The organism is Streptomyces graminofaciens, assembly GCF_030294945.1.
GTDB lineage: Bacteria > Actinomycetota > Actinomycetes > Streptomycetales > Streptomycetaceae > Streptomyces > Streptomyces graminofaciens.
In genome coordinates this window covers 2,231,188-2,288,858 of sequence record NZ_AP018448.1, presented here as the reverse complement: position 1 = coordinate 2,288,858, position 57,671 = coordinate 2,231,188, and the positions used below count along the sequence as shown (strand labels likewise).

The 57,671-nt window shown below is 69.1% G+C and carries 58 protein-coding genes (1 of these 58 running past the window's edge); 37 read left to right on the top strand and 21 right to left on the bottom strand.

Going from position 1 to position 57,671, the window contains the following annotated elements:
* The first annotated feature begins 27 nt into the window (after positions 1-27).
* A complete protein-coding gene (locus SGFS_RS09965) occupies positions 28-387 on the top strand; it encodes an SH3 domain-containing protein (protein WP_286249441.1) in 360 nt (119 codons plus the stop codon).
* Between the two features lie 91 nt (positions 388-478).
* On the opposite strand, the gene SGFS_RS09960 is transcribed toward SGFS_RS09965, so the two are convergent.
* Together SGFS_RS09960 and SGFS_RS09955 are read right to left on the bottom strand one after the other, a co-directional pair.
* Positions 479-757, bottom strand: a complete 279-nt coding sequence (locus SGFS_RS09960) for a hypothetical protein (RefSeq protein ID WP_286249440.1) — start codon at positions 755-757, stop codon at positions 479-481.
* A 133-nt stretch (positions 758-890) separates the two neighbouring features.
* Positions 891-2,090 (bottom strand): IS110 family RNA-guided transposase, encoded by a 1,200-nt coding sequence (locus SGFS_RS09955; protein ID WP_020133560.1) that lies wholly within the window; start codon positions 2,088-2,090, stop codon positions 891-893.
* 373 nt (positions 2,091-2,463) lie between these two features.
* Here SGFS_RS09955 and SGFS_RS09950 point away from each other — a divergent pair, with 373 nt between their 5' ends.
* The 15 genes from SGFS_RS09950 (at position 2,464) to SGFS_RS09880 (ending at position 15,787) form a co-directional block, all read left to right on the top strand.
* A complete protein-coding gene (locus tag SGFS_RS09950; RefSeq protein WP_286249439.1) occupies positions 2,464-2,907 on the top strand; it encodes a hypothetical protein in 444 nt (147 codons plus the stop codon).
* 9 nt (positions 2,908-2,916) lie between these two features.
* Positions 2,917-3,345: a hypothetical protein gene (locus SGFS_RS09945; protein ID WP_286249438.1), complete on the top strand. Its 429-nt coding sequence runs from the start codon at positions 2,917-2,919 to the stop codon at positions 3,343-3,345.
* A gap of 29 nt (positions 3,346-3,374) precedes the next feature.
* A complete protein-coding gene (locus SGFS_RS09940) occupies positions 3,375-4,262 on the top strand; it encodes a winged helix-turn-helix transcriptional regulator (protein WP_286249437.1) in 888 nt (295 codons plus the stop codon).
* Positions 4,259-4,780 (top strand): hypothetical protein, encoded by a 522-nt coding sequence (locus SGFS_RS09935; RefSeq protein ID WP_286249436.1) that lies wholly within the window; start codon positions 4,259-4,261, stop codon positions 4,778-4,780. The genes SGFS_RS09940 and SGFS_RS09935 overlap by 4 nt, the downstream gene beginning before the upstream one ends.
* A complete protein-coding gene (locus SGFS_RS09930) occupies positions 4,777-6,018 on the top strand; it encodes an MFS transporter (protein ID WP_434026690.1) in 1,242 nt (413 codons plus the stop codon). Before SGFS_RS09935 ends, SGFS_RS09930 begins: the two co-directional genes overlap by 4 nt.
* 60 nt (positions 6,019-6,078) lie before the next feature.
* Positions 6,079-6,408: a hypothetical protein gene (locus SGFS_RS09925; protein WP_434026688.1), complete on the top strand. Its 330-nt coding sequence runs from the start codon at positions 6,079-6,081 to the stop codon at positions 6,406-6,408.
* A gap of 102 nt (positions 6,409-6,510) precedes the next feature.
* Positions 6,511-7,737, top strand: coding sequence for an ATP-grasp domain-containing protein (locus tag SGFS_RS09920; protein WP_286259869.1), 1,227 nt, complete (start codon positions 6,511-6,513; stop codon positions 7,735-7,737).
* Between the two features lie 74 nt (positions 7,738-7,811).
* Entirely contained in the window at positions 7,812-8,900 is a 1,089-nt protein-coding gene (locus SGFS_RS09915) for an MFS transporter (RefSeq protein WP_286259868.1), read from the top strand.
* Entirely contained in the window at positions 8,897-9,580 is a 684-nt protein-coding gene (locus tag SGFS_RS09910; protein WP_286249435.1) for an HAD family hydrolase, read from the top strand. Before SGFS_RS09915 ends, SGFS_RS09910 begins: the two co-directional genes overlap by 4 nt.
* Positions 9,581-9,629: 49 nt before the next feature.
* Entirely contained in the window at positions 9,630-10,490 is an 861-nt protein-coding gene (locus tag SGFS_RS09905) for an SPDY domain-containing protein (protein WP_286249434.1), read from the top strand.
* A gap of 46 nt (positions 10,491-10,536) precedes the next feature.
* Entirely contained in the window at positions 10,537-11,028 is a 492-nt protein-coding gene (locus SGFS_RS09900; RefSeq protein WP_286249433.1) for a hypothetical protein, read from the top strand.
* 24 nt (positions 11,029-11,052) lie between these two features.
* A complete protein-coding gene (locus SGFS_RS09895) occupies positions 11,053-11,760 on the top strand; it encodes a hypothetical protein (protein WP_286249432.1) in 708 nt (235 codons plus the stop codon).
* On the top strand, positions 11,679-12,626 hold the full coding sequence (locus SGFS_RS09890; protein WP_286249431.1) for a SpaA isopeptide-forming pilin-related protein: 948 nt from the start codon (positions 11,679-11,681) through the stop codon (positions 12,624-12,626). Before SGFS_RS09895 ends, SGFS_RS09890 begins: the two co-directional genes overlap by 82 nt.
* 512 nt (positions 12,627-13,138) lie before the next feature.
* On the top strand, positions 13,139-15,322 hold the full coding sequence (locus SGFS_RS09885) for a CHAT domain-containing protein (protein WP_286249430.1): 2,184 nt from the start codon (positions 13,139-13,141) through the stop codon (positions 15,320-15,322).
* Between the two features lie 78 nt (positions 15,323-15,400).
* Entirely contained in the window at positions 15,401-15,787 is a 387-nt protein-coding gene (locus SGFS_RS09880) for a hypothetical protein (protein ID WP_286249429.1), read from the top strand.
* A gap of 278 nt (positions 15,788-16,065) precedes the next feature.
* On the opposite strand, the gene SGFS_RS09875 is transcribed toward SGFS_RS09880, so the two are convergent.
* Positions 16,066-17,346: an IS701 family transposase gene (locus tag SGFS_RS09875; RefSeq protein ID WP_286249428.1), complete on the bottom strand. Its 1,281-nt coding sequence runs from the start codon at positions 17,344-17,346 to the stop codon at positions 16,066-16,068.
* 254 nt (positions 17,347-17,600) lie between these two features.
* Here SGFS_RS09875 and SGFS_RS09870 point away from each other — a divergent pair, with 254 nt between their 5' ends.
* From SGFS_RS09870 to SGFS_RS09845, 6 genes are all read left to right on the top strand, one after another.
* On the top strand, positions 17,601-18,581 hold the full coding sequence (locus tag SGFS_RS09870; protein WP_286249427.1) for a hypothetical protein: 981 nt from the start codon (positions 17,601-17,603) through the stop codon (positions 18,579-18,581).
* Between the two features lie 368 nt (positions 18,582-18,949).
* Positions 18,950-19,309, top strand: coding sequence for an SPDY domain-containing protein (locus tag SGFS_RS09865; protein ID WP_286259867.1), 360 nt, complete (start codon positions 18,950-18,952; stop codon positions 19,307-19,309).
* Between the two features lie 95 nt (positions 19,310-19,404).
* A complete protein-coding gene (locus tag SGFS_RS09860; protein WP_434026683.1) occupies positions 19,405-19,713 on the top strand; it encodes a hypothetical protein in 309 nt (102 codons plus the stop codon).
* A gap of 78 nt (positions 19,714-19,791) precedes the next feature.
* Positions 19,792-20,478: an SPDY domain-containing protein gene (locus tag SGFS_RS09855; protein ID WP_286249426.1), complete on the top strand. Its 687-nt coding sequence runs from the start codon at positions 19,792-19,794 to the stop codon at positions 20,476-20,478.
* Positions 20,479-20,493: 15 nt separating this feature from the next.
* Positions 20,494-21,006 (top strand): hypothetical protein, encoded by a 513-nt coding sequence (locus SGFS_RS09850; RefSeq protein ID WP_286249425.1) that lies wholly within the window; start codon positions 20,494-20,496, stop codon positions 21,004-21,006.
* A gap of 48 nt (positions 21,007-21,054) precedes the next feature.
* Entirely contained in the window at positions 21,055-21,948 is an 894-nt protein-coding gene (locus SGFS_RS09845) for a hypothetical protein (protein WP_286249424.1), read from the top strand.
* A 142-nt stretch (positions 21,949-22,090) separates the two neighbouring features.
* Here SGFS_RS09845 and SGFS_RS09840 read toward each other — a convergent pair whose 3' ends face one another.
* The 11 genes from SGFS_RS09840 to SGFS_RS09790 form a co-directional block, all read right to left on the bottom strand.
* A complete protein-coding gene (locus SGFS_RS09840; RefSeq protein ID WP_286249423.1) occupies positions 22,091-22,546 on the bottom strand; it encodes an NUDIX domain-containing protein in 456 nt (151 codons plus the stop codon).
* Positions 22,547-22,719: 173 nt separating this feature from the next.
* A complete protein-coding gene (locus SGFS_RS09835; protein ID WP_286249422.1) occupies positions 22,720-23,415 on the bottom strand; it encodes a hypothetical protein in 696 nt (231 codons plus the stop codon).
* A gap of 103 nt (positions 23,416-23,518) precedes the next feature.
* Positions 23,519-23,965: a hypothetical protein gene (locus tag SGFS_RS09830; protein ID WP_286249421.1), complete on the bottom strand. Its 447-nt coding sequence runs from the start codon at positions 23,963-23,965 to the stop codon at positions 23,519-23,521.
* Between the two features lie 81 nt (positions 23,966-24,046).
* Entirely contained in the window at positions 24,047-25,774 is a 1,728-nt protein-coding gene (locus SGFS_RS09825) for a relaxase/mobilization nuclease domain-containing protein (protein ID WP_286249420.1), read from the bottom strand.
* On the bottom strand, positions 25,771-26,433 hold the full coding sequence (locus tag SGFS_RS09820) for a plasmid mobilization protein (protein WP_286249419.1): 663 nt from the start codon (positions 26,431-26,433) through the stop codon (positions 25,771-25,773). Before SGFS_RS09820 ends, SGFS_RS09825 begins: the two co-directional genes overlap by 4 nt.
* A gap of 334 nt (positions 26,434-26,767) precedes the next feature.
* The gene (locus tag SGFS_RS09815; RefSeq protein ID WP_286249418.1) at positions 26,768-26,941 is read right to left on the bottom strand and encodes a hypothetical protein; all 174 of its coding nucleotides are present in this window, start codon (positions 26,939-26,941) and stop codon (positions 26,768-26,770) included.
* A gap of 14 nt (positions 26,942-26,955) precedes the next feature.
* On the bottom strand, positions 26,956-28,614 hold the full coding sequence (locus SGFS_RS09810) for a hypothetical protein (protein ID WP_286249417.1): 1,659 nt from the start codon (positions 28,612-28,614) through the stop codon (positions 26,956-26,958).
* A complete protein-coding gene (locus SGFS_RS09805; protein ID WP_286249416.1) occupies positions 28,611-29,246 on the bottom strand; it encodes a WhiB family transcriptional regulator in 636 nt (211 codons plus the stop codon). The genes SGFS_RS09810 and SGFS_RS09805 overlap by 4 nt, the downstream gene beginning before the upstream one ends.
* 140 nt (positions 29,247-29,386) lie before the next feature.
* A protein-coding gene (locus tag SGFS_RS09800; protein ID WP_434025902.1) for an IS5 family transposase occupies positions 29,387-30,183 on the bottom strand; the annotation gives its coding sequence in 2 pieces (ribosomal slippage) (positions 29,387-29,845 and positions 29,848-30,183; 795 coding nt in all).
* A gap of 45 nt (positions 30,184-30,228) precedes the next feature.
* A complete protein-coding gene (locus tag SGFS_RS09795; RefSeq protein ID WP_286249415.1) occupies positions 30,229-30,984 on the bottom strand; it encodes an ATP-binding protein in 756 nt (251 codons plus the stop codon).
* Positions 30,981-32,033 carry a hypothetical protein gene (locus SGFS_RS09790; RefSeq protein WP_286249414.1) on the bottom strand — a complete coding sequence of 351 codons (1,053 nt, stop codon included), beginning with the start codon at positions 32,031-32,033 and terminating at the stop codon, positions 30,981-30,983. The genes SGFS_RS09795 and SGFS_RS09790 overlap by 4 nt, the downstream gene beginning before the upstream one ends.
* Before the next feature lie 797 nt (positions 32,034-32,830).
* Between SGFS_RS09790 and SGFS_RS09785 the strand changes: the two genes are divergently transcribed.
* From SGFS_RS09785 to SGFS_RS09770, 4 genes are all read left to right on the top strand, one after another.
* Entirely contained in the window at positions 32,831-33,268 is a 438-nt protein-coding gene (locus SGFS_RS09785) for an XRE family transcriptional regulator (protein WP_286249413.1), read from the top strand.
* Positions 33,269-33,420: 152 nt separating this feature from the next.
* A complete protein-coding gene (locus SGFS_RS09780; RefSeq protein WP_286249412.1) occupies positions 33,421-33,831 on the top strand; it encodes an ImmA/IrrE family metallo-endopeptidase in 411 nt (136 codons plus the stop codon).
* Positions 33,828-35,027, top strand: a complete 1,200-nt coding sequence (locus SGFS_RS09775; RefSeq protein WP_286249411.1) for an MAB_1171c family putative transporter — start codon at positions 33,828-33,830, stop codon at positions 35,025-35,027. The genes SGFS_RS09780 and SGFS_RS09775 overlap by 4 nt, the downstream gene beginning before the upstream one ends.
* On the top strand, positions 35,024-36,433 hold the full coding sequence (locus SGFS_RS09770) for an amidase family protein (protein ID WP_286249410.1): 1,410 nt from the start codon (positions 35,024-35,026) through the stop codon (positions 36,431-36,433). The genes SGFS_RS09775 and SGFS_RS09770 overlap by 4 nt, the downstream gene beginning before the upstream one ends.
* 107 nt (positions 36,434-36,540) lie before the next feature.
* On the opposite strand, the gene SGFS_RS09765 is transcribed toward SGFS_RS09770, so the two are convergent.
* Together SGFS_RS09765 and SGFS_RS09760 are read right to left on the bottom strand one after the other, a co-directional pair.
* The gene (locus tag SGFS_RS09765; RefSeq protein WP_286249409.1) at positions 36,541-37,422 is read right to left on the bottom strand and encodes an aminoglycoside phosphotransferase family protein; all 882 of its coding nucleotides are present in this window, start codon (positions 37,420-37,422) and stop codon (positions 36,541-36,543) included.
* A complete protein-coding gene (locus SGFS_RS09760) occupies positions 37,419-38,819 on the bottom strand; it encodes a helix-turn-helix domain-containing protein (protein ID WP_286249408.1) in 1,401 nt (466 codons plus the stop codon). Before SGFS_RS09760 ends, SGFS_RS09765 begins: the two co-directional genes overlap by 4 nt.
* Positions 38,820-38,980: 161 nt before the next feature.
* Here SGFS_RS09760 and SGFS_RS09755 point away from each other — a divergent pair, with 161 nt between their 5' ends.
* The 10 genes from SGFS_RS09755 to SGFS_RS09710 all read left to right on the top strand — a co-directional run bounded on the left by SGFS_RS09755 (position 38,981) and on the right by SGFS_RS09710 (position 50,331).
* Positions 38,981-39,481: an ATP-binding protein gene (locus SGFS_RS09755; RefSeq protein WP_286249407.1), complete on the top strand. Its 501-nt coding sequence runs from the start codon at positions 38,981-38,983 to the stop codon at positions 39,479-39,481.
* Between the two features lie 5 nt (positions 39,482-39,486).
* Positions 39,487-40,026: a DUF6415 family natural product biosynthesis protein gene (locus SGFS_RS09750; protein WP_286249406.1), complete on the top strand. Its 540-nt coding sequence runs from the start codon at positions 39,487-39,489 to the stop codon at positions 40,024-40,026.
* 646 nt (positions 40,027-40,672) lie between these two features.
* Positions 40,673-41,899 (top strand): methyltransferase, FxLD system, encoded by a 1,227-nt coding sequence (gene fxlM, locus SGFS_RS09745; protein WP_286249405.1) that lies wholly within the window; start codon positions 40,673-40,675, stop codon positions 41,897-41,899.
* A 64-nt stretch (positions 41,900-41,963) separates the two neighbouring features.
* Entirely contained in the window at positions 41,964-42,152 is a 189-nt protein-coding gene (locus SGFS_RS09740) for an FxLD family lanthipeptide (protein WP_286249404.1), read from the top strand.
* Between the two features lie 71 nt (positions 42,153-42,223).
* A complete protein-coding gene (locus tag SGFS_RS09735) occupies positions 42,224-45,247 on the top strand; it encodes a lantibiotic dehydratase (protein ID WP_286249403.1) in 3,024 nt (1,007 codons plus the stop codon).
* Entirely contained in the window at positions 45,244-46,389 is a 1,146-nt protein-coding gene (locus tag SGFS_RS09730) for a lanthionine synthetase C family protein (RefSeq protein WP_286249402.1), read from the top strand. Before SGFS_RS09735 ends, SGFS_RS09730 begins: the two co-directional genes overlap by 4 nt.
* A 12-nt stretch (positions 46,390-46,401) precedes the next feature.
* Positions 46,402-47,358: a thiopeptide-type bacteriocin biosynthesis protein gene (locus SGFS_RS09725; protein ID WP_286249401.1), complete on the top strand. Its 957-nt coding sequence runs from the start codon at positions 46,402-46,404 to the stop codon at positions 47,356-47,358.
* 1,129 nt (positions 47,359-48,487) lie between these two features.
* Positions 48,488-48,742, top strand: coding sequence for a hypothetical protein (locus tag SGFS_RS09720; protein WP_286249400.1), 255 nt, complete (start codon positions 48,488-48,490; stop codon positions 48,740-48,742).
* A gap of 6 nt (positions 48,743-48,748) precedes the next feature.
* Entirely contained in the window at positions 48,749-48,946 is a 198-nt protein-coding gene (locus SGFS_RS09715) for a helix-turn-helix transcriptional regulator (protein ID WP_078852369.1), read from the top strand.
* Complete coding sequence (locus SGFS_RS09710; protein ID WP_286259865.1) at positions 48,943-50,331, top strand: tyrosine-type recombinase/integrase; 1,389 nt, start codon at positions 48,943-48,945, stop codon at positions 50,329-50,331. Before SGFS_RS09715 ends, SGFS_RS09710 begins: the two co-directional genes overlap by 4 nt.
* Before the next feature lie 161 nt (positions 50,332-50,492).
* On the opposite strand, the gene exaC is transcribed toward SGFS_RS09710, so the two are convergent.
* The 5 genes from exaC to xylB all read right to left on the bottom strand — a co-directional run bounded on the left by exaC (position 50,493) and on the right by xylB (position 57,179).
* The gene (gene exaC / locus SGFS_RS09705; RefSeq protein WP_286249399.1) at positions 50,493-52,016 is read right to left on the bottom strand and encodes an acetaldehyde dehydrogenase ExaC; all 1,524 of its coding nucleotides are present in this window, start codon (positions 52,014-52,016) and stop codon (positions 50,493-50,495) included.
* Between the two features lie 172 nt (positions 52,017-52,188).
* Positions 52,189-53,466, bottom strand: coding sequence for a GAF domain-containing protein (locus SGFS_RS09700; protein WP_286249398.1), 1,278 nt, complete (start codon positions 53,464-53,466; stop codon positions 52,189-52,191).
* 119 nt (positions 53,467-53,585) lie between these two features.
* A complete protein-coding gene (locus SGFS_RS09695; RefSeq protein ID WP_286249397.1) occupies positions 53,586-54,185 on the bottom strand; it encodes an N-acetylmuramoyl-L-alanine amidase in 600 nt (199 codons plus the stop codon).
* 263 nt (positions 54,186-54,448) lie between these two features.
* Positions 54,449-55,651 (bottom strand): ROK family transcriptional regulator, encoded by a 1,203-nt coding sequence (locus SGFS_RS09690; RefSeq protein ID WP_286249396.1) that lies wholly within the window; start codon positions 55,649-55,651, stop codon positions 54,449-54,451.
* Positions 55,652-55,733: 82 nt separating this feature from the next.
* Positions 55,734-57,179, bottom strand: coding sequence for a xylulokinase (gene xylB, locus SGFS_RS09685; protein ID WP_286249395.1), 1,446 nt, complete (start codon positions 57,177-57,179; stop codon positions 55,734-55,736).
* Positions 57,180-57,344: 165 nt separating this feature from the next.
* On the opposite strand from xylB, the gene xylA reads away from it, so the two are divergent.
* Positions 57,345-57,671 carry the 5' end (the start) of a xylose isomerase gene (gene xylA, locus SGFS_RS09680; RefSeq protein WP_286249394.1) on the top strand. 840 nt of this gene lie beyond the right edge of the window, so 327 of the gene's 1,167 nt are visible here — the first part of the coding sequence; the start codon lies at positions 57,345-57,347; its stop codon lies off the right edge, out of view.

The window sequence follows — 57,671 nt, the reverse complement described above, 5'->3', positions numbered from 1 at the left end:
TCTTCCTGACATGGAGCTCAATTTCCCATGCGCTCAACCCGAATTGCGATAGCCGCTGCACTGCTCGGCGCGCTCGCCCTGCCCCTCGCGTCGGCTTCTGCGGCCACCGCAGCGCCGACGTCCGTCGCCACTGCGATGCCCGCCTCATCCTGCACCAGCAAGCCATACCTCCCGTGGGCGGTCCACGGCACCAACGCCGTGACCATCCGCAAGAAGGCGACGACCAAGTCCACCGCCGTCGGCATCCTCTACAAGTCGCACAAGTTCACGGTGCACAAGACCACCAAGGGTGCGAAGTGGGTGTACATCACCGACAAGACCACCGGCGTCAAGGGCTGGGTTTCCGGGACCTACGTCTATCGCGACGTCCGCATGTGCCTGGACTAACCAGTCTGCCCCTCTCTCCCGAACGGCCCTGAATCGCACTCGTCTGTAAGGCGGTTGGGCCGTGGAAATGCCACGCCCTGTCTCCTCGAATTCAACGGAAAGGAATTGCGCTGTGCCTGACGCCGACGACGTGCTGGGCGTCCTGACCGAGCAGATCCAGTCCCGCTTCCAGATGCCGATTGCCGAGCTGCGACGCGCGGTAGTCGCCGCCCCGCAGGCCCACCCGGAAGCCACCACGATCGTGCGCTGGCACGGGCTGCTTACCGAGGCCCAGCAGGTGCTGAACAGGGCCGAAGACGCCCTTGCCCAAGCCCTCGCCCACCACGTCGACACGGTGCCCGACGGCGAATTCGTCGAGCTGCCCGAACACGTCATGCGGCTCGCGGACTCGGTGAACAGCGCGCACACCGTGCGGGAGGGACGCGCCATGACGGTGCGCCACCTCCTCGACCCTCAGGCGATCGGGAACCGCAGCCCGGGGGGGGGTGCCTCTATGTCTTTGGTCAAGCGAGGCGTGGGGTTCTGGGTTCGTAGAAGGTGCCGTCGCGGAGCATCGCGAAGAGCACGTTGATCCGTTGCCGGGCCAGGCGGAGAAGTGCCTGGGTATGGGTTTTTCCTCGGGCCCGGCATTTGTCGTAGTAGGTGCGGGAGGCGGTGTCGTGCAGGGCGGCGAACGCGGACAGGAACATCGCGCGTTTCAGGACGCGGTTGCCGCCTCGGGGTGCGTGTTCGCCGTGGATCGAGGTCCCGGACGACTTCGTGGTCGGGGCGAGTCCGGCGTAGGAGGCGAGGTGGGCGGCGGTGGGGAAGCCGGTGCCGTCGCCGACGGTGACCAGCAGGGTGGCGGCGGTCCTGACGCCGACGCCGGGCAGCGACGTCAGGACCTTGGAAAGAGGGTGGGCCTCCAGCAGGGCGCTGATCTGGGCTTCTGTGGCCCGGCGTTGTTCGTGGACGGCGCCGAGCGAGCGGGCCAGCGACGGGATGACGATGTCGAGGGTGCCGGTGCCGGGAACGACGACGGTCTGTTCGTCGAGCGCGTCGAAGACGTCGTCGATCAGCCGTGTGGCCATGCGCGGGGCCTTGGGCCGGATCACCTCGACGAGTCTGCGGCGTCCGGCTTTGCGCAGGGCGGCCGGGGATCCGTAGCGTTCGAGGAGCCAGGTGACGGCCTGGTGGTCGAGCCGGGGGCCGAGGACGCGTTCCAGGGACGGGTGGAACTGGGTGAGCAGGCCGCGGATGCGGTTGCTGGTGCGGGTGGCCTCGGCCGCCAGGTCCTGGTCGAAGCCGACGAGGACCGTGAGCTCGGCGGTGATCTCGTCGGTGAGTTCCAGCGAGCGCAGGGTGTGCGGCATGGTGCGGGCCGCGTCGGCGATCACGGCCGCGTCGCGGGCGTCGGTCTTGGCCTCGCCGGGGTAGAGGTCGGCGATCCGCCGCATCGACAGGCCGGGCAGGTAGGCGACCTTGCAGCCGGTGTCGCGGGCCACCGTCAGCGGGAGGGCTCCGATCGAGGCAGGCTGGTCCACGATCACCAGGACGGCGCCGAACTTGGTCTTCAGTTTCTCGAAGACGTCCCGCAGTTTCGGCTCGGTGTTCGGCAGCTGCTTGTCGAAGACCTTCTTGCCGGCCGGGGTGAGTCCGTGGCCGTGGTGGTGGCTCTTGCCGACGTCCAGGCCCAGGAAGACGCCTATCTCGTCGTACTCCATCAAGCCGTCCTCCCGAACGGGGTTGTGCGGTGCCGGCCTCGGCGTTGGCGTCGTGCGCGCATCCACGTTATGCAGACCTGCCGCCCGCGAGCGGCCGGGCGTTGCGCCAGGCCAGGCGGTGGTCGGACCTCTCATCAGCGTCTCCAACGGCGCCTCTCGGACCCGGTGACACCACCCCCCAGGTCATCCGTTCGACAGGGGGGAACAGTCATGCCGGGCCCGGAGGCCAGCGGTCCCCTTGCAGGACCGCGGAAAACATAACGGGGGGGGCGTGGCGCGGGTCGGCGCCCACCGCCCGCCGGGGCCCGGCCCTGCCCACCACCGCACCGTCTGTGCCGGACACCGCGCAGGTCCCCGTACGCGGGGCGGCGCGGTGAGCGTGACCGACAAGACCTCCAGCCAGGACAGCCTGCTGGAGCAGACGTTCGGCGCCCCCGTGCGTGAGCTGTACACGCAGGCGTCCGGCCGCGATGCGTCCGCGGCGCTGCGGCGGGCGCTGGAGCTGCGCTCCTTCCTCGTGGTGGCCGAGGAGCAGGTGGCCTGGGTACGGGACCGCGTCCACGAGGCCACCGCCGCCGATCGTGACATGAGCGAACTGTCCGCCGACGACCTGCGCTTCGACGCGCAGTGGCTGGAGGCGGCCCTGGCCGGGCGCAACGGCTACGTCGCCGCCCTCGGCCAGCTGCTGCGCACCATGCCTCCACCCGGGCCGGTGCCACGCCGACCCGTGCGGCTCACGCAGCCGACGACCACCACCGCCCTTCCGCCTGCCCCGGCCGACATCCGAGCCGGGGCAGTGCGAGGGCCCCGACCGTGAAAGCCCCGATTGCCCGCACCTGACGCCACGGCCCAGACGATCGCCGAGCGCATCGAGGACCTGTACGCCCAGCCGCTGGCCGACCTCGGCACCTTGGCTGGCCTCAACCCCGACGGCAGCATGCTCGCCGCCCTGATCGCCGGCCTCACCGACCTGCAGTTCGCCGAGCGCAACATCGACTTCCAACGCCAGCGGCTGCTTCAACTGGCCGATCCGGAACGAGAGATCGGCACCTTCGAGGCAGGTCACATCCTCGACTGCGCGCGCCGGATCTCCGACGCCGTCGCCACCCGCGACGCCCACGCCAAGACCCTGAGCGGCGTCCTGGCCAGCCTGCACCGCGTCCCCGCCCCGGACGCGAAGACCGAGCCCGCGCCGGCCGCCCCCACTGCCGCACCGGTTCCCGCTCCCGCGCGTGCCGTCGCCCGTACCCGCTGACCCATCGCCCCGCCTGAGGAGATTCCCCCTTGGCCGCCACCGGTCTGTCCCGCACCACCCTGAACGACCTGTCCCGCGTCACCGAGAGCCTTCAGATGCTCGCCCCTAACTGGAGCGTGTGGGTGCTGATGACCCTCGCCGCCCAGCCGCTGCGCTACAGCGAGGTCAAGGCAAAGCTCGCCCTGCTCGCGGACGGCCAGCTCCACCCGAAGCTGGGCAAGCTCGTCGACGCCGGTCTCGTCGAACGCACCGAGCACACCCCCCGGCACGTCACCTACGGACTGACCCGTCGCGGCGCCGACCTGATGCCCGTCCTGCCCGTGCTCGCCGCCTGGGGGGACACGCATCTGGAGAAGCCTCTCGTACGGAACAAGGCCACCGGCGAGCTTCAGCCGCAGCCGGTCGCGGTGGCACAGAACATCGAGGACACGATCGCTCTGATCAGCCCGCGACATTCCACGCCGCTGGTGTGGGCGCTGAAAGCCCGCGGGCCGGCGAGCGCCAAGGCACTGGCCGCCGAGGTCATGCCCCACTACAGCCTCAGCCGCGTCTACCCGCCGCTGCGCCGGGTGATCGACGACGGGCTGGCCGAGACCACACTGGCCGGCGACTACCAGCTCTCCGCCAGCGGGAAGGCCCTCGCCCCGGTCTACCAGGCCCTCTCCGCGTGGGCGGCCGGATACCCCCTCGCCGAAGCTACCCACTCCCTGTGGGGCCAGGCCCTGACACCGTCTTCCTCAGCCCGCTCGGGACCATGGCTGACCACCCAGTCCCGACTGCCCGCGCCACCGGCCGCGCCCGCCCCGGGCCAGATGGCCAAGGCCCCGACCACACCGTGGCAGCCCGGCGACCTCTTCTCCCACCCGATACCCGCCCGCCCCCTGGCGATCTCTCCGGCAGGAGGCCCGCGCCGATGACCAGCACCACGATCCTCAACCACCCGCACACCGGCCAGGTCATCAACACCCTGTCCCTGCCATCCCTGATCCGGCTGGTCAGCGAGATCGACGACAACGGCCCCATCAGCCACCGACGCGGCAGCCTCCAGGGCGCCTTCGGCGACCTCACCCGCCACCAGCTGCGCTACGCCATCGACGTCGCCCGCGCACTGGGCCTGGTGCACTTCACCGACTACGCACCGGCCCGCTACCGGCTCACCGAAGCAGGCGAGGAACTCGCCTCGGTGTACGACACCGTCGCCCGCTGGTCCCGCACTCACCAATACCCCAACACGGCGAGGGACTTCGTCACCCGCGTCCAGCACACCCTGAAACTGCTCGGGGACAACGGCGCCGTCCTCCCCACCGAGGCGGCCTTCGCGCTTGGTCAGCTGCGGACGACTCTGGCCGACTGGCTCCAGACGCATCCGCAGGTCCTTAACGCCGTGGCATCCCGCTCCTCCCACGCGGCGGATGAGACGGAGCACGCTGCGTGAGAGCCCGTACCGGAAACCGGCCCTCCCACCGACCGGTTTCCCCCCTGCTGCGCAGTGTCTATCTCCCGCGCAGCATGGACGCCGCCGCGTTCGCCATGACGACGTACGGCATCCCCCTGCTGGTCCTCGCCACCACCGGATCCGCGGCCCTCACGGGCCTGGCCTTCGCCCTGGAATGGGCGCCGCGGCTGATGGCCTTCGCCGTGGCTGGTGCCCTGGTCGACCGCCACGGCACCACCCGCGTCTTCCGCCTCGCGGCCACCGCCCGGGCCACCCTCGTGCTGGCCGCCGCGCTGCTCCTTGGGGCCCAGACGGGCGGGCTGGGGAAGACAATCACGGTGATGGCGCTCGCCGCCGGCACCGGTGTGCTCACCGAGTTCAGCTACGTCGCGGCCGAAACCGCAGGCGGGCTGGCAAGCCGTACCGCCGGTGCGCGTGCTCACCGTGTGCAGTCGGTGCTCCTCGGCATCGATCAGACGGCGACTCTGGCCGGACCCGCGCTCGCCGGACTGCTCCTCGCGCACACCGGCGCCACCGGCATGCTCGCCGCGACCGCCGCCTTCTCCCTGCTCGCCGCCGCCCTCGCCCCCAAGCAGCACACCGACCAGCACGCCACTACTCCGGCGGCCGTACGGCAGGGATGGAAGACGGGCTGGCAGACCCTACGCGCGCTGCCGGCACTCGGCTGGCTCGTCGCGGGGCTGACGCTGTCCAACCTCGCCGTCGGCCTCCTGCAGGCCGCCGCCCCGGTGATCGTCGTCCAGCAGTTCGGCCACTCCAGCGCCGATGTCGGCCTGCTCTGGTCGGCAGCCGCCGCAGCCTCCCTGATCGCGATCTCCCTGTGCCGCCACGCCATCGACCGCTGCGGTCTGTGGCCCGCCGGGGCCGTCTGCGCGACGATCACGGCCTCGGCCTGCCTCACCCTCGCCCTCACGCACACCTACCCCGCCTATCTGGCGCTGATCGCGCTCTTCATGGCCGGCGAAAGCGGCATGACCGTCGTGCTGCGCACCCTGCGCTCCCACCTGATCCCCGCCGACGTCTTCGGCAACACCCTCGCGGTGACGATCCTGCTGCTCCTTACGCCCTTCCCGGTCGCCGGCCTGCTCGTTGCCGCCATCCCGCCCAGCCAGCTCGGCCATGCGATCACCGCCTGCGCCGTCCTGGAGGCAGTCGGCCTCGCCACCGCCTTCACCCGGCTGCGCACCCTCCCGGACCTGCGCCCGTCAGCCGCCTGACCTCCACCTCGCACCCGCCTCGCCCACCCGCCCGCCTTCCTGGAGGGCTGCCCGATTCCCATGCCCCACGCCGTCAAGCAGGACATCCTGCCGCTTCCCGAACCTGTTGGCCTTCGCATCGACAGGCGAACAATCACGGAGCAGTTCCACGACTTCGACACCGAACACCCCTATGTCTACCGCGCGTTGGAGCGGCTCACCGCAAACCGGATAGCGGCGCGAGCTACCCGCATCGGACTGAATGCCCTCTTCGAAGCGCTGCGTTGGCGACTCCCGCAGGGCTTGCGCGGGCTGAACAACAACTTCACGGCCTTGTACGCACGCAAGCTGATCGCCGATCACCCCGACTGGGCTGGCGCTTTCGGACTCCGCTGCCGACGTACCCCCTGACCCGACGGCGAACCAGACCAAACCAACCCCCTCACCGCAACGCCAATTTGGAGCTCTCTGTTGCCGTTTCGCCCCGTCGTCCTGATCGTCGCCGCCGCTGACATGGAGGCCGAGGCATACCGCGCGTACTGCCTTGAGAACGTCGCCGCCCACTACGACGTCGTCCTGATCACCGATGCCGAACCGACGTGGGAACGCCCCTACCTTCTGGACTGGGAGGTCGCCGACCCAACGGACCAGGCGGCCCTGACCGCCGCCGCCCTGGCCCTGACCGAGCGGTACCCGGTGGCCGGGGTGATGACGTGGACCGAGTGGTACCTCGTGCCCGTGGCCCGCCTCGCCCGCCGCCTCGGCCTGCCCACCCCCGGCCCGGAGGTGATGCAGGGCTGCCGCAACAAGGCCACCTCCCGTGCCCTGTTCGCCCGGCACGCGGTGCCCTCGGCAACCTCGAACGGTGTCCGCACCGTTGCGGAGGCGGCCCGCGCCGCACAGCACATCGGCTATCCAATCGTCCTCAAGCCCGCTGCGCGTGCCGGGAGCGCCGGCGTGATCCGCGTCGACACCCCCGAAGAACTGCCGGACGCCTACGCCTTCGCCGCCCAGGCCGCCCGCCTCGGGGCCGAGGGAACCGAGGTGCTGGTGGAGGAATACCTCGACGGTCCGGAGGTGAGCGTCGAATGTGTCACCTACCACGGCACCACCACCGTGGTCGCCGTCACCCGCAAGACGGTAGGACTCCCGCCGTACTTCGAGGAGATCGCGCACGCCGTCGACGCCGCCGACCCGCTGCTGGCCACTGTTGCCCCAACTGCCCAGGCCGCCGTGCAGGCCCTCGGCGTCACCGACGGCGTCAGCCACGTCGAACTCCGCCTCGTCGACGGCCGCCCCCGGTTGATCGAGGTCAACGCCCGCCTCGGCGGGGACATGATCGGTCACCTCGTGCACCTCGCCACCGGCGTCGACCTTGCCCGGGTGGCGGCGGACATCGCCTGCGGACGTGCCCCGGACCTCACCCGGACGCACAGCCGGGCAGCGGCGATCCGCATGATCTACCCTGCCCACTCGGGCACCCTCACCGCACGCCACCTCACCGACGGCTTCGCTGAGCAGGCGCCGTGGCTGGAGCGGGCCCACTTCCACCGCGACGTCGGCGACCAGCTGATGCTGCCGCCGGACGGCGACCTGTTCACCGCCCGCATCGGGTTCCTGATCACCACCGGCCCGACCGCCGACGTGGCCCGGGACCGTTCCCAGGAGGCATACCGCCACCTCACTGTCCAGGTCGCCCCGCACCCGACCGCCGTCCCCGCACAGGACTCGGCCACGTGAGCACGACGACTGCTCACGCCCCGGTCCACGGCCGCCGTCTGCTGACGGGGTGCTTCGCCGCGCTCGGGGTCGTGATGGCTGTCTGGGGCGCGCGGATGCCGGCCGTCCAGCAGGCGGCCGACCTGAGCACCGCAGGTCTCGCCCTGGTCCTGCTCGCCGCCGCCGTCGGCATGGTCATCGGCCTTCACGTCGGCGGGCGTCTTGCCGCTCCTGCCCGGGAGCCGCTCCTGCTGACCAGCGGCGCAGTCGGCCTCGCCGCCGCCCTGGCGGTGATCGGCGTCTGTCGCACGCCGCTCACCCTCGCTCTGGGGGCGTTCGTGTTCGGTATCGCGCACGGTGTGCTGGACGTGGCTCTGAACGCCGCGGCGGTCCGCTGCCAGGACCGTCTCGGACGTTTCATCATGTCGTCCTTGCACGCCGCCTACAGCCTGGGCGCGCTCGGCGGGGCCGGACTCGCCGCTCTCAGCGCCCACACCTCCCACACCTGGCTGTTCGCCGTCACCGGCCTCGCCGTCGCCTCGGCTGCTGTGGCCATGGCTCCAGTGGCCCGCACCCTCGGCATGCTCGAGCCCACTACACCCGCCACATCCCGGCGTTCGCCGGACCCGAAGGACTCGCCGGGCTTGCCCCGGGCGCGCTTGTGGCTGCTGGGGGCACTGGCGGCAGCGTGTCTCCTGGGGGAGGGGGCCGCAGCCGACTGGGCGGCCGTGCACCTGCACAGCCTGGATGCCTCGACGGCGGTCAGCGCCTCCGCGTTCGCCCTCTACAGCGCGTCTATGGTCGCCGGAAGGCTCGCCGGGGACCGCCTCATCGCCCACTTCGGCGCCCCGATGGTCGTACGCATCGGGGCCGTCTTTGCCGCGGCCGGGCTCACAGCTGGCCTGGCCCTGGCCACCGTCCCGGCGGCCCTGGCCGGCTGGGCGGCACTGGGCCTGGGCCTGTCCGTCACCATCCCCAGCCTGATCACCGCCGCCGGACGCGGCGGCCCCGGCGCCGTCGCCACCGTCTCGGTCACCGGCTACGCCGGACTGCTCGTCGGCCCCGCCCTCATCGGCGCCCTCGCCACCCTCACCGCCCTGCCCCACGCGCTGCTGCTGCCCGCCCTCCTCGCAGCCGCCGTCGCCGCCCTGTCCCGCAAAGCCTTGGAGAACCCCGCCCCTTGACTACTACCTCCCTCACGCCGACCGGCGTGGACGCCTTGATCATCGACTACAACGGCGTCATCGGTAAGCAGCCCACCAGCCTCATGTGGACCCGCCTCGCCGACATCGCCGAGTGGCCCAACAGGCAACTCGACTCATTTCAGGACGCCTGCTGGGCCCCCCGGAACGCTTACGACGCCGGAGAGCTCAGCGATCTCGCCTACTGGTCCAAGGTCCTGGGCCACCACCCCGGCCCGCGGTGGCTGCGGACCCTGCGCGCCGCCGACACCGCCATGTGGATCCGCACCGACGAACGCGTCCTCGACATCCTGCGCCGCGCCCGCGCCACTGCCCTGCCCATGGTGCTGCTCTCCAACGCCCCGCATTTCCTGAGTGACGTTCTCGATGCCACCGACTGGCGGCGCGAACTGATGACCGACGCCCTGTACTCCGCCCGTCTGGGCCTGTGCAAGCCCGACCGGGCTGTCTACGAACACGCCCTCGCAGCCACCGGTATCGCCGATCCCGCACGCGTGCTGTTCATCGACGACCGCGCGGACAACTGCCAGGCCGCCGCCGAACTGGGTCTGCGCGCCCTGCACTACACCGGCCAACCCGCCGACCTGGAGGAGCAGTTGCTTCCCGCCGACCCGACCGCCGTGTTCTGTCCGTCGGCGGCTCGGCGGGGCGCCAGCCGCTGATCCCGCCCATCCACTGCTTGATACCACCACCTCGACCCCCAGGACCTTCGTGCCCGACACCGAAGAGATCGACGGCGACGTCTACGTCTCCCCCCGCTACCTCGCCGGCAGCACCTACACCGGAGACCCCGCGCTGAAGCCCCTCCTCGCGCTCGGCTTCGACCTCCGTCACGACGACCTCGGCAATGTCTTCGTCAGTGCACCCGACCACCGCGTCCGACTCGGGTACCTGCCAGAAGGAGACGACGACGGGCTGTGGCGGATCAACGCCTACCGCGACCGCTTCGGCCCGCCCGCATGGGGCGTCAGTTTCAACGACGCGGCCCCCACGGAGTTCGTCACCGCCTTCACCACCGCCCTCGCCCACGCGTATACCGCCGGCCCCGATATCTACCTTGCCCCGCCCGACCTCAAGGACCCCGAACTCGGCGCCTTCGATGCCGTCGTCCCGCTGATCAAGAACGGCTGGCAGTTCCAGCACCCGCGCTGGGGCGTGATGGAACTCCAGCCCCCCGACGGGCTGGCCACCCTCGAATACACCACCGGCCGCCTCGACCCGGAGAAGGAACTCACCACCCTGGAGGCTCGCTGGCACCTGTGGGGAGGTCCGAAGAGTGGCCATGCCCGCTGGTACGCCACCGCCACCACCCAGACTCCGACCGCCCTGGTCAAGGCCATCACTCAGAGCGTCTCCGACCCGGCACCGCTGCCGCGCTGGAAGGACTCGATGCTCTCCCGGCTGCGCGAGTCCGCCCAGCTCACCCCCGTCACACCACCCGCACCCCCAGTTCCCACGCCCCTCGACGTCCAGCGCGCCGCCGCCCGCAGGCCGCCGGCCCTTGGCACCCGGAGCGTCCCGCGCTGGAGCACCACCACCGTTGCCGCAGCTCCTGCCGGCCCTCGCCGCTGAACCAGGCCCCCTCCTCCCGGCCCACACGTCAGAAGGCGTTTGATCCTTGTCCCTGCACGCTCAGCAGTTCTTCACCGAGCACCTCACCCTCCCGTTCACCGAGGGCGCGGTCGTCGGCAACACGTACTACGCCACCCCGCTGCCGAACTCCCCGCTCCGGCTGCGGATCGACTTCTCGCCCACCATCCGCGAGAACGAGTACGGCGGCCTCCGCCTTGCCGTGGTCCATCCAGAGAAGGGGGATCTCGACGCCGTGGTCCTGACTTTCGACGAGCACGGCACCTTCACCCGACGCGACGCCGCACGTGACGTTCGGCCCGGCTTCAGCGGCTACGCCCGCATCCTCGACCTGCGTCACCACAACCGACAGCCGCCCTGGCACGGCGCGGAAGTCGCCGGCCTGCGCTCCGCGATCGAGCAGTACACGAACATCTGGTTCCCCGGAGCATGGGCGACGTCGCCCCGTGCCCGGCCGACAGCCCGCACAGCGCGCAAGGTCCCAACCGCCCCGCACAGCCCAGCAGCCCGAACCCGCTGACATTCCCACCGAACCCGGAGACACATGCCCCCGTCCCGCTGGCTGGCCCTTCGGCGCCGACCGCAGCCCGAGGCCCCCCACACGGACGAGCACGAGGCCCACTCTCCTTCGGGGCCGCAGGGCTTCTGGCTCACAGACCCGGCCTTCCGCGCCCAACTCCACTGGGCCACGCTCACCATGCTCGACCTGGTTGAGGGCGTCCTGGACGACGACTTCACCTTGACCGAGGCGATCGACGGCGCCCGCTACCACGCTGCCGACCTGCTCAATATCCCTGCCGAGTACGGCATCCTCGTCGAAGCCGAGGCCGCCACCCAGATCGTCAAAGCCGCCGACCTGCCCGTGGGCTCACCCTTCGGCATCTCCCTCGCCCAGGGACTGGCCCGCATCGAGTCGCTGCCAATCGACGACCAGCAGAACCTCGTCCGGGCTGCCGCCCGCCGCTACGCGATCAATGCCCCTTCGCACAGCCCGGCACGAACCCCTCCGGGCCCGGCTGCCCCCCAGTCCAGCCTCCGCGCCGTACCCGCTGACCGGCTTCGCCACTTCAACCGGCGGGGAGTCCTGCCCGCGTCCCACACAGGAGAGTTCCCTTCTTGCACACCCGCTCTGCCCGCCTCCTTCCCGCCGCAGCCGTCACCATCGCCGCCGTGGTCGGCACCGTGTCCCTGGCTCCGGCCGCCGCAGCACAGACGCCCGAGCCGACGCCGTCCACCTCCTCTGTCCCCCTGAGCACCGCCGAGACCGGCGGAGTCACCATCCTGAAGAAGGATCCCGGAGGAGACGTCCTCGCCGGCGCATCTTTCACCCTGCTCGACTCCGAAGGCCGGCAGGCGGCCAGCGGGAAGACCAACACCGACGGCCAACTGGCCTTCGAGGACCTGGCGCCGGGGGTCTACCGGCTCAAGGAGGTGTCCAGCGGCAGCCTGCTGCACGACCTTGTCGACGACCAAGACGTCATCGTCACCCCCGGCGCGGACACTCCGCTCACGATCATCGACCCCTACAAGCCCGCCACGGTCACACTGAAGGCCAGAGACAACAAGAGCGGCAAGCTGCTGCCCGGATCAACCGTCAACATCGGCACCGGAGACACCACCGTTCTCACGCTCACCACCGGCGTAGGCGGCACCGCCTCCGCGAAGCTGCCCGTCAACAGCCGCACCGGCACCCATTTCTGGGTCAAGGAGACCAAGGCACCCTCCGGATACGACCTCTACAAGCCCTCGATGAGCTTCACCGCGAAGCCCGGCAGTCCGGTCACCGTGACCGTCACCAACGCCAAGACCACCAGCACGGCGCCCCGCTCCTCCGAGAAGCCGTCCGGCAAGCCGACCACCGACGAGTCCACGTCGGACAAGCCGACCCCGGACCAGGGCGACAGCACTTCCGCGCCGTCCGACGCCGCGGTCGTCGCCGAGACCCCGTCGAGCACGGCGTCCCCCGCCCCCGAGGGCACGCTCGCCCATACCGGTGCTGACGCCACCCCATGGCTGCTCGGCGGCGCTGGCATCCTCCTCGCTGCCGGCGCGGGCGCCGTCTTCGCGGCGCGCCGCCGCCGAGTCGACGACGACAGCGACGGCCCCGCACGGAGCTGATATAGCCCCGTCGGCAGCCGCCACAGCCCCCGAATTCCCTCGCGGATTTCGGGGGCTTTCGCTTAGGGCTTCACATGGCCGTTCTGAGCACGGCATCTCGGCAGGTCAGGGTTTCAAGCACTCGACCGCAGCATCGGCGCCTCGCCGGACGTGCAGCAGACCCGCAGAGCCAGAAGGTGGAGTGCCAAGCAGCGGCTACCGATGCTTCGCCGGGGCGGTTGCGGCGAGCTCGACCTACGGGGGTTCCTCTTGGCGGAAACGGATGATCCGAGCCCACGACATCGACGCGAGGGCCATGCTGTGCGTCGCGAGTCAGAACTGACAGCCCTGCGCGACCCGCTCGTACATCCACTGCACTTGCCGGGCGCTGGCCTCCGGGTGCAGGCCAGCCTCCGGCTCACTCAGGACGGTGCGAGGCGCAAGGGTCGTTGCTGGAGTCCACGTCAAGGCAGGGTCGTGCACAGTAGGTTGGGCGGGTCACCGATCGCGTGCAGCAGCGAGGTTCTCTGGCCATGTCGTCACCCTTGGAAATGCCCCCGCTGTACGCGGTCCTGTTCACTCCGGGGGCCATGGAGGGCCGCGCTCAGGACAAGGCGCCCTATGTTCCTGTCGTGTGGGAGCGGCCAGATGCTGCGGAGTCGACTGCTCCGCACGGCCTGGCCAAAACAGTGGCCACTGCGCTGCCTGGGCTCTGGTACTGCCTGCACCTACCCGCCTCGCTCTGGGATCTCGTCGATGTCGATGCGTGGAAGTTGAAGGCACTCCAGAGCCTGCGCCTTGACCACAACATCTTGTTGTTGCCGATCGACATGTTCGACGAGGATCTGCTCGGCCAGCACCTGCAACATCATCATCCCGTTGTCACCGTTTGCCCGGACGAGTTGCTGGACGAGGCCCGGCAGCGGGCGTCGGTGCTGGGATTCGTGCTGCCTACGACCCCCTACTCGCAGCTTTCCGACGGCACCCTCGCCGCTCACTGGCATTCCATTCACGACCACTTCATCCCAGACCTGCCGGCACCGACCGGTGACGTTTCCCTCACTCGCCGCTTGGACCTGGCCCCGCTAACCTTGCCTCACCGCAGGCTGGCCCGGCAGATGGGATGGCCTACGGCGGAGTTGACCGTCCAGGACACGAGCGTGAGTGCGGCGTTCGCGCAGGCGCTCCACGGTAAGACGCGCTTGGCCGCCATCGCCCGCCTGGAACAGGAGGGGGCTTCCTACAGCGACGCTGGCCGCCGCTACCCCCAGACAGTCAGGGAAGAAGCAGCCCGACTACGGGTACCGGTTGCGCTGGGCTTGCCCGGTCCCGCTCCGGCCTATGCCCGCAACGCCTACGACGGCGAACTCTGGCGCCGGACGGGACCCCAGCCCGCCGTCAACCCGGACGACACATGGTCTGTCACACTCCACGAACGCCCTGATCACATGGTCGAACGAGCCGCCATCGAGTTCGCGGTGACACACCAGGCAGTCGCGAGCGGTGGGCTGGGCCTCATGCTGCCCACCGTGCCCCCGGACGCCTTCGTCATCCTTGCCGAACTCGAACGGCATTTCCTCACTCCGCACAGCAGCGCTGCCGTGAGACGCCTGCTCGCCCGGCTCAACGACGCTGCCCAGGCGCTGTGGAGCAAGGAACTGACGGCCGCGATCCAGCGCGCCTCGCACCTGACGGTGTTCTCCGGCTTTCCTCTTGGGCTGTTGACCATGCCCGGGGACAGCGCCCCGCTGTGCGCACGTCTGCCTGTGGCCTACCGGCCGTTGGAACCTCTGACCAGGATGGTGCAGCAACAGGTCTCCGCCGCGCCGGCCATCAGCCTGAACCACACCATCAAAGTTCTGGTCGCCGAGTGCATTCCCCTCAGCGATCCGGTGGGACGGATTTCGCGAGAAGGATGGAATGTGGCCCGCGATACCACCGCACCCAAAGCGGCCACACTCACCATCATCCAGGCCGAGACCCTGACCCTCGAAGCCCTTCAGCAGTCCGTGGCCGAACATCGCCCCGACATCCTCGTCATCAGCGCGCACGGAACGATGGTCGGCAACATGGCCGCGCTCGTCATCGGCGACGAATCACACCTGGACCTCGGCCTCGACCGCGTGCCACCTGTGGTGATGCTCAGCGCCTGCCACGTCGCACCCCGCGGCTCCGGGGCCGTGGCCATCACCGATCTCTTGCTGCGAGAAGGCGCCCTTGCGGTACTGGGAACGCAAGTTCCGGTCGAGGTCACACGCAACGCCCTGCTGATGTGCCGGTTCCTGGTGTACCTCGCCGAAGAGATCACGAAGCCCGGGCAGTTCACGACCATCCTTGATCTATGGCATCACGTGCAGACGTCGAACGCGGTCAACGACATCCTCGACGGAAGCCCCAACCTCAAGGCGTGGGCCACCAGAACCACCATCAACGGCCAACCTGTGATCGTCGAGTTCATGAGTAGCCGGGCTAGTGGCCAGATCCGTCGACCGCACGTCTACGAGGACACCGAACGTGTCCTGGGCGAGATCGCCGACGAGCAGGGCCTCGGCGACCGCGTACGCAACTGGTTCCGCAGGCCTGGCTACGTCCCTGAGTCGCTGTTCTACGTCTTCGCAGGCCGTCCCGACTGCATTTATCTCTCCTCCCTGAGAGGGCAGGTCGAACAAACGCGCCCCGGGCGGTATCTGGTGGGCCTTCCGCTAGATCCTTTCTGACAAATGGGCTTGCGGAGCCAAAGGACCTTGTTCTCGTCTCCGCAGGCACCCCTTGGACCACACCACCAGGAGGAACCAGTGTCATACCCGCAACGGCTCACCCCCGAGGAGAAACTCGCCGACGCCAAGAAGCAACTGAGCCTCCCGCGTATCGTTGTGATCTGCGGCTCCACCCGTTTCATGACCGAGATGACCGAGGCCGATCTGCGTGAGACTAAAGCCGGAAAGATTGTCGTCAAACCGGGTTGCGACATGCAGTCGCCGCACGAACTTTGGTCCGATTCTGTCGCCGAGGCGCTGAAGGTTCGACTCGACGATCTGCATCGGGCGAAGATCCGGCTCGCTGATGAGGTGCTCGTAGTCGGCGACTACATCGGGGACAGCACCCGAGCCGAAATCGCCTACGCCCGGTCGCTGGGCAAGCCTGTACGGTTCACGCACCCCGAAGTCGACCCAGACGCCTGACCGCCCACCCCCACACCCTCCGCAGGCACCCCTTGGAATTGATCATCTAGGTGAGCTGGCAAAGGTGCCACAGGCAGCCCAGGACCGAGCCAAGTAGCCGTCTGATCCCGGATACCCTCTCCTCAGCTGGAATCAGACACGCCAGGCAACCGACGCCTGTAGCGACTTCGGCAGGATGGTCCTAGTAGGACTCCGTTAGGTCTGTCTTGATCTTGGCGTCGTGTGTGTCCTGGCGGGTAGGGGTTGGTGACAGGTGGTGCAGATGCCGGTCCAGCACCTCAGGACGTCCTGGAGGGTGTCAAGGACTTGGTAGAGGGTGAGACCGGTGCGAGGACTTTTGGGGCCAGGCGCTGTTCGGTGAGGAAGGCGTGGGCGGCGGTCACGAGGGTGACATGGTGGTGCCAGCCAGGCCAGGAACGGCCCTCGAAGTGGTCAAGTCCCAGGCCGTGCTTGAGTTCGCGGTAGTCGTGCTCGATGCGCCAGCGGACCTTGGCCAGACGCACCAGGTCGGCGATCGGGGTGTCGTCCGGCAGGTTGGACAGCCAGTAGTCGGTAGGCGCTTCGGCATCGGCGGGCCACTCGACCAGCAGCCAACAGTCGGGCAGGATCCCGTCCCACCACCCCTGTTCAGCTGAGGCCGCAGCCCTGATGGGACGCTCGACGGCCTTGCCCGCGGGCCGCACGCGCACGGCGGCGAAGCGGGAGCGCAACTCCCCTCTCGACCCGAGCCGCCAGGTGACAGAGGTGAACGCCTCCTGCCCAAGGCCGGCGGCAAGGGCTGCCACCGAGGGCGCGGGGTGCCGGTAGCGGGGCTGGGGCCAGCAGCCGGTATCCCCGTTGCGGGCCGGGGCCTCGGGCTCGGCGTCGAAGGGGTGGGCGCTCACGTCCGAACGGATGGCCAGGACGTAGGCGAGTTGGCGGTCGGCAAGGGCGGCCCGCAGGTGCGCGTTGGTTCCGTAGGCGGCATCGGCCACCACGACCGGTGGGTTCATGCCCCAGCCTGCCAGTGTGTCGAGCATCTCCAGGGCCAGGCGCCACTTCTCGCGGTGCGTGACCTCGGGCGGGACGCGGGTGAGGGCCCGGCGGCCGGTGTCCGCAGCCCATTCCCGGGGCAGGAACAGCCGCCACTGCAGCGGGCAGGAGGCGGTATCGCTCGCGGCGTGGACGCTGACCGCGACCTGGCAGTTCGCCCGTTTCCCCAGAGCCCCGCAGTACTGCGGGGCCACCCCGGCCGACATCCTCCCGTCCTTGGGCACCGACACGTCGTCGATCACCCACGCCGCCGGACCGATCAGCGGCAGCATCCGTTCGCAGATCCGCCGCTGCACCGGCACCGGATCCCAGGTCGACTGGTTCACGAACTGCTGCAGGTTCTGCTCGTTGCCGTCCGGCAGCCGCGTGGCCATCGCCTGGATCGACTTACGGCGGCCCTCAAGCATCAGTCCCCGCAGATAGCAGTCGCTCTTGGCCCGCTGGTCCTTGCGCGGTACCGACGCGAACACATCCGCCACGTAGAACGCCAACGCCGCCCGTACACGGTTCACTTCATGTGCGTCCACACACCCAACATGCTCCCGAACAGGCCCGACAGGAAGACCTAACGGAGTCCTACTAGAGCGCAAGGGGAGCAAATGACCGATGGGATCCCGCCCACCGAGATGCCCTGGGAGCTCGCTGCCGTGTTGCCGGACCGCCTGTGCACGCGATACATCGCCATTAAGATCTTTGAACGGAATGCTGCGTGAGCGCCCCTTGGGCCCCTGTGCCCAGCCCCAGGCCAGAGCCGGTTACGGCGTCGCTGCAGCGAACCCCGGTGGCGTTCCCGCCCGTTCTCAACGGCTTGGACTACCTCGACAGTGTAGTTAGCCACCTCTCCGACGACGAGGAACCCGACGGCAGAGATTCACACCCGACGCCGCGCGACCTCAAGTACGCAGTCCTCCACCTCCAGGCCGCCACGGAAGTCCTGCTCAAGGCCCGCCTTCAGCAGGCACACTGGACGCTGGTGGTAAAGGATCCCGGCAGAGCCAGCCACCAGAAGTTCACTAGCGGGGACTTCCTTAGCTGTGGCACCGACGAGACCTTGGAACGCCTACGGAACATCGTCGGCCTCGAACTCGATGCGCAGCAACTCGAAGCGGTCAGGAAGCTGGGCAAGACACGCAACGCCCTTCAGCATTACGGGCTCACCCAGTCGGCTCACGCCGTGGAGGCCCAGACAGCTACCGTGCTGGACTTCCTCCTCACATTCATCAACGAGCATCTTCGCCCACATGTGCCTACCGCTGAACAGGCCCTGGTCGACGCGAGTATGGAGGGCATCCGCCACCGGCTGCACACCATCACCCGGCTGATCGCCACACGGATGGCCGGACTGCGGGAGACCCTGGACGCCTGCGCGGATACCACGGTCCACTGCCCGGAGTGCGGGATGGCCGCCCTGGTCGCCGGCGCCCCGATCTCGTGCCGCTTCTGTTACCGACAGTGGTCGGACGGCGAGGCAGCCGCCGAGGACTACGTCTGGGGCGCCATGGTCCGCAACGTCGCAAAAGACCCCCACGACAATGAGACGCCACCGATTCACTGGTGTCCGGCCTGCTCCGCCCCCGCCCTCGTCAAGGCCACCTGCCCCCTCACGGAGGCACCGGACTACGCGATCCACCTGTGCCTCGGCTGCGCGGCCGTCTTCGACCGGTTGGGCTACTGCCACTGTGGGGGACTGCTGGACAACCGCTTCGACGAAACCGTCGACTTCTGTCTCGACTGCGCCAAGCGGATGGCGACGAAGTGTTGAGGCATGCCCAGGCAGCAATAAGGGAGCGGGCATGCCGTACGGCGTGGTCTTCGAGTGCGACCAGCAGCCCACGCCCCCGAACCTCCACGAATACCTCGTCCAGTAGCTGACTAAGGCCCGCGATTTTGGTCTGCACTCGTCGTCGACCTGAGGTGAGGAACACACCTGTGGCGAAACCGTGTGCCCCAGGCGCCGCGACACCCCCTGGCACCCCGGACGACTGGGTTCGCTGTCAAGCGCCTCGATTGGATGGCAAGGAACAACAGTTCGCCTGGGGCAGACAGGAAAGATCGCAGAAGGACTGGCCAACGCTCCTGGGGCATGTCAACGTGAACGCCTTCCAGGAAAAGTGCCAGGTCAGAGAGGTGATGCCGGTGACCGTGGAGGTTGCCCAGCCCGGATTTGCCGCGACTGTCGAGGCCCTGAGGCTGCGTTCCTGGAAGCTCGGGCCGGGCCAGCCGACGCTGGTGATCGACCAGTTCACGGACGCCGATTTCAAGCTGGTCGTGGATGACCGCGCCGATGTCCATGTGAACAGCAAGGACGGGCGGTTCTACCTCGGGTGGTTTCCGACGGGTCGTCGCGGCACCGACGGTGAGGGCTGGGTGATCGCGGTCACCGGTACCGCGAAGGTCCGCGGGTACCGGATGTCGTTCGACACCGAGACTCCGGCGGCCATCGTCGCCGCTGCCGTGGCACAGGTCCTCGCCACCTCCCAGCCGCTCTGAACAGCGGGGCCGACGCCACACCACCGGGCGCCCTGCGCGCCGCATACCCTGCCCAGCTTCGGGACACCCTTGTCCGCTACCGCGAGGAGAACGCTGTGGACGAACCGCATCTGCACGAGATGACCGTCGGCGAACTCGTCGACCTTCTGTCCGCCTGTGATCACGACGCGCCGGCCCGGCTCGCCATCAACCCGCTCTTTCCCATGGCCCACCGTATCGGCGGGGTGATCGCTGCCCAGGACGAGAACGGTGACCCGCTGGTCTTCATCACCGAGGCCAAGGACGCCGAGCAGGTCGGCCACCTCCCACCGGACGTCGCCGTCGAACTCACCTGGCACGAGCCGACCGAGGCTCCCGCACGCCGCCGTCGCAGGGCGACCGGGCCACGCGACGACGGCAGCTGAACCACCAACGACCCTACGGAGGCGCCCCTGCACCCGCACGACCCCCACGACCCTGCCCACCCCGACCCGCAGGAGGCGGTGTATTGGGTCACCCCGCGTCACCTGGCCGGCGACGACGGCGCGCTCGGCGAGCGGATCGGCGACCTGCTGACCGGCCTGGGCTGGCGGCTGTGGCCGACCTCCCGCCACACCCTGCTGTACGTGAGCCCGGACGAGCTGCGCGGCGCCGAGTGGATCCTCGCCAGCTACCCCTTTGAACTCGGCGGACTGCCCGTGGCGTGGCAGTTGTCCGCCCGTCCGCATGCCGCGAGCGCCCTGACGGAGTGGAACGCCTACTTCACCACGGGCGTCCCGCATGAGGCGCTTGCCGACCTCCTCGTCGCGCTCGACGCCCGCGAGGCGCCCGACATCGGGTTCGACGGGCCTCAGGCGGTCATGGCCGCGCTTGTCTCACAGGGCTGGATCCGGGACGTGGACCGCCCCGCGACCGCGGCCACGGACCCCGGCTTCGCTTCCAGCGTGTCGCTGGAGGAACTGCCCAAGCTCATTCAGGACGCCGACCCGCGCCCCGATCTGATGGGCTGGCAGGCGTGGGCGGAACCTGTTTTGGGCGCACCCTATCTGTGGTGCGCCAGCTTCAGCGCCAGCGTCCCGCACGACCTGGTCGCGGCCTTCGCCGCCTCGCTCGCCTCCCCGGTCCCCGTGCCTCGGCGCACCCTGCCCGAGGGCGCGCAAGAGCGGCTCACCGTCGTGCGCCGTGACTGACGACGACGCCTCCTCATGCCGGCCGCCCGTCGCCCCGGGCGGTCGCTTCCGCTGCGAAAGGACACCGATCTGTCGGTTTCATACCTGTCCCCTGGAAGACTCGCGGTCGCCAATGCCATTGCGGCGGCCGGGCCGGGACGTCACTACCTGCACGTCATCCGGCCGCTGGTTGCCCAGGAAGTGCTCGCCGAATTCCTCTACCTGGGCGGCAACACCCTTGTGCTCGGGCCGGTGAGCATGGAGCGCTTTGACCGTCTGACGCGCCTGGTAGACCGGGCCCTGGAGGATGCGGGTAATCGGTGCGGGTCGTCGGTGCTGTCGCTGGTGTCCGATGCCCCCACCGACTCGGGCCCGGCCCGGACGGTGACCCGGTACATCATCGAAGACGGGCAGTGCACCGAGGCCGGAGAGCTGAACGCGCGCGAGTACGGCGAATGCGCGGTCACGCTCGCCCGCGTCGAGGCTGACAGAGCGGCCGACGACGCGCGCACGCTCGCCGCCCTGCCCGGCCGTTTCGACTTTCTCTGACGAGCCTTTCGTCACCCACCCGCCCCACACTGACCCTTGGAGGTCTGCTTGTCCCTGCCCATGATCCGGCTGTCTATCTCTCCCACGAACGGGACCGCTCACCACGGCGTCCTGATCGGCACCGAACCGTTGACGGTGTGCGCTACGCACTCGACCGATCTCGCACCGATCGCGGAGAACACCACGCACTCTTTGTGCCAGAGCTGTACACGCGCTTGGCTGATCCTGACCACGCAGCCGCACCCCGGCGGCGAACGGGATCTCCGGCCCGCCGCTGGCACCGGCAAGGGCGCCACCGCCCACCTGCCGATCCCCGGCCATCTGCTGGGCTACTGCGGCAAGTCCCTTGGCCCTCGCTCGACTTCGGCCCGCCGGGTGTGCGCCAACTGCTCGGCGCTCGCGGCGGCCCTGGAGCGCTTCCACCGGCTCGCGGGCGAGGTGAGCGTGTCCTTCGACGGATCCTGCCCGCGCGACGAGGACCTGCTGTGGGCACCCAAAGGCCACGCCAATCTCGTCACGGGACACCGCCGCCGCGCCGCGACCGGCACCGGCCTGTGCGACGCGCCGCTGGCCGGACCGAACCCCGAGGCCACCAACGAATGCGCCCCCTGCCGCCGAGCATGGAGGACCGAGCGCGACCGGCGGACCGCCGCGCTTCCCCACATGAGGGCACGCGCCCGCTGGTGGGACCAACGCTGTGAACTGGACACCTTCCAGGGCCGTGCCGATGGCCTCAACCCGGGCGACGCCTATGCGCTCTCCGGCTGCCCGGACCAGCACCACGTCCTGACTGTGACCCATCCCGCCCGGGGTCGGCAACTTGCCGTCCTGGTCTATGTCCCTGCCGCCGACGAGATCGTGGAACTGGGTCTTCACCCCGATCGCCTGCTTGCCATCGAACGGCCGCACGCGCCGGAGGCGGGCATACCCACGCTGCCATGACCCCCTGTGGCGGCAGGCACCGGCCTGCTCTGGACGCGCCGTGCCTGGCCGCCGCGTCACCCAAGGGCCCGGTTTCCTCACCTTCGTCAAGGTGAGGAAACCGGGCCCGTTTTCGTTGCGCCGTGCCGTGCCGTCCCGGTGCTCACAGGAACCCGGAGGATGTGGGTGGCGTGGGGTCGTTCCTACGGGGTGGCAGGCGCAGTGCGAGCTGTTCGACGTAGTGCCGGACATGGGGCGGCATCGGCTCGGGCAGAGCGTCCAGCGGGAACAGACGAAGGGCCTGCCCTTCGCCGAGGACCAGCTCGCTCTCGGTGCCGTCCCAGACTGCGGCGAACACGTGGGGTGGCGTCTTGCCCTCCTCGTAGGCGGTGACAGCCACTTCTTCGATCACCGTGGGTACGATGCCAGTCTCTTCCAGCAACTCGCGCAGGACCGTCTCGAGCGGCGTCTCGTCCGCCTCACGTCCGCCGCCGGGAAGCGACCAGCGCCCCGGCCAGCCGATGCCGGCCTTGTTGTCCCGCAGCTGCAGTACGACCTCACGGCGCGGTGTAGTGACGAACGCGAAACACCCGCGGGTCTTCGTGGGACGGTTCACCACGCCGGTGACCTCTCTTCGTACGACAGCGTCTGGATGGCTGACGGCCGAAGCCGGAGCCGGAGCATGGCCCTCGCTGTGTGCAGGGCCCTGCAGCACGGTAATGCTGGATGACGAACGCCCCGTTCTCCACTGCCTGGCAGCGGGGAGAACGGGGCGCGACGGAGCGTCGAGTGTCAGCGGGCCTGCGCCGCCTGGACGGCGTCGGCGAGATGGGCGTCGACGAGAGCGGGCGCCCCGGACAGGACCACCAGAATCGTGCCGGTGCGGATCGCCGTCTGCTTGACGACGCTGCGCTGCCCGCCGACCGCGTAGGTGAGCAGCTGGCTCCACTGCTCGTCACCCAGGTCCGGGGCGGCCGTCTGCTTCGTGCCCATGTCGATGACGATGCTGCCCGACACGAGCTGGTACGTGGGGCAGGCGGTCATCGCGTCGAAGATCTCCCCGATGCCCTGCGAAAGCTTCGTCGCGGTGTCGCTGTACAGCTCCTCGGACACCTCGGAGTCGCTGCCGCCGGCGTAGGTGAAGGACGCCTTCGCCTGGCGGGGGAAGGACGGGCCGGTGCCGGTGGCGGCGCTGCTGCCGAGCTTGGCCAGTGCCGGGCAGCCGATCACGGTGACATCGTCGTGCGTGGCCGGGCGCTGCGGCTTGCGGCTGTAGCCTTCGCCGAGGTCGCTCTCGTCAAGAAGCCGCTTGCTCAGTGCGGCCGAGGACAGCGGCGCCGACGCTGCGGTATTCGAGCCCACCTTGCGCGGCGCGGCGGTTGTGGGGGAGGCCGGCTCGGCGGAGGTGGTGCTGCCCGTCGAGCAGCCGGTCAGAACCAGAGCGGCGAGAGCGCTGAGGCTGAGGATGGTCGTGGTGGGAAGGCGCATGCGAAACCCCTAAGTGGCCTGCGAAGCGGACAGGTTGACTGCGCCGGCCCTCCGGGCACCGGCAGAGAGAAGGGGAGTTGGGGTTTCAGGGGTTTCGCCGGCTTCAGTGGCCGAGGTGGCGCAGGCCCTCGTCGAGGGTGGGATGGAAGTGATCGACCGGACCGGAGTTGCGGTTGAACCACACCGGGTCGAGGCGGGGCTCCGGCGTTGTGTGGCCGGCCCGGCAGCGCAGGTGGATCGTGTCGTCGCACATGCTGAAGATGATCCAGTCCCGGTATGCGCCGCACTCGGGGCACGAACGGACCTCGCCGTCGATGACGAGTGGCTGCTGCCAGCGCATCATCAGGCCCTCGACATCCTGACGCGAGGGGACCCGCAGGTCCGGCGGCAGGAAGTCGGGCACTACCGCCTCCGCGGCCGGGTCCGGAGCCTGATCAGCAGGGGGTGCCGGAGGCTGGAAGCCGGGATGCGACTGCATGGTGTGCAGCAGGGCGTGGCCGGCACGCTGGGCTTCACGGAATTCACGGTGGGCACGAGCACGTCCGAACATCTGCTCTCCTTCTCTTCGTCTGACAGGCCACAAGGAGGGTGCCTCATGCACCTGACCTGCTTCAATTCTCAGACTCCGTAATCAGCGGGCCTTGCCCGGACCCTCGCCGCGGCCCGCTGCGGGCTTTGTCGCACGCCCCGGCGTACTGGCCGAGGTAGGGATGGAGTCGATGGGCATCGTGGTTGCGTCGGCGGGCAGATCGGCCATGCGGCGCAGCCGCCACACCAGCACGTCGCTGATGGAGTCGGCGGTGCCCAGCTCTCGCCGGGCGGCGGCCTCGGCCAGCAGCACCGCCGGATCGTGGCCGGCGCTCTCGGCGTCGGCGAGGGTGGCCGCGAGGGCGTACCAGCCCGGCTCAGCCAGGATCTGCTCGGCCAACTGCGGCACCGCCGCTCGTAGGCAGGCAGCCTGCTTGTGCCGCAGTGGCTGCGACAGATGTCGTCCCCGCTGGTACAGCACCCCCAATGGGATGCCGGCGGCGGCCTGGTAGGCGGCGCGCAGGTGCTCGGCGGCCTGGCGGGCGGCGGCGGCCTGCTGGGCGTGGTTCTTCTTCGCGTGCCAGTGGGCTGCGGCCGTGACGAGGAAGAACGCCATGTCGATCAGCATCGCCGTGGTGGCTCCGTCCTCTCCGCGGCCGAGGGCGGGTCCGCTGTAGACGAGGTCGCGGGCGGCTTCGCGCAGGGCGCGGTCGCGCCCGCGTTCAGCTCGTACGTGAGAGCGGGTGGCCCGTTCGAACGCGAAGGCCGCATCGCGCAGTTGGGTACGGGTGTGGGCGGCTGAGGTCTGGGCGAGTGCGTCCAGGATTTCCCCGGCCGCCGCGATCTGCGCGGCCACCGCCGCGTCCTGGCCGCCGTCGATGACCAGCACCGCCTGCCATACGGCCGTGGCCGCCCGGCGCCTGGCCGTGGCCGGGCCGCTCGGCTCCAGGGGGGTGGCCTGGTCCGAGGACGTGTCGGCGCTCGGTGAGGGGGTGCCGTTGGAGAAGCGTTTACGGATACGGGGCAGGGACAGGTCGGGGGAGAGGGTGGAACCGGCGTAGAAGACGGGCTCCTGGTCTTCGTTGCGGTCGTCGGGGAGCGCGACCTTGTAGCCGAGGAGGTCGCCGGAGGGCGCGACGCGCTTGTGGATCAGTACGCCGGCGTCGGCCAGGCGGTCGAAGAACTCCTCCTCACTCGTGGCGCCGGCAACTGCCTGCCGTACGGTCTCGCGCAGTTCCTCGCGGGCGGGGCGCTCGCGGCCCTCGCGTTCGGCCTTGTGGCGCTCGGCGCTGGTGGGTCGTTTGGCGGCGGTGCCGTCACCGGTGTTGAGCTGCTTGAGCCCGTACTCGGCTTCGATCAGCCTGGCTTCGGCCTGGGACCGGGCGGCGTCATTGTTCAGCCGTGGCCGGCGGCGGTCCTCGCGGACGAGCGTGGCGATGATGTGGATGTGGTCGTCGGCGTGCCGTACGGCGGCCCAGCGGCATGCCGCGTCGTCGCCGTCGGGGGCGATGCCGGTGGCCGCGACCATGCGCCGGGCGATGTCGCCCCACTGCTCGTCGCTGAGGATGGGGTCCTCGGGGGCCGCCCGGACGGACAGGTGCCATACGTGCTTCTTGGGCCGACGGCCTTTGGCGAGGGCCTCGACGGGCATGTCCAGCAGCTGCTGGAGGTCGGCGTATGTGGCGTTCGGGTCGCGGCCGGGGTCAGGGGCGAGGCTGTCCCAGGCGGCAACCAGGTGGGGGTCGATGTGCTCCTCGTGGGTGCCGGGCCCGTAGAGGTAGTAGAGCAAGCCGATGGTGCGCTGCCCGCGATCGTGGACTCGGGGAATCATGCCGCGGTGGTCTCGGTCTCCAGGTAGTGCCGGGTGAAGGCGTCCACGCGGCGGGCCGCGCGGGTCACGGCGTCGAGGACCGCCACCGTGTTCGGGGCGTCCGCACCCGAGTTCAGGGCCTTGGCCACCTGATTGACGTTGTTGCCGATGTGTCCGAGGTGCCGGCGCAGGGCGAACAGCTCGTTCAGCACTTCGCGTTCGGTGGCGATCTCGGCGGCGGTGCGGTCGAGATCGCAGGCGGCTTTGAGAGCGGCGTGGGCAAGGAAACTGGCGACGCTCATACGGCACGCGGACGCTGCACGTGCGAGCAGCTGGTACTCGTCGTCGTTCATGCGGCAGCTGGGCTGGCGCACGCGCTTGTGCTCGTCACGCAGGCGCTCGCGCTGCTGCACGTGCGGCTTCGAGGGTGCGGTGTGGGCGCACTGCTCGGTGTGGCAGGTATGCGTGTGCTCTTCCCCCGGACGCGAGCCGCCCTCGGTCGCATCCTGCTCGTTCGGCGCCCCCTGGCGCCGGACTTCTCCCGCCGCTTCAGGGGCGGGGGAGGCAAGAGCATTGCTCCCGACGGGAGCAATGCTCTTGCGATAACTTGCTCGCACAGCAAGCGAGTTGGGGATCGGCTCATCCGGCGTGGGGGCGGGGTTTGGAGTCGAGTTCGTCATCGGGCGCGGTTCCTCGGGGTGCGGAGGCGGTGCTGGATTTCGGCGACGAGGTCGACCACGGCGGCCGGTCCGTCGAAGACTCGGACGCCCGTTTCGGCTGTGTCCTGGACGAGCCACTGGCCATTCGGGGCGAGCACGGCCGCGTGCAGGAGCTGGTGGAGGACCAGGACGTCAGCCCAGGCGGCCGCCTCGGCGGTCGTGGGGGCGTACGTCCGTGGATACGGGGGTCGGATGGCGTGTCCTTCGTTGTGGAGGGCGTGGTGGCCCGGCTTGAGGCCGGGCCACCACGGCGGTTGAGTGATGTGGAGTGGTCTTACCTGCGTCTATGGGGGTGTCAGCCGCACTCGGGGCAGCGTGCGAAGTGGCGGCTCATCGCGCGGGCCATGTTGCGCTTGACCGTGATCGCCTGCTTCGCGCTGGTCTTGGCCGGAGGGGTACCGGCTTTGCGTTCGGCGTAGACGGTCAGGAACCGGATGTCCTTCTCGAAGTCGGACCTGATGCGCGACATGCGCGGGCACGTCTTCACCGTGCGCTCCTCTTCTTTGCGTTGGAGGTGGCCGTTTCGTGCCGCAGGCGTTCCAGGACCGGCGTGAGGCGGTCGTTGCGGATGCCGATGCCGTGGGCGCGCATAATCTCCCTGAGCTGGGTGCGCGTGACCTCGGCATTCCCGTCCCTCTCCAGCAGTTCGGGCACGTGGGGGCGGAGCTGGGTGACGAGTTGGTCCACACTCACCTTCCCCTGCCTTCGGGACGGCTTGCCGTGGCCGCCTCGGGACCGGTTCCGGGATGCTTTCGGCCCCCTGCGGTTGGGGACCGTGTGGGGACGGTCCCCAACCGACTCGGTCCCCGTTCCGGGGTCACCGTGGTCCCCGTCGGGGACTGATTGGGGACGGTCCCCAGCGGGATCGGTCCCCGTTCCAGAGTCTGGGGCATTGTGCCCGTTTGGGGCCCGCGTTGGGGACGGGCCACCCGGGCTCTGAGCTGCGGTTTTGTCCCCGACTGCCCCGTTCGCTTCCGCGCGGTCCCCGATGTTGCCGGTCCCGGGGACGGCCTTGTCCCGGTCCCCGTTCGCGGGATCCATGTCCCGGTCCCGATTCGATTCGCGGTCCCCGATTGCGGGGACCGTGTGGGGATGGTCCCCGGTCGCGGAGTACGCCGTTCCCGCAATCAGATCCGCAGGGTCCGTTTCGGGACCGTCCCCATCCGGTGCGGTGCACGCATCGGCGACCGCGAGCGTGCGGCCCGTTCGTTGCCCGGCTGCCGTCCCGTCGGCGATGGCCGGAAGGACAAGACCGTGGTCTTCGTGGTGCTCGTCCTGCGGCGGCAGCGTCCAGGGCGAGGGCAGGTCGATGGTGGCGAGCGCGGTGGCATGCCGGTGGGCGGCGAGCTGGTCCAGGAGCGCGCGCCGCTGCTTCAGGTCGGTGCCGACGCCAGCCCGTGCCAGGGCCTTGGACAGCCGACGTGTGATCCGCCGGCCCCGCCGGCTCTCACGGCTTTGGGCGGAACGTTCTGCCAGGCGGGCGGCCAGGGCGACGGCCTGGGCGGTGGCCCGGTGGCGGGTGATCTGGGCGGCGTCCCGGTCGCGTTCGGCGATGCCCAGGCGGGAGAGCAGGCGCTCGCGTACTTCCCGTCCGAGGGTGGCCAGGATGCCGTGCGAGGCGGCGCCGGGCTTGCGCAACCGCAGCTCGATGCCCATGGCCTGATGCCAGAGCATCGCGGCCATGACCGGTCCGACGAACGCCCGCACAGTCCCGCCGACCGGTCCGGACTCGGCGTAGGCGGGGATCACCTGCACGCCGGTGATCATCCAGACGAGTATCCCGGGCAGGCCGGGCGCGCCCTGGGTGTTGAGGTTCTGGCGGGCCATCAGGGCGGTGGCGAAGAGGGCGAGTTCGGCGGCGGCGAACATGGCGGCGCGCTCGGCGGTGCCGTCCATGTCGAGGTAGTCCGCGGCGAAGCGCCAGCTGGTATCGGCGCTGTAGGCAGTGCAGCCGATCGCGGCAAGGGATGCGACCCACACCGCCGGGGCGGACGACCGCGCCGTTCCTGCGCGGGCACGGGCCCGCCGGACCAGCCATCCACCTCCCAGTACAGCGAGGACCGACAGGGCAGCGGCGGCGATCATCCGGGGTGAGGGTTCGAAAGAGGCGGCGGTCAGTGGTAGGGCGGTGGGGCGGGTCATGCTGCCTTTCCGAGTGCGGTGATCAGAGCCTGGGTGTGCACCTGGCGGGGCACGGGCGAGACGGTGACCTCGTCCCCGTCGCCGTCCTCGTCCCCGTCTTTGTTGGTCGTGGGGTCGGCCTCGTCGTACAGGCCCCAGAACCGGTCGCGGTCGGCGACGTCGTGGGCGGCCCGGCGCATCAGGTCGCGGGCCCAGTCGAGTTCGAGCTGGAGGGTGTAGGCGAGACGCTCGGGGGACCATCCGCGGGCGTAGGCGTGGCGGACGACGGCCTCACGTTCGGCGTCGCTGAGGTGGACGTCGCGGCCTTGGAAGGCAGCCTTGACCCGGGCGTAGTCGAGGCGCTTGCTGACCCGGGCGTGCCAGGGGCGGCGCTCGATCTCGGTCAGCCCGCCCCACATCCCGTGGCGGATGTCGTTGTCCAGGGCGTAGGCGAAGCAGTCCTTCTTGACCGGGCACCGGCCGCAGATGGACCTGGCTTCCGCGGCGGCGGCGTGGTCACGCGGGGCGTGGAAGAACAGCTCGTCGGCGTCGTCGGCGGGCATGCCGTGGCACAGGCCCCGGACGTGCCAGCTGTGGTCGGCGATCCCGCGTAGCGTCGGGCGCGTGGTGTCGTTCGTGTTGATGGTGCGCAAGAGGATCTCCGGGTACGCCTCAGCACGCGCCAGGCGCCGGCAGGGTGGGCGCGGAGATGCACGGTGAGGCGGGGTGGGGGCGCGGTGGTGCCGCACCGGAGGTGAGGGAGGGTGGGGGAGAGGCCGGTTTAGACGTCGTCTCATTTGGCGAGTCTGCGGTAGCAGATGAGGCTGCAGGCAATGGCGGTGAAGGCCAGGAAGTGTTCGGCCTTGCGTTCGTAGCGGCGGTGCAGACGGCGGCAGCCGCCCAGCCATGACATCGTGCGCTCGATAGTCCAACGGTGTCGGCCGAGTCGCGTGGAGGACTCGATGCCCTTGCGGGCGATGCGGTGCCGGATACCTCGCTTGCGTAGCCATCGGCGCAGGTGGTCGTAGTCGTAGCCTTTGTCCGCGTGCAGCTTGGCCGGCCGGCGTCTGCGCGGGCCGCGGCGGGAGCGGATCGGCGGGATGCCGCGCACCAGCGGCTCGAGTGCCTGGCTGTCATGCAGGTTCGCGCCGGAGATCCCGACCGAGAGGGGTAAACCGGTCCGCTCGGTGATCAAGTGGACCTTCGAGCCCTTCTTGCCCCGGTCTACAGGATTCGGACCTGTCAGGTCCCCCCTTTCAGGGCCCGCATGTTCACCGAGTCGATCGCGCAACGTGACCAGTCCAACTCTCCGCGCGAGCCCAGTTCGTCGAGGATGACGCGGTGCAGCTTCGCCCAGACCCGGGCGGCGGTCCACTCGGTGAAGCGCCGGTGCGCGGTCGGCCCCGAGGGGCCGAAGACCGGCGGCAACTGCCGCCAGGTGCAACCCGTCGTGGCCACGAAGATGATCGCGGCCAGCACCTCACGATCCCCGTACCGCCGCCGACCGCCGCCCTGCGGCCGCGATGGAGCAGGCGGGACCACCCACTGGAACAGTTCCCACAACTCGTCCGGCACCATGCGCTCGACCATCACCACATCGTGCAGACTACCCAGCACTCCAAATGAGACGACGTCTTAGTGGCACTGGAAGCGCCGGTCCGGGCCGGTGAAGTGGATCGGGGTACACATACCGGACAGGCGCGAGAGGATCCGGTCGCCGATCACGTCGCGCAGCACCGGCTGGCGCGGCTCGCTCGCGAGTTCGCGGACGGGCGGCAGGTTGGTGGTGAAGATCGTCGGCAGCCGGTTCTGGCAGCGCCAGTTCACCAGCCGGAAGGTGATCTCCTCCGTCCACTGCGAGCCCTTGGCGGCGCCGAGGTCGTCGAGGAGCAGCAGCGGCACCCTCACGACCCGTCGCAGCATGTGCTCCGGGTCCGCACCGGACTGCGGGCGCATGTCGGCATACAGGTCGGCGGCAGTCGTTGCCTGCCATGACACGCCGCACCCGGCGGCGGTCAGAGCCCGGATCGCCGCGTACGCCTGGTGGGTCTTGCCCGCTCCGGTGCTGCCCCACAGCAGCAGCGATGGTCCGTGCGCGATCCGCCGGCGTCCGGCCGTGCCGTAGTGCGGGTTGAGCCCGCCGGCGTTCGGCTCGACAGCCGCCTCGGTGATCGTGCGGACCCAGGCGGCGACGTCCGGATGCTCGACCACAGCGTCGCGGTAGTCGACCGGGATCCGCGCCTGCGCGGCCTCCAGCGCGGGGATCGGCTCCGGGGTGTCCGGCAGCGGCGCGGCCGGGTCGATGCCGCGCTCAGCCAGCTTGGCCTCCAGCCGGGCCCGCAGCCGCTCACCGACGGCGGGCTGGGGGTCGGCGAGGTGTGCGCGGGTCACAGGCGGTGTCCGAACGTCCTCGGCTCGGTCGGGTTGAGGTAGGGCGTGTAGCCGGAGGTGCTGGCCCAGGGCCCCGCGCCGGAGGCGGACGACGCCGCCGAGGTGGCCTGCGGGGCTGCGTTGACGACCTCGTTCACCAGGCTCGGCAGCACGCTCGGGTGCAGACCCTTGGCCCGTAGCCGCTCCAGCGCCGCACGGATGTCCTCAGGGTCGAAGCGCTCGTCCATCAAGATCTTGATCTTGCGCCCCAGGAGCCCGAGGACGTCCTCCGGCGGTCGGCGCGGGCAGTCCCGGACGTACTCGGCGACCAGTTCCTTCGCGGAGACCGATCCGGAGAGGGTCTCGGGTGCGGGCGCCTCGCGCCCCGTAAGGAAAGATCCAGGATCCAAGATCCTAGATCCAGACCGGGAGCCCTCCGGTAGTCCTCGCGTAGTCCTCCGGGAATCCTCCGGGAGCGCCGTCTTACCTGCGGTTTTAACCGACGGTGCCGCAACGGGTGCGGCTGGGGCGGCCAGCGGTGCGGACATCGGCTCTCCTGGGTCCGCCGTGGACTCTGCGGGCTCGGTGACCGGCGCAACCGGGCGGCGGACTCCTCCCTGAGGGCTCCCGGAGTCCTCAGGGAGGGATCCAGGAGATGTCACAGACGGTGCCGTGCGCTTGGCGGGGCAGGCGCCCGTCTGACACTTCCCGCACGGCTGATGCCCCTGGTGGCTGGGGCAGCGCGGCACCCTCGACGCGGTCGGCTTGTTGATCTTCTGGTGCTGTTCCCACGTCACGATGTGCAGCCACGTACGCCCGTCGCAGCCGGCGTAGCGGCAGATCAACCCGGCGGCGGCCAGCTCCTCCAGGTCCTGAGCGACGTGGGCGGCGGTGTGCTCAGGGCGCAGCGCCCACAGCCGACCGGCGATGATCGCCGGATGGTCGCGGTGACGGCCGGAGTCGTCAGCCTGCGTCAGCAGCCCGATGAAGCTGAGCATGGCGGTCACCGAGCACTCGGCCAGCGCCTCCGACTCGAACATCTCGGGTTTCACGGTGCGTATACGTGCCATCAGTATCGACCTCCCCGGCGGCGCCGCGACCTGTGGGCTGCGGGCTGACAGACGGTGGTCGAGATGGGCACAGAGAAGGCTGCCGTGCAGGTCAGGACGTTCGACCTTTCGCACAAGGCAGTCGACATGCAACACTCTCCAGTGCAGTAGATCCGCTCCGGCGTGCCCCTGGAAGGGACCGGTGCGGTGCTATGGGTAAATCTCCGGCCCTTGCACGGGTCGGAGTGCCATGGAGCGTCGGGTGTCCGGGAGTTGCACCTCTCGGACACCGGCGCCGCTCCAGCCGGGGCTTATACGACCCAGCCAGTTCTCACGCGGTACACGCATACCCTTCTGCGGTTTCTTGGCCCCGACGGGGTTCCGTCGAGGGACGACGAACGTACGCACGCCGTCGTGTCAAGTCCAGACTTAGCTCTAGGGTTTTCGACAAGTCGCTGGGGCTCCTACCCTCTCCCGTCAATCGCCTCGTCCGCTGGTGAGGACGCCGAAATCTGTCCAGTCCATATGGATTTTCTTCGATGAACCCCTGGCGGCTTCTATGGCTCCCACCCGCGGCGTCACTAGGGATTTGATGTCCAATATGTCCGTGGTGTGAGTCCCGTGCGGGCTGTGTCACCTGTCACTTTGGTGAACCGATTGCGTGCGTAAATACGTGACTCATTGGATAGCGCTTCCCGAAGTAACTGCGGAGTGGTGACGGTGGAGAACTTTTCATACGGTCGGCGTGCCAGTCAACACCAGTCAATGGTGGCGTACTGTGATGGTGTCGCAAGGGTCGGATATAGGGGAAGTTGATCATGGGTGACTTGTTGGAACCTGCATCCGTCGATGATGGAGCCGTGTTCTGTGAGCGGCTGAACTGGCTGTTCGAGCACGTCCACCCCCCACGGCGGGGGGCCTACAGCAACAAGGAGGTAGCCGCGCGGATTGCCGGTTTCGGAGGCACGCTCTCCGACTCCTATATCTCGCTGCTGCGCACTGGGAAGCGCATCAACCCGTCCGACGGCGCCAAGGAGTGGCTGGCGCAGGCTTTCGGCTTCCCGGGCAACTTCTTTGACGATGATGAAGTCGCCGCTGAGGCGGTTCGTCAGTTTGCTGAGGTCAAGTCAAAGCAGGCGGGAATCGAGAGTGTCTTCTACCGGATGATCGGGCTGTCTGCGGACGGATTCGCCGCAGTACTCAAGGAAGTTGACCGAGTGAGAGAACTCGAAGGGCTCCCGCCGACGCCTGAGTGACACGGTGTCAAGTATGTTTAGAAGAACGAGGAACAGAGAGAACTATGTGGTCGTCTCCTCATCAACAGCCGAGCCTCTTGGCGGAATTGAAACTCCCTCAGGTCGCCAGTATCCGCGATCTCCGCCATGAGGTGACCCGCCGGACAGGACGCATGGTGCATATCGAGGCGGCGGGGGAGGCGGTTCCGGGACGGCGCTGCGGCGTCACGTATGTCACTCCAAGCGCCTTCTACATCTTCTACGACCCGTTGACCAGCCATGCCCACCAGGACCACGTCATCGGCCACGAGATCGCCCACCTGCTGCTGGGCCATCACGAACGCCGTCAACTGTCCGAAGAGGTGCCGCAAGGGCTCGCGCCCCTGCTCGACCCGGCCCTGGTCGAGATGATGCTGGGGCGCAGCAGCTACGAGGAGGCCGAAGAATACGACGCCGAACTCCTCGCCTCCTATCTGTCCGGCCGCGTCATCGAGCACCGGCTGCGCAGCGCATCCCCGACGGGCGACGACATCCAGGAGCGGATCGCCCACACCCTGCTCAGCCGCAGAGGGGCCGACCGGTGAAGGACATCCTGCACCCGATCAGCCTGACCGTGGCGCTGATCGGCCTCGCGTGCCTGCTCAGAGATCTTCCTGCCCGGCGCCGGGACACAGCCTGGGCGGCCTTGACCGCCGTCTATCTGCTCTCGGCGCTCAGCTTCCTGTTCTCGATCAGCTCCATGTGGCGGGCCATCGACGAGGCGCTCGGCACGAGGAACCTGGCCGTCCCGCTTGCCATGAGCTGTGTGGTGGCCCTGCTGGCCGGCCAGCAGATCGTCCTGAGCCACTGGAGTTCACCCGCCGACCGGGCCCGCCGGATGTCCCGGTACTGGCTCGGCTCCGGTGCCGTCGTCATCGCCGCGCTGTTCGTGCTGTTCTTCCTGCTGACGCCCGCCGTCCAGCGGCCCACGGACTTCACCCTGTATTACGCGCATGACCACATTTACGCGGCCTACCTGACGGTCTACATCAGCGCCTACACGCTCGCCGAGGGATACCTGAGCGTGGCGAGCTGGCGTCTGGCCGACCGCAGTCCGCGCACGGCCGTACGCGTCGGGCTGCGCACCGTCGCCGTCGGCGCGGCCGTGACCCTCGGCTACAGCGCCGTACGCATCGGGAACCTGATCGCCGCAGCCCTGGGTACCTCCCTGACCGGCTGGGAGGACTTCGCCTGGATCTGCGGTGACCTCGGAACGATCCTCACCCTGGTCGGCTGGCTCATCCCCACGCTCACCGCCCAAACACGGCACGCCACCTACCGGTGGGAGCTTCGACGCGCTCACCGTCAGCTGCATCCACTGTGGCTCGCCTTCTACCGCGCCGTCCCCGAGATCGTTCTCACCCCCAACGGCTCCACGGCCGACGACCGATCGCACACGCGCGGCATCCCATTCCAGGTGTATCGCCGGGTTGTGGAGATCCGCGACGGACAGACCGCAGTCCGTCCCTACCTCGACCACCACATACGGCAGGCCAGCGAACAACGGCACCGGGCCACCGGCCTCTCGGGAGACGGCCTCCACGCTGCGGTCACCGCCGACCAGATCCGCGCCGCCCTCACGGCTCACAGCCAGGGCGCGCTGCCTGCCCAGCCCACCGACTTCGCCGACCAGAACATCGAGTCCTGGCACCCCATCGAGGACCTCCCGGCCCTGCGTGCCATCGCTCGGCACTTTGCCCGGCACGACCAACCCACAGCCCCCGAGGCCGTCAGCACATGAACACCAGCTACCCGGACCTCCCGGCCCACGCCCAGCTCAACGCCCTCCAACAAGGCGCCATCTCCAGCCGAGACCTGCTCGACCTCCACCTCGAACGGATCCAGGCCAGCACCCTCAACGCCGTCATCACCCTCGACATCCAAGCCGCACAACGAGCAGCCGATGCCTCAGACACACGCCGGACCCGAGGCGAACCGGTCGGCCTGCTCGACGGGCTGCCGCTCACGATCAAGGACTCCTTTGAAACCGCCCACTTGCGCACCGCCTGCGGTACCGAAGACCTCCGCCACCACATCCCCGAGCAGGACGCCGACGCCGTTGCGAGACTCCGCCACGCCGGCGCCGTGATCATGGGCAAGACCAACGTCCCCGCCTACTGCCAGGACCTCCACACCGACAACACCCTCTTCGGAACCACCCACAACCCCCACGACCCCACCCGAACCCCCGGCGGCTCCTCCGGCGGCGCCGCAGCAGCCGTCGCCGCCGCGCTGACCCCCCTCGAACTCGGCAGCGACCTCGCCGGCTCCCTCCGTCTGCCGGCCCACTACTGCGGCACCTACGCCCTCCGGCCCACCCAAGGACTCGTACCCGCTCGGGGGCACATCCCCCGACCACCGGGCTGGCTGACCACGAGCGACATGCTCACCCCAGGTCCCCTCGCCCGCCACCCGCGCGACTTGGCCCTCATGTTCATGGCCCTTACCACCCCCACCGCGGAGGAACACACGCCGTGGCGCCTGAGCCTGTCCGAACCGCGTCCGCACCTCGGTGACTCCCGCGTCGCCGTCTGGCACAACGACCCCGAGTGCCCTGTCGACGACGCCACCGCTGCGACGCTCGAACACGTCACACGCCACTTGGCCGCCGGCGGAGCGCACATCACCGCAACCCGCGGCCCGGTTGGCTTCACTGACGCATCGCAACTCTTCGAACAGCTCCTCCACGCCAACGCCTCCCTAGCTGGCAGCGACGACGCGTTCACAGCAGACCTGACCAGTGCACGCCAACTATGCGAGGACGACTCCTCTCCTAGAGCCACTGCCCTGCGCCATCGCACCCAGCCCCACCGCAGCTGGCTTATCGCCCGTGAAGAGCGCGCCCGTCAACGCGCCGCGTGGACGGCGTTCTTCGAGCACCACGAAGTGCTCCTCACCCCTGCTGCCCCGACCCCCGCCATCCCGAACGGCAGCCGAACTCTTCAGATCAACGGGTACGAACGCAGCTTCTTCGATCAGACCGGCTGGGCCAACCTCATCAGCCACATCGGCCTGCCCGCCGCCATCGTCCCCGTCGGCACAAACGACCAGGGCCTGCCCATTGCAGTCCAGTTGATCGGCGCACCGTACGCCGACCGCACCCTTCTCGCCCTGGCCATGCATCTGGAGTCCTTTGAACTGCTATGACCGGGACCTTCAAAGGTTCTCCGGTACAGAAGAGGTCGCGAAGCATGTCGGCTGGCTGTCGGCGGAGCTGAGGAGCACGTCCACTGCTTGAAGGGTTCCGGTGGGCGTTACATGATTCCTTTCCAGCGCCACGGACGTGCTTCTGCACGACCCCGCAGACAGTCCACGCGGTACTGCGCTTCGGCCTGCCACTCGGGCCGCGTGGCTGCATGTTGGGCTGCGTAAGTGGTCATACGCAACTCACGTGCCCCGGCAAGGAGTTCGTACCCCTCCCACTCCGTGACGTCCCTTCCGTACGCCTGGCAGAACTCGGCGTACTCGGACTCGGTGACCGTGCCGGTCGTCGTGAGCTTGACTGCTGTCGAGACTAGATCCCACTCCGGCGGCCCGACGGAGGCCCGCTCGAAGTCCATCATGATCGGGCCGGCAGCGGTGCGCGCGACATTGCCCACCCACGCGTCCCCGTGCACAAGACACTCGGGCAGGCCCGCGGGCCTGTGCTCCCACCACTCGCGGAGGTCCGCGTGTCGATGCCGCAGCCACCCGCGATCATCTTCTGACAGGGACGTCGCTGCCTCGATCCGCTCGGCGACCCGTACGAACGGGTCGAGCCGGTCGAGGGGGAAGTCAGGCAGAGGCAACGGGTGGAGCTGTTTCAGCAGCACGACCACATCTCGAACCGTGCCGATCTCATGCCGTGGGAGCTCAGCCCAGAACGTCGCCGGGCGGCCCGCGGCCTCCACCGGCTGTTCGACCGGTAGCGCGCGGACAGCCGGTAGCTCGTTGTCGGCAAGCCAGCGGGCCACGCGGACCTCTCGCACGGCCGCATCCCACTGGCCGGCGCGGGCGATGCGGACGATCACCTGATCCGGGAGGCGCCATATCTCGTTCTCGGCGAGGCGAATGGGCTCGGCGCCTGCCGGGTCGAAGCTTGCGCGGGCGCAGGCTTCTTCCAGTACGGCGCGGGCGGGGGCAACCGAGTTCGTCATGCCTGCAAGGTAGCTGTGATCCGTTGGCGCAGCTGCGCGGCCTCTTCCAGCGTGCGGTGTTGCCCGGCGAATCGGCGGAGTTCCCTGAGGTCGTCCGCAGCTCTCCGCGAGGTGAGCCTGCCGGCGTCGTTGAGTGCCTGGTGCCCGATGGTAATCGCTTGCATAGGGTCGCCCTTGGCCATGAGGAGCGACGCCAGTTTCGTTCGGGAGATACCGCGCGAGCGGGCGTAGTCGTCGCCGTGGCCGACGACCGCTGTTGTGAACCGCTGCGCCGCCCGCCCCGGGTCCTGCTCGGCGTGAATGGACAGGTCGAACAGCGCATGGGCTGTGTCGCCGTGGTGCTGGGCCTCGTCGTAGTAGTGCATCCAGGCCGGGTCCTTGGCCGGGTTCGAGCGTGCAAAGGCATCGTCGGCCGCACCTACTGCGGCCAACGTGCCCTGGACGTCGTTCATCTTGCCGAAGGCTCGTGCGCGGGCGCTGTGCATCATGGCCTGAATGGTCGGGGTGAGCCGGTCGGCGCGGACAAGTCCCTTCTCCGCGTATGTGAGACCTTCGTCAGGATCGCCGAGCCAAGTCGCTTGTCGGGAGAGGAAGGAAAACGTCTTGGCGCGAAGCCACCAGTCGCCAGCCTCCTCCGCGCATTCGGAAGCGACCTTGAAAGCGACCCTCGCCTCGCCGTGAGCATAGGCGTCGAAGTGAGTGGCGCCGACCACGATGCCCAGCCGCGCGATGCTGCTGAGGAGATCCGGGCGGAGCTGCTCCGGGCAGGCGACGGAGAGCAGCCGTACGGCCCACTCCATCGAGCGACTCGCGAAGTCACCGACCAGACCCCCACCGCCCTGCGCGTTGTCCCAGCGGTGGATGCTGTCGGCGATGAGGCGCAGCTGATCCAGCTCCGTGGGGCGAATCCGCTTCGGAAGCTCCGGCGGTGCGGTTGGCGCGACGAGTCGGGCGAGTTCTATCGGGGCGAAGGCGGCAAGGCTGGTGGCAGCCAGGAAAGCGCGTCGGTCCACTGAGGTAAGGCTCTCGGATAGCGGGGCTGACGGGTCTGCGTCCAGCATGCGCCCTTGATGGACCTGAATCGTCCCCTCCACCGGTCCTCGGCGGGCACTATCCGCATCACGCCGCCTTTTATCCGCATCGCCGAACACCATCCCCCACGCGCGGGTGAGGACTCCGCCCGTCTCAAGGACAGCGTCCAGACGCTCTGCCAGGTCACGTCGGCACCGGTACGAGCCCTTTTCGATCTTGGAGATCACATCCGGGCTGACCTGCACCATCGGCCCCAACTGGGCAGCCCGCAGACCTGGTTGACGCTTACGCCAGTGGCGCAGTTCAGCGCCGAACCATGCCTGTGGCGAGGCGTCGGGGTTGAGCTCCTTCTCGGGCTGCGGCATCAGCGTCCCCTGGGTCGTGATGCGGATATCTCAGGTCTCCGCATCCGGATATGCACTTGGGTCTCGCGACCTGACTGAATGGTTGCCGACCGGTTCCACACCAGTACACACCGCAGTCAAACCTCATTGGTGAGGATTCGCCAGACCGAATTGGATCTTTGATGGCCGACCTCTTGGAACTGCCCGCCGTGCCAGCAACCGGCGTGCGCGCGACGACGCGCAGCAAGTCGGGGCACCTGGAGATAGACCTCGACGTGACCTCAGAGGCCGTGCCCATCATCAGGACCGTAGTTCGGGCCCACTTGGAGCTTTGGGGTCTATCCGGCCTGATCGACAGTGCCGCCCTGACGGTTACGGAGCTGCTCACCAACGTCCTGCGGCACACAGATCCTGTTCCCGGCACCGAGACGAGGGGCGCGCGGCTCACGGTCACGCGTCTGACGGGCGCACTCAACGTCTGCGTGCGCGATTTCGATCCCGTATTGCCCAGACTCTCCCACAATGCCGCGGACGCTGAGTGCGGCCGGGGCTTGCTCCTCGTGTCGAGCTTCGCCGACGACTGCGGCTGCTCCGAGTTCACGGGCGGCAAAGACGTGTGGGCCAACTTCCTGGTTCGTGGCGACGAGGCGAGCGACAGTGGACGAGCGCGGGGGGCGTCGTGACCGCTTTGAACGAGCGCGCGCCGGTCGACGCGCTCACGATCCGCGAGACGTACACGGTCGGCCTCGACGTATGGGGCACCTGCCCACCGGAACTCGTGAAACTGAAGACCCTTCTCGGTCGGCTGCGCGGGCATGTACAGCTCCTCGTCCCGGAGGTCACTGCCATCGCCGCCCGTATGCGAGGGGAGATGCGCCAGACAGCGGTCTACGTCATCGTGCGCGCTCATCGCCTCCTGGAGGAGGGCGCCGGCAAGTCGCAGGTGGCGAAGGCATGCCATGCGCAGGACCTCGCGGTCATCTCTCGCGCACTGCTGACGCTGTTCGAGAACCCCGGCCCACTCGGGCCGTCGACGGGCACGAGCGATATCGAGGAGGCCATTCGGGGGCGCATCTGCGGCGCATGCTCCCGGCTGATCGCCTCTGGGGAGTCCTACGAACGCGTGCTGTTCGCATCGGAGGCGAGCGGCGGCATACATGGCTATCGCCACACGGACAGTTGCGTTGTTGTCGCCGAGGAACGTCGGGCCCAGCTGCGAGCGATCTGAGCTGCCGCCCTGCCTTCGGATGACCGGCGAGCCCGGAGCCGGGGCGGCATTGCACCTCCTTCCGGCGCTCTCCGGCTGAAGAGTGAGCTTGGCCCATCGGCCGCTCGTTCCGGGGTGGCTGGGGCCTACCTAGATGTTGACGAGAGGGAACATGGCGAGACACTGCCCTTTGTCCTCGTTCCTGGACGCGTCTCAGAGCACTCCCGCGCGCCGACTGCTCGACTCGATCACGGGTGTCCTTGTGTTCGCGGCCGCCTCCAGTGCTGCTCAGTTGCGGTCTCCAGGGAGGGGAGATGCGACATGACCACATGTCTGAGCTCCCGATGGGTCACAGGCGACTGCTGGCTCGGGTGCACGCGTACCGACCTGCCGGTGATCTGGCTCGGCCCGGTGCAGTGGGACGGCCAGCACGCGCCGTTCATGACGTGCGAGGACTGCCTCAACCGACTCAAGGCGCAGGCACTCACCTACTTCATGGGCGGCAGCTCGCCGCCATCTTACGGAGGGAAGCACCACGCGACAGATCACCGCCTTCCGGAGGCAACCGACGTGTCCAGACCCTCGTCGCCAGACCCCAATATCAGCTCCCGACCGCCTCGGCGCGCGGGCGCCGAGAAGGAGACCGCTCGTGGCAAACGTCCCCGGCATGACTGAGAACAGCGACAAGAGCCCCGCCTCTGAGCAGGAGTTGCGCGACAGGATGGTGAAGCGGCTCATCGAACTCGGTGCCGCGCGCAGTCCCCGCGTCGTGGCAGCCTTCCGTTCGGTTCCCCGCCACCTCGCCACGCCTGACGAGGACATGGCCAAGGTTTATGAGCCCGAGACCGCCACGATCACCAAGACTGATGCCACTGGCACGCAGGTCAGCTCCGTGTCCGCGCCGCGCATCCAGGCCATGCAGGTCGAGCAGGCTGACATTCAGCCGGGGATGAATGTCCTGGAGATCGGCTCCGGCGGCGTCAACGCCGCCTACCTCGCAGAGTTGGTCGGTGACGGGGGCCACGTCGTCACCCTCGACATCGACCCCGATATCACCCGGCGCGCCAAGGATTTCTTGAGGGTGACCGGTTACAGCAACGTCAGTGTGATCACCGCCGACGGCGAATATGGCGTGCCGGATCACCAGCCGTACGACCGCATCGTCATCACCGTGCAGGCCGCCGACATGCCGCCCGCCTGGCTTCACCAGCTTGCCGAGGGCGGCCGGCTGGTCGTCCCGCTGCGGATGCGCGGCATGACCCGCACCGTCGCGTTCGTCCGCGACGGCCGGCACCTGGTCAGCGACGGGGTGGAGCTGTGCGGGTTCGTGCCGATGCAGGGTGTCGGTGAGAACCGCATGCGTCTGGCTGTCCTCCACGACGTCGAGGGCGAGGAGATCGCCCTTCGCCTGGACGATCACCCCGAGCCTGATGTCGAGGCTCTGCGGGCCGCACTGCGCTCGCCTCGTGCCGAGGAGTGGTCGGGGGTGACCCTCGCGGGTGACGAGTCCAAGGAGCACCTGGACCTGTGGCTGGCGAGCGTGTTGGACAACCTGCCGCTCATGACAGCGACACCTGCCGCCCGGCAACGCGGCCTCGTCGCCGCCAGGACGCCGCTCGGTGTGCCGACCCTGGTGGACGGCGACAGCTTCGCCTACCGAACGGTGCGCGCCACCGAGGACCCCGACCGTTTCGAGCTGGGCGCCGCCGGCCACGGGCCGCAGGGCAAGGAGGTCGCCGAGCGCCTGGTCGAGGAGTTCCAGGTCTGGAACGGCGAACACCGCCGGCAGCGTGCGCACATCGAGGTTCACCCGGCCGGGACGCCGGACGAGCAACTCCCCGTCGGCCGGGTCATCGACCGCTGGCACACCCGGATCACGATCTCCTGGTCGTAACGCCGTCGGCGTCGCGACCAGGCCGGTAAGAGCACAACCACCCACCTCTGTAGAGGAGAACGAGATGGCACCGAGGAGCACCGGCACGACCCTGAAGTCCGGCACGGACTTCGTAATGCACGGAGGGTCGGACTTCGACCTCAGCATCGAGACCGTCGCGTCCGTGCCGGTCATCGGCGCGCTGCTGAACGACACCGGCGACGGCTGCGGCCAGACCTGTGAGTCCGCCTGCTCCAACAGCACCTGCGAGTAACAACAGACGTTGGGGGCCGGGCCGTTCCTTACCGGCCTGGCCCCCACCGCGAGATCGAAGGGGGTACCGCCATGTATCACGCTGTTGACGCGGGCATGATCAGGGCGTCGGTGTTTCCCATGGCAGCGCCGATGCCTCCGTGGCCAACACCGGTCGGTGAGGAGTCAGCAGACACTGATCTGTGGCGGGAATGGATCGCCCAGGTGTGGGTCGACGACATCAGGGCCGCCGCGATCGAATTCGCCGCCCCCCGCCTCGCCGACTCCATCCGTGAAGTGGCGGCCGGACAGTGCCAGCGCTCGCGGGCCGTACGGCGCACTGCCATGTCCCTGGCCCGCTACGTGCTGCGTATGCAGTACCGGGCCACCCCGTTCGGGCTGTTCGCCGGGCCGGCCCCCATCCGCATCGGCGCTGCCAGTCGCGTGGACTGGGGCACCGAGCACCGTGCCTTCGGCCACGCCGACGCTGAGTGGCTGAACGACGTCATCACCACACTGGAACGTGACCCGGACGTGCTGCGGAACGTATTCGTCGTCGCCAATTCCAGGTGCATCGTGCGCGGTTCGCGAATTGCCCTCCTATTCCAGCCGGGCGCCGAAGGCCCCACCGAAACCACGCTGCGTCGCACTCCCGCCGTGGAGACCGTCCTAGCCATGGCCCGCACACCGCTCACCGTCAGCACTCTCGCCGCCAAGCTCCGCAGCGACTACCCCGACACCCCGGACGAGCAGATCCACGCCATGCTGCACAGCCTCGTCGAGCACCGCGTGCTCCTGACCAGCCTCCACGCACCCATGACGTGCGGTGACGCACTCGGGCACTTGGTCGAGCAACTCGACACGACCAGCGTCGCGCCTGCCAAAGCCGATGAACTGCGTCAGGTCCGCATGCTGCTCACCCGCCACGACGAGGCCCCACAGCGAGCCCAGCGCACGCTCCGCGCCAAAGCCACGGCGAAGATGAACGCGCTCACCGGCGTCACCGACCGCAGCCTGGTGGTCAATCTCCGCCCGGACTGCGACATCGTTCTGCCCGACACCGTGACCCGCGAGGCGGAGCATGCCCTACAGGTCATCACCCGGCTGACGCCGTTCCCGAACGGCCCAGCGGCCTGGCAGGACTACCGCACGCGGTTTCTGGAGCGCTACAGCATGGGCACCATCGTGCCCCTGCGTGACCTCACTGACCCGGACACCGGCCTCGGTTTTCCCGCCGGCTACCGCGGCACGGTCCTCAAGCGGCCGGTGCTGGCCACGACCCTTCGAGACGAGCATCTCCTCACCCTCGCCCAGGACGCTGCCCTGAACGATCAGCGCACGGTCGACCTCACGGAAGCAGACATCGAGGCCTTGGCCCTCGGCCGGCCTACCCAGGTGCCCGCGCACGTCGCACTGTCCTTCACGGTGTTCGCGCGTTCCCTGAACGATGTGGAAGACGGCGGGTTCGCGCTGGGCATCAAAGGACTGTCCCTGAGCGTAGGTATCACCACGGGACGTTTCCTGAGGATGCTGGAGGCAGCCGACTTCGACCGTATGGCCGCCGCGTACTCCGGACTGCCGACGCTCACCGCCGGTGCCGACCTGGGGCAGGTGTCCAGTCCTCCGCTGCGCGTGCGTACCCGCAACGTCGGCCGCGCCCCCGCCCTCATGCCGAACGTGCTCTCCGTGGGCGAGTACAACCCGGACGCCACGCTCGACGTGGACCACCTCGGTGTTGTCGCCGACGCACGGCGCCTCTACCTGGTGTCGCTGTCCACCGGCCAGGTGATCGAGCCGATGGTCATGAACGCCGTGGAGTTGACCAACGCCACCCATCCTCTGGCTCGCTTCGTCTCCGAGCTGCACCGCTCGCACACGGCCACCCTGATCCCGTTCGCGTGGGGCGCGGCGGCCCGGCTTCCGTTCCTGCCCGAGGTACGCGTCGGCCGTACCATCCTGTCCCCTGCTTCCTGGCGGCTCCGCGCGGCCGACCTCGTCGACGGCGGCAACTGGGCATCCGCCTTGTCTGACTGGCGCGCCCGCCGCAGTGTGCCCCGCACGGTGTACGTCGGCAACGACGACCAGCGGCTACGCCTGGACCTAGACGTCCTGGCCCAGCAGCAGCTCCTACGAACTGAACTGGACCGCCGCCCAACCGTGACGTTGCGCGAGGCACCGCCGGAGGACGCGTTCGGCTGGCTGGGCCGCGCGCATGAGGTCACCGTGCCCTTCGTCTCCGACCAGCCGCCCGCCCCGGCCGCCGTCCGCCGGACAGCGGTCGTCGTGGGCCGGGACTCTTGCCGGCTGCCGGGCGCCTCCCCATGGGCGTACCTGAAGCTGTACGGCAACGCGGCACGGGTACCCGAACTGCTTACCGCGCACGTGCCGCTACTGCTGGGGGAAGTCGAACCGCTGGAGTGGTGGTTCATCCGCTACGCGGACCCCGACAGCCACGTGCGCCTGCGGTTGCGGCTGCCGTCCCCGGATGCGTTCGGGAACACTGCCCAGCGTGTTGCGATCTGGGCGGCTGAGCTGCGGGCCGAGGGGCTGCTTCAGCGGGTGCGGTGGGACACCGACGAGCCGGAGACCGGGCGCTACGGCAGCGGGGCCGCCCTGGAGGCTGCTGAACGGTTCTTCGCCGCCGACTCCGACGCCGCCCTGACACAGATCGCCTTGCCTCTCTCCGACAGCCACCGGCAGGCAGTCACCGCCGCGAGCTTCGTCGACATCGCCACCGCCTTTCTCGGAACACCGGTGGCCGGCCGGGCGTGGCTAACGGCGAACTTCCCCCAGAGCGACGGCGCTACCGCCCTGCCCCGAGACGTACAAGCCCTCGCCGTAGACCTCACCAGCGCTCAGCACCACTGCCCGATCCAAGAGATCCAAGGCGGAGACGCCGTTGCGCAGGCGTGGGCTACGCGCCAAGCCGCCCTGCTCGCTTACCGAACGGTGCTCGAATCAACCGGCATCGATCCGGCGGCCGTCCTTGGGGCCCTGCTGCACATGCACCACAACCGCGCTGCCGGGATCGCCCCCGACGCCGAAGCGACCTGCCGACGTCTCGCCCGCGCTGCCGCCCTGTCCTGGACAATCCGCACCGAAGGAGCCAAGCGGTGACCACCGCCCCGCCCATCACCGACACCACCGTTGCCACACGGCAGTCTCTTGCGCGCGGTCCCCTCGGTGTCGCCCTGCTCCACATCGAACGCGCTCACTGCGGCCTCACCCCGTGGCGCGACGTCCACCAGCAACTCGCCGACGTCCGCCCGCTGATCGACGGAGACACGGCCGGCCTGTTCCTCGGAGCCCCCGCCATGACGTACGTCCTTCACCTCGCGGCAACAGACAGCGACCGGTATGCCGGAGCCCTGCACACCCTTGACCGCATCGTGGCCGCGCACACCCGGCGTCGTCTGGACGCCGCCCACGCGCGCATCGACCAGGGCGGCTACACGGCCTTCGCTGAGTACGACCTGTTCCGTGGGCTGGCCGGCCTCGGTGCCCTCCTGCTGCGCCGACAGCCGGACGGCCCCGAACTGCGCGGCGTGTTGGAGTACCTGGTCCGGCTCACCCAACCGATCGCCGGGCCCGACGGGAAGCAGCTGCCCGGCTGGTGGGTCGGCCACTCGCCTGCCAGCAAGACCATCACACAGGGCGGCCACGCCAACGCGGGGCTCGCGCACGGGATCAGCGGTCCCCTCGCTCTGCTCGCCCTGGCGAAACGGCGCGGCATCACCGTGGACGGCCATGACACCGCCATGGCCGGGATCTGCCGCTGGCTCGACGGGATCCGACAGAGCGACCATCGCGGAACCCGCTGGCCTCGGTGGATCAGCGCGACCGGCCCCGCTCCCGCCCTCCCCGCCACCCCGTCCTGGTGCTACGGCACGCCGGGCCTTGCCCGCGCACAGCAGCTTGCCGCCGTAGCCCTCGGCGACGAGGACCGCAAACGGATGGCCGAGCGCGCCCTGCTGTACTGCCTGGACGACGCGCACCAGCTTGACAAGCTCTCCAACCGCGGCCTGTGCCACGGCGTTGGCGGCGTCCTGCGCACGGTGCAGCGGTTCGCGGAGGACGCAGAGACCCCGCACGCGTTCACCGTCCGCCTTCCCCTGCTCAGGCAGCGCTTTCTCGCCGCCGACCCGCCTGAGGAGACCGGATTCCTCGAAGGGGAGGCCGGGGCAGTCCTGGCGTTCCAGAGCGCTGAACAAGGAGCCGGGCCAGTCACCGACTGGGATGCCTGCCTGCTCTTGAGCTGAAGGGACGGCACAGTGCACGAGCACGACACCAGCCCGGCGGAGGAAGCCATCTGGTCCGTTCTCGGCGGAATGCCGATCGCGGACGCAGCGAGCCGAGCGGGGACGAGCCCCGCCTGGCTCGCTGACGCGGTCGAGCGGTACCGCACTGCTGGCCGGACTGCGCTCGACGCCAGCCCCGAGGGCTGGCACCAGGTGAACATCGAATTCGCCGACTACCCCACCGCCGAACAAACCTTCCGCGCCTACCTCCTGCCCTCCCTGCGCGGTGCACCCGTCGGAGCGTGGTGGTTCCTGCGCAAGTACCCCTGCTGGCGCCTGCGCGTTCACCCCAGCCCTGGCACACCGGCCGAGGACGTCATCGCGCACGTAACCGAAGCCCTCGACAGCGCGGTGTCCTGGAGCGTGGTGAAAGACTGGCGCCCGTACCTGTACGAACCGGAGAGCATTGCTTTCGGCGGCCCAGACAGCCTGACGATCACTCACCGGGTGTTCCACACCGACAGCATTGGCGTACTCGACTACCACCAGCACGCCGCCGGCGAAACCGACGGAGCCCTCGACGCGAAGGCCACCTCTCTGCTCGTCACCACCCTGTTCCTGCGAGCCGCCGGACTGGAATGGGGCGAGCAAGGTGACGTGTGGGGGCAGATCGAGGCCAAACGGCCGTTGCCCGAAGACGTTCCCGCCGACAGGGTCAGCGCCATGGCGGACACGATGCGGCAACTACTCCTGCTCGACGCCGGCCCTGCAATCAATGACGGCCCGCTCGCGTCGTTACAGAACTGGGTGACCAGCATGGAGCACGGCGGGCGTGCCCTGGCGGACAGTGCGCGGGACGGGCGGCTTGGGCTTGGCCTCCGAAGCGTCTTGTCCCGGCACGTCCTCTTTCACTGGAACCGCATGGGTTTCACCGCCCTTCAACAGGCCATCTGGTCGCGTGCCGCCCGGGAAGCGGTTCTGGGCCGCTGATCGGCAGGTGGCCCGAGCCGCTGTCGCGCTTCGCCGTCCAGCGCAGTTACACGCTGTCGGTGTTCTCGTGGTCTTCCACACCAACTTCGACGGCTTCTTCGGGACGGCCAGAGCGCCACCTCCTACATCACGCAAGTAGAAGAATTGGGCAGGGATTCCGGGGCGCGCTCCGTCTTCCTGCAGCCTGATCGCTAACGGTCGTGATTTTGAAGCTCCTTGAGCCCGCTCAGGCCCGGTGGCGGGCCGTGAACGCACCCATCTCGCCGCTCTTTTCCGGCAGATGCCGATCCGACCGTGACTGCCGCGCAGCGCAGGGAGGCAGCGTCCTTCTCGCAAACTAGTGCCAATGCCCTGCGGGGTTGCCTCAGTCGCGCTGCCGTATTCGCCCACGGCAGACGAGAAAGTGGCCCACGGGACTGGAACCCCGTCCGGGATCATGTCAACGTACAACGACCCGGAAAACACAAGGTCGGCCACGGGGCGCGGTATTGAAGGCCAGCCTGCAAAGGGCTGGCCGCTGTGTCAGTACGCGTCCCGCGCTGCCGGGTCCCACGACCGCGTCCCGCTCCGAGGAGGTCCACCTGTCGAGTCCCGCCTTCCGATTCGCCCCCATCACACGCCCTGTCCCGCTCGGGCCGCGAACGCCTGGACTGCCCAGGAGACGGAGGACTTTGGCACCCTTTCCATGGCTCTGCCTCTCTGCGTCTGCGCGTCAGGATTGATTGGCGAGGATCTGCTGTAACGCGGCTATCGCCGTGGCCGAGAGATCCTTACGTACCTCGCTGCGCACCGCAGCGCAGCAAACGCGCCACGGGGCGCCTGGGTTGTTGGCGCTTGAGGGTGTAGGGGCGCGAAACCTCGACCGGCTCACCGGCGACAGGTTGCCCGTGCTCGTCACGGATGGTGCGCCCCCCGCCCTCCGTTCGTACCGCCTGGCCTTGTGACCTAGGCGGATCAGGCGCGACGAGCAGGCCGTCGTAGTGCAGGGCGATACATAGCAGAAGATTCCCGGTTACCGAAACCGGGGATCTTCCAGAGCATTGATGGTGTTCGCATTCGGCTGTGCTTGGCGGTGGAGCCGTGGCGGACCCAGTTGGCAGAGCCGTACGCATTCGAGAGGAGATGTTGGGTGGCTGTTGCCAGCTGCTGGTACATCAATGACCACACACTTTCATGCCCACGGCCACTGCTGCTCGCTACGCAAGGTCTCCTTCCGGACCGCTCGCTTGTGCGCAGTGAGGAAATCACCGCTGTATCGATGCGTGATGCCTGGCTGCGTCTTGTCGTCCACTCCGGGGCGGCGGCCGTGCAGAAATGGGGATCTCTTCTGCATTTGATGCGCGCCTGGATTTCCGGCATGAAGCCTTTCTCGATGCGAAGGTGATATTGCATGGCTCGTCCTCCGGCGTTGAAGCTCGCCGAGGTTCTCGCGGAGATCCGTATGAGTCCGTCGGCGTTCTATCGAATGCGCGCTCGCGGGGAAGCACCCCGAATGATCAAGTTGCCCAATGGTGAACTCAGATGTCGTCGTCCTGACTTGGATGCCTGGTGGGACAAGTGCGAAAGAGATTCTGACACTTGGCGATGAGTTATAATGTCCGCTTCTGGGATATACGGGAGCGCCTCGATCGGCGCAAGCCGTTTATGGTCAGGTGGACGGTCAATGGGCGCGAAAAATCAGAGTCATTCATGACCGTCGGGCTCGCCGAGAGCAGGCGCGCAAAGCTGATGACAGCAGCGCGTGAAGGTGAGCCCTTCGACCAGCACACAGGGCTGCCAGCGTCCGAACTGCGAGCTATCAAGCAGCAGACGACATGGTACGACCTTGCGCACGAATACCTCGACCAGCGTTGGGGCCGCACGCCGGGAAACACCCGCCGCACACTGGCCGACGCATTCGCCACCATCACGCCTGCCCTTGTGCGCCCTGGCGTGACCTATCCGGAGCCGCGGGTCCTGCGGCGAGCCTTGTACTCCTGGGCATTCAACAAGAAGGCATGGGAGAAAGAGCCAGTCGAGGAATGGCGGCAGGCACTGGACTGGATGAAGCGGAACTCCCTGCCCGTCAACGCTCTCGCGGAAGCCGATGTGCTGCGACGGGCACTGGACGCCCTGTGCCTCAAGCTGGACGGCAAGGAGGCTGCTGCCAAGACGGCACGGCGCAAGCGGGCTGCGTTCAACGAAGTCCTCAATGTCGCTGTGGAGAGAGGTTACTTCACGGAGAACCCCCTCAACGGGCTCAGGTGGAACGCTCCTGTGGTCAGCGAGGAGGTGGACCCGGCTGCCGTTCCCAATCCAGCCCAGGTCGCCCGGCTACTCACGGCGGTTGCCCAGCAGCGCGGGCGCGGCCCTCACCTGGAGGCGTTCTTCGGCTGCATGTACTACGCGGCGATGCGGCCTGCGGAGGTCATTCATCTCCGGTTCGAACAGTGCCATCTGCCCGACTCCGGATGGGGGATGCTTAACCTTTCGGGTGGCGTCGTCACCTCAGGCAAGGAGTGGACGGACAGCGGCTCGGTGCACGAGGTGCACTCCCTCAAGCGCCGCGCGGCTACCGCAACCAGGCCTGTGCCTATCCCGCCGCAGTTCGTATGCAAGCTCCGTGCGCACATCGAACGCTTCGGCGTGGCGCCGGACGGCCGACTGTTTCGGAACCAGGCCGGCAACTACGTGGACGCGGCTGCGTATGGCACAACGTGGGCGCGGGCACGGAAGTACGTCCTGACGCGTACAGAACTCGCCTCCAAGCTGGCCAAGCGGCCCTACGATCTCCGGCACGCCGGGATCTCGTTCTGGCTGTACTCCGGTGTGGACCCCGCCGAGTGCGCTCGCCGCGCGGGCCAGAGTATTGAGGTCCTCTTCCGCCACTACGCCAAGTTCCTGGACGGCGTCCGAGAACAGGCCAACCGCCTCATCGAGCAGTCCATGCAGGAGTGGGACCGCGTCAGCCAGGGCGCGGAGTCTGAAGGGTGAGTTCGGGTTTGGTCCGTGACTGGTCCGGAAGTACTGGTCAGGAGCGGGACAGCGGTGGGAGGAACTGGGAGTTATGACGTAAGTCGGTCCCTGCTCTTGGCGGGCCGAGAGGAAGGCGCCTGGCGGGCAAAAGCCCAGGTCAGGCGCCTTTTTTCGTGCCTCTAGAAGAAGCCCAGCTTCTTCGGCGAATACGACACCAGAAGGTTCTTCGTCTGCTGGTAGTGGTCCAGCATCATCTTGTGCGTCTCACGGCCGATGCCCGACCCCTTGTAGCCACCGAACGCCGCGTGCGCCGGGTAGGCGTGGTAGCAGTTCGTCCAGACACGGCCCGCCTGGATGGCACGACCCGCGCGGTAGGCGGTGTTGGCGTCCCGCGTCCACACCCCCGCCCCGAGGCCGTACAGCGTGTCGTTGGCGATCTTGATGGCGTCGTCGAAGTCGTTGAACTGTGTGACGGAGACGACCGGTCCGAATATCTCCTCCTGGAAGATCCGCATGCGGTTGTCACCCTCGAAGATGGTTGGCTGGACGTAGTAGCCGCCCTTCAACTCGCCGTCGTGCTCGATGCGTTCACCGCCGGTGAGGAGCTTGGCGCCCTCCTGCCGGCCGATGTCGAGGTAGGAGAGGATCTTCTCCAGCTGGTCGTTGGAGGCCTGTGCGCCGATCATCGTGTCGGTGTCGAGCGGGTGCCCCGTCTTGATCTGCTCGGTGCGGGCGACGGCCGCCTCCATGAACTCGGCGTAGTTTCCGCGCTGCACCAGCGCCCGCGACGGACAGGTGCACACCTCGCCCTGGTTGAGCGCGAACATCGTGAAGCCTTCGAGGGCCTTGTCGCGGAAGTCGTCGTTCGCCGACCAGACGTCGTCGAAGAAGATGTTCGGCGACTTCCCGCCGAGTTCGAGGGTCACCGGCGTGATGTTCTCCGAGGCGTACTGCATGATCAGGCGCCCGGTCGTCGTCTCGCCGGTGAACGCCACCTTCGCCACCCGCGAACTCGACGCCAGCGGCTTGCCCGCCTCCACCCCGAACCCGTTGACGATGTTCACGACACCCGGCGGCAGCAGATCCGCCACCAGGCTCAGCCAGACATGGATGGACGTCGGGGTCTGCTCGGCCGGCTTGAGCACGACCGCGTTGCCCGCCGCCAGCGCGGGCGCCAGCTTCCAGGTCGCCATGAGGATCGGGAAGTTCCACGGGATGATCTGGGCGACCACACCCAGCGGCTCGTGGAAGTGGTACGCCACCGTGTCGTCGTCGAGCTCCGCGAGCGAACCCTCCTGAGCGCGGATCGCCCCCGCGAAGTACCGGAAGTGGTCGATCGCGAGCGGGATGTCGGCCGCCAGTGTCTCCCGGACGGGCTTGCCGTTCTCCCAGCTCTCCGCGACCGCCAGCTTCTCCAGATTCGCCTCCATCCGGTCGGCGATCTTCCGCAGAATGTCCGAACGCTCCGTCACGGACGTACGCCCCCAGGCGGGAGCCGCGGCATGTGCCGCGTCCAGCGCACGCTCCACGTCCTCGCTCGTGCCCCGCGCGACCTCCGTGAAGGGCAGCCCGTTCACCGGACTCGGGTTCTCGAAGTACTGACCACGGGCCGGCGGCACATACTCCCCACCGATGAAGTGGTCGTACCGCGCCTCGTACGAGACGACTGCACCGTCGGTGCCGGGCGCTGCGTAACGGGTCATGGGTGCCTGCCTCCCACAGAAGCGCCGCCCGCCGTTGGGCGGCTCTCGCCAGGAGGCTAGAAACCCGCATGTTGCAAGGAGGTTGCGTCCCCCGCTCGTTCACGTCGGTGTCCGGCATTGTCGTGCTTCCGATCAGTCTCGGGTCCGCCCAGGCAAGGCACCCGGACGAATTTCAGGGCCGCAACAGGCGACCCCACCCCGGAGGCGCCGCCAACTCCGCCTCCAGTTCGTTGAGCCGCGCCCGCACGGCCGGCGTCGGGCGTACGGCCGCGAGTGCCCGCCATACGTCCAGGTCGTCCTCGCCCCAGGGCGCGTGCGCCCAGTCGGCCAGGAGGTCGGGGTCGCGACGGGTGACCAGGGCCGTGCGGAGCCCGTCGGCGAGCCGGTGCCGCAGTCGCGCCACCGCCGGGGCCTGCGAACCGGGCAACAGTGGACCCTCGTACGCCGCCGCGGCCGCCGTCACCGAACCCGTCTCCAGCCTCCGCTCGACTACCGCCACATCCGACTCCACCGCGACGGTCAGCCGGTACGGTCGCGACCCCAGCAGTCCGGGACCGAGCAGTCTGCGCAGCCGGGTCAGCTCGGCCCGCAGTGTCACCGGCGTCACCGACTCGTCCTCGTACAGCGCGCACAGCAACTCGTCACCCGTCAGCCCCTCAGGATGGTGGGCGAGCAGCACCAGGATCTCGCTGTGGCGACGGCTGAGCCTGATCTTGCGGCCCCCGACGAGGAGTTGGGCCTCGTCCCGGCCCAACGCGGTCAGTTCCAGCGCGTCGGCGGCGGCGCCGGGTGGTGCGAGCAGCGCGAGCTGGGACTCGGCGGCCCGCGCCACCGCCTGCACAAAGCCCAGGCTGTGCGGGTGCGCCAACCTGTCGCCGCCGGTGATGTCGACCGCGCCCAGCACCCGCCCGGTGCGCGGATCGTGCACCGGCGCCGCCGCGCACGTCCATGGCTGCACCCGCCGTATGAAGTGCTCGGCCGCGAACACCTGCACGGGCCGGTCCACGGCGACCGCCGTACCCGGAGCGTTCGTACCCACCGCGGACTCCGCCCAGCGTGCGCCCGGCACGAAGTTCATGTCGTCCGCCCGCCGTCTCGTCACCGGATGCCCCTCCACCCACAGCAGCCTGCCCTGCGCGTCGCACACGGCCAGCAGATGCTCGCCGTCCGCCGCGAACGAGCCCAGCAACTCGCGCACCAACGGCATAGCCCGAGCCAGCGGGTGCTCCGCGCGATAGGAGCCGAGGTCGGCGTCCGTCAGCTCCACGCTCGCGGTACCGTCCGGTCCGACACCGGCCCTGGCCGAGCGCCGCCACGAGTCGGCCACCACGGAACGGACCGGTCGCGGCACCGTACCCGCCTGGGTGAACGTCTCATGGGCGCGGCGCAGCTCCCGCACCCGTGCGACGGGGTCTGCCCCCTGCTCCAGAGCCACCCATGAATCGGTCAACTCGGCCTCCCGGGGAACACGTTGCGCCTGGACCCATCGTCACCGCCCGGCGCGTGCCCGACAAGCCGCACGACCACACTCCCGCGCCGGGTCTCGCGCGCCGGGTCGCGCTCCTCGTCTCAGACCGCGTTGACCAGTCGTATGTAGCGTGCCCAGTCCCAGTGCGGTCCCGGATCGGTGTGGTCGGTGCCCGGCACCTCGTAGTGGCCGATGATGTGGGCGCGGTCCTTGGGGATGCCGTACCTGTCGCAGATCGCCGCGGTGAGCGCGGCCGACTGCGTGTACATGGCGGTGGTGAAATACTCGGGCTGCTCGATCCAGCCCTCGTGCTCGATGCCGATGCTGCGGGCGTTGTAGTCCCAGTCGCCCGCGTGCCAGGCGATGTCGTGCTCCCGGACGCACTGGGTGACCCGTCCGTCGGCGGACCGCACGACGTAATGCGCGGACACCTGTTTTCGAGGGTTCCAGAAGACCGGAAGCGTGTTCTTGTAGGTCGTCTGGGTCACGTGGATGATCACCAGGTCGACCGGGTCGCCGGTGGGGCGGTCCGCCGCTGTGTAGTTGGCGGGGCTCGCCGGCTCCCATATCGCGTTCGGGTGGTCGACCGGTGCCGGATGGGCGTCGGCCCGGGGGCTCGGGAGCAGGGTGTAGGGGAGCGCGGCGAAGGCGGTGCCCTTCAACAGCCGCCGCCTGCTGGGCGACGAGCCGGCTCGTTCCATGGGAATCCGCCTTTCCAACACAGGGTCTGTTCGGCACAAGGTCCTGTTCCAACGCGAGGTCTGTACGAAAGACGCAGGTGGAGGCCGTGTGGCTGCGCCTCGCGACGTGAATCACGGTACGGCGCTTGCCGGTCGGGCAGCCGAAGCGCTCGGAAAACAGTGGAAAACCAGGACGTTGTGGATAACTTCGTCACTCACAGGAGGCAAGTACACGCGTAAGCAGCCGGGCACATCCGTGAGTCACGTCCCGCTGAGCCTGCCGGCTACGCCCGCACCCCGACCGCCGCCGGATCGTCCAGCACCCCCCGCACCACCGAATGCGCCGCCCCGAGCAGCGGCCCCTGCGACCCCAGCCGCGACACCGTCACGGCGCAGGCGGGCCCGGCTGTCCGCCGCGCCAGCTCCGCCTTCAGCGACGGCAACAGCCAGGGCGCGAGCGCGGCCAGCGCGCCGCCGAGCACCACGGTCTCGGGGTCCAGCAGATTCACCGCACCGGTCAGCGCGATACCGAGTGCGGTGCCGGCTCCCTGCAGGGCCCGGCGTACGTCCTCGTCGCCGGCCGCGGCCCGCTCGGCGAGAAACTCGACGCGGTGCTCGCCCGGCTCCAGCCCGGCCGCCCGCAGCACGGCCTCCTCACCGGCGTACTGCTCCAGACATCCCCGACCACCGCACGCGCACTGCGGGCCCTCCGGGCGGACGGGCACATGCCCCAGTTCGCCGGCGAAACCGCGGGTGCCGCGCAGCAGTCGCCCGTCCACGACCGCCGCGCCGCCGATGCCGATCTCCGCGGAGACATGCAGAAAGTCGCGCGGGGTGCCCTCGCCGAGCCAGAGTTCGGCGAGACCACCGAAGTTGGCCTCGTTGTCGACGGTCACCGGCAGATCGTCCGGCAGCAGCGCGCCGAGGTCCGTGTCGTGCCAGTCAAGGTTGGGTGCGCGCACCACCGTCCGCGCGTCGCGAGCCACTAGACCGGGCACGGCGACCGCGAGGCCCGCGGGCCACAGCCCCTCGCCGCCCGCCTCGGCGACGACCTGCCGTACCAGCGAGGTCAGCTCGGCGATCACCGGCTCGGGCGACCGGCCGCGGTTCGTGCCGCGGCGCACGGCCTGCGCGCGTATGCCACCGCGCAGATCCACGGCACAGACCGCGAGATGGTCCACGCCGATCTCCGCACCGATGCCGGCGGGACCATGCCCGCTGAGGGCGAGCGCCGACCCCGGCCGCCCGACCCGGCCGGGCCGCTCGGGGCCCAGCTCCTCCAGGAGCCCGGAGCGGATCAGCTCGTCCACCAGCGTCGACACGGCGGCCCGGGTCAGACCGATGCGTGAGGCGACGGCGGCCCGGGACAGCGGTCCTTCGGCGTTGACGGTGTGCATCACCCGGGAGAGGTTGCGACGGCGCATGCCCTGCTGGGTGTCGGGCAGACGGGGGCGGCTCGGATGGGGCTCGTGCAGCGGTGCGGTCATGCCTCCCTCGGATCTCGTCGGAGTTGCCCGGTGGGTGCCCCGGGGATGATCATCCTCTCCCATGAGACACCCTCCGGTCTCGTCAACGCAGGCCGGGGGCCCGCTCCAGCAGCGGCGCCGCGTCGGAGAGTACCCCGGCGATCCGGCCCAGCGTCTCCTCGTCCCGCTCCACGGCGTCCAGTACGGGCCCACGGGCGGTGTCCCAGCGGCGGGCGACCGCGGCCGGGTCCTCGCCGGTCAGTAGCCCGGCGGCCTGCGCGGCCGCACCGAGCGCCACCAGCTCCTTGGCCTCCGGCACCTGTACCGGGCGCCCCGACAGCCGACGCACGGTCTGCTGCCAGGCCGTGCCCCGCGCGCCCCCGCCGATGAGCAGCAGCGGCGCGGAACGGTCCGCCTCCTCGTCGAGCACCAGGTCGAGCGCGCCGAGCAGCGAGTGCACGGCACCGTCGTACGCGGCCTGGAGGAGCTGTCCGGCCGTGGTGTCGTGACGCAGCCCGTGCAGCAGGCCCGAGGCGTGCGGCAGTGCCGGGGTGCGCTCGCCGTCCAGGTAGGGCAGCAGGGTCACCCCCGCACCCGGTTCCACCGCCTCGCGGTCCAGGCCCAGCAGCGCGGCCACCTTGTCGACGGCCAGCGTGCAGTTGAGGGTGCAGGCCAGCGGCAGCCAGTCCCCATGCGCGTCGGCGAAGCCCGCCACCGTGCCGGTCGGGTCGGCGGGGCGTCGCTTGGAGACGGCGTACACCGTTCCGGACGTGCCGAGGCTGAGCACCGGCGTACCGGGCCTGAGACCGAGGCCGAGCGCGGCGGCCGCGTTGTCACCCGTGCCGGGCGCGACCAGGGTGCCCTTGGAGAACGGCAGGTCGTGCGAGTCCCGTACGGTCCCGGCCACCTCGCCCGGCCGGACCACCCGGGGCAGCAGCGCCGGGTCGAGCCCCACATGGGCGAGGGTCTCCTCGTCGTACGCCTCGGTCGCCGAGGCCCACCAGCCCGTGCCGGAGACGTCACCGCGGTCGGTCGTGCCCTGGCCGGTCAGGCGCTCGGTGAGGTAGTCGTGCGGCAGCCGTACGGCCGCGGTCGCGCGGATCGCCTCGGGCTCGTTCTCGGCCAGCCAGGCCCACTTCGTGACCGTGAACGAAGGTCCCGGCACGCTTCCGGTCCGCTCGGCCCAGGCCTTCGGACCGCCCAGCTCCTCCACCAGACGGCTCGCCTGCGGCGCCGACCGCACGTCGTTCCACAGCAGGGCCGGGCGTACGGGCTCACCGCGGGCGTCGAGGGTGACGAGGCCGTGCTGCTGGCCGCCGATCGACACCGCGGCGGCCTCGCGGGCCGCGTCCCCGCACTGCCGCAGGGCCTCGCACAGGGCGTCCCACCACTGCCGCGGATCACTCTCGCGGCCCGCACCGGAGGAGACGGTGTGCGGCGCCTGTCCGCTCGCCACCACCCGTCCGGTCGACGCGTCGACGACCAGGGCCTTGGTGGACTGTGTGGACGTGTCCACACCGACGACGAGCGGACCCTCGGCTGCTGACATCGGGTTCTCCCTCTTGTGCGGCTCGTGCTCTCGCGCGGCTCGTGTCTGTCGCGTGCGCGACGGTAGGTCTCCGGGCAAAGACGTCTTGTCTCTTCCCGGATACGTCCGCATACTAATTTGTAAACCGCCATGACGAAATGGTCGGAGCGAGCAAGGAGCCGCGGAATGAACTACCAGCCCACCCCCGAGGACAGGTTCACCTTCGGCCTGTGGACCGTCGGCTGGCAGGGACGGGACCCGTTCGGCGACGCCACCCGGCGCGCCCTCGACCCGGTCGAGACGGTGCAGCGCCTGTCCGAGCTGGGCGCCTACGGCGTGACCTTCCACGACGACGACCTGATCCCCTTCGGGTCCTCGGACAGTGAGCGCGAGGGGCACATCAAGCGCTTCCGCGCGGCCCTCGACTCGACCGGCATGACCGTGCCGATGGCCACCACGAACCTCTTCACGCACCCCGTCTTCAAGGACGGCGCGTTCACCGCCAACGACCGG

Coding starts and splice junctions, on each gene's coding strand:
- SGFS_RS09765 (WP_286249409.1), bottom strand. CDS start 37,422: ATGACGAACTCGGTTGCCCCCGCCCGCGCCGTACTGGAAGAAGCCTGC.
- SGFS_RS09850 (WP_286249425.1), top strand. CDS start 20,494: ATGCCGGCCGCCCGTCGCCCCGGGCGGTCGCTTCCGCTGCGAAAGGAC.
- SGFS_RS09835 (WP_286249422.1), bottom strand. CDS start 23,415: ATGCGCCTTCCCACCACGACCATCCTCAGCCTCAGCGCTCTCGCCGCT.
- SGFS_RS09755 (WP_286249407.1), top strand. CDS start 38,981: ATGGCCGACCTCTTGGAACTGCCCGCCGTGCCAGCAACCGGCGTGCGC.
- SGFS_RS09825 (WP_286249420.1), bottom strand. CDS start 25,774: ATGATTCCCCGAGTCCACGATCGCGGGCAGCGCACCATCGGCTTGCTC.
- SGFS_RS09955 (WP_020133560.1), bottom strand. CDS start 2,090: ATGGAGTACGACGAGATAGGCGTCTTCCTGGGCCTGGACGTCGGCAAG.
- exaC (WP_286249399.1), bottom strand. CDS start 52,016: ATGACCCGTTACGCAGCGCCCGGCACCGACGGTGCAGTCGTCTCGTAC.
- xylB (WP_286249395.1), bottom strand. CDS start 57,179: ATGTCAGCAGCCGAGGGTCCGCTCGTCGTCGGTGTGGACACGTCCACA.
- SGFS_RS09815 (WP_286249418.1), bottom strand. CDS start 26,941: ATGTCGCGCATCAGGTCCGACTTCGAGAAGGACATCCGGTTCCTGACC.
- SGFS_RS09785 (WP_286249413.1), top strand. CDS start 32,831: ATGGGTGACTTGTTGGAACCTGCATCCGTCGATGATGGAGCCGTGTTC.
- SGFS_RS09885 (WP_286249430.1), top strand. CDS start 13,139: ATGTCGTCACCCTTGGAAATGCCCCCGCTGTACGCGGTCCTGTTCACT.
- SGFS_RS09925 (WP_434026688.1), top strand. CDS start 6,079: ATGCCCCACGCCGTCAAGCAGGACATCCTGCCGCTTCCCGAACCTGTT.
- SGFS_RS09760 (WP_286249408.1), bottom strand. CDS start 38,819: ATGCCGCAGCCCGAGAAGGAGCTCAACCCCGACGCCTCGCCACAGGCA.
- SGFS_RS09780 (WP_286249412.1), top strand. CDS start 33,421: ATGGTGCATATCGAGGCGGCGGGGGAGGCGGTTCCGGGACGGCGCTGC.
- SGFS_RS09710 (WP_286259865.1), top strand. CDS start 48,943: ATGAGTTATAATGTCCGCTTCTGGGATATACGGGAGCGCCTCGATCGG.
- SGFS_RS09790 (WP_286249414.1), bottom strand. CDS start 32,033: ATGGCACGTATACGCACCGTGAAACCCGAGATGTTCGAGTCGGAGGCG.
- SGFS_RS09690 (WP_286249396.1), bottom strand. CDS start 55,651: ATGACCGCACCGCTGCACGAGCCCCATCCGAGCCGCCCCCGTCTGCCC.
- SGFS_RS09920 (WP_286259869.1), top strand. CDS start 6,511: ATGGAGGCCGAGGCATACCGCGCGTACTGCCTTGAGAACGTCGCCGCC.
- SGFS_RS09865 (WP_286259867.1), top strand. CDS start 18,950: ATGCCGGTGACCGTGGAGGTTGCCCAGCCCGGATTTGCCGCGACTGTC.
- SGFS_RS09695 (WP_286249397.1), bottom strand. CDS start 54,185: ATGGAACGAGCCGGCTCGTCGCCCAGCAGGCGGCGGCTGTTGAAGGGC.
- fxlM (WP_286249405.1), top strand. CDS start 40,673: ATGACTGAGAACAGCGACAAGAGCCCCGCCTCTGAGCAGGAGTTGCGC.
- SGFS_RS09895 (WP_286249432.1), top strand. CDS start 11,053: ATGCCCCCGTCCCGCTGGCTGGCCCTTCGGCGCCGACCGCAGCCCGAG.
- SGFS_RS09830 (WP_286249421.1), bottom strand. CDS start 23,965: ATGTTCGGACGTGCTCGTGCCCACCGTGAATTCCGTGAAGCCCAGCGT.
- SGFS_RS09810 (WP_286249417.1), bottom strand. CDS start 28,614: ATGACCCGCCCCACCGCCCTACCACTGACCGCCGCCTCTTTCGAACCC.
- SGFS_RS09770 (WP_286249410.1), top strand. CDS start 35,024: ATGAACACCAGCTACCCGGACCTCCCGGCCCACGCCCAGCTCAACGCC.
- SGFS_RS09740 (WP_286249404.1), top strand. CDS start 41,964: ATGGCACCGAGGAGCACCGGCACGACCCTGAAGTCCGGCACGGACTTC.
- SGFS_RS09820 (WP_286249419.1), bottom strand. CDS start 26,433: ATGACGAACTCGACTCCAAACCCCGCCCCCACGCCGGATGAGCCGATC.
- SGFS_RS09935 (WP_286249436.1), top strand. CDS start 4,259: ATGACCAGCACCACGATCCTCAACCACCCGCACACCGGCCAGGTCATC.
- SGFS_RS09965 (WP_286249441.1), top strand. CDS start 28: ATGCGCTCAACCCGAATTGCGATAGCCGCTGCACTGCTCGGCGCGCTC.
- SGFS_RS09735 (WP_286249403.1), top strand. CDS start 42,224: ATGTATCACGCTGTTGACGCGGGCATGATCAGGGCGTCGGTGTTTCCC.
- SGFS_RS09715 (WP_078852369.1), top strand. CDS start 48,749: ATGGCTCGTCCTCCGGCGTTGAAGCTCGCCGAGGTTCTCGCGGAGATC.
- SGFS_RS09915 (WP_286259868.1), top strand. CDS start 7,812: ATGGCTGTCTGGGGCGCGCGGATGCCGGCCGTCCAGCAGGCGGCCGAC.